The following is a 57,671-nucleotide window of genomic DNA, read 5'->3' on the forward strand; positions in this document are numbered from 1 at the left end:
AGAAAGAACAACAATCTTCTGTTCACCATCGGTAATCAATTTGGCTACTTCCTTCATCCGCTGAGCAGAACCTACGGAAGTTCCTCCAAACTTTAAAACTTTCATTTTCGTTACTGTTTTAATTATCTATATTTAAATCTATTTCTATTGCTCTCTGCCGGGATTTATATTCATCGGTAATATCAGTGATATGATGATCAACACAACGATATACTCTACCGGGATATTCTTTCAGCAATTGAAGGTTGTGTGTGGTCATCACAACTGATGAACCGGACTCACAAATATTGTGCAATAACTCCACAATTGCCTTACCTGTATCCACATCCAAATTTCCGGTCGGTTCGTCTGCCAGGATGATTTCCGGAGAATTAAGTACGGCACGAGCTATCACAATGCGTTGTTGCTCACCACCGGAAAGCTCGTTCGGATACTTATATCCTTTGTTAGACATTCCTACCAATTGGAGTACTTCTTCAATACGTTCTTTCATTTCCTGCTTGTTCTGCCAGCCAGTAGCCCGAAGTACAAATTCCAGATTATTATAAACTGTACGGTCTGTCAGTAGTTGGAAATCCTGAAACACAATTCCCAGTTTACGACGCAATTGTGGTATATGTTTCCGTTTGATGGTTCGCATATTATAACCCAATACTTCCGCTTCGCCATTAATTACGTCCAATTCGCCATATAAGGTTTTGAGCAAACTCGTTTTTCCAGAGCCTACTTTTCCTATCAGGTAGACGAACTCTCCCTTGTGCAGTTCCAGATTAACACCACTCAACACACAGAGTTCCTGCTGATGAATTTCTACATCCTTATATTGAATTAATGTTTCTTCCATGTACTGCTATGTCTTTCCTGCAATTCACGAGCAAGATCTTCGATGCGGTAACCTTTTGATGTTAATAATACAATCAAGTGATAAATCAGGTCGGAACCTTCGTAAATCAAACGATCATCTGTGCCATTTGTTGCTTCAATTACTGTTTCTACGGCTTCTTCACCGACTTTCTGAGCAATCTTATTAATACCGGATTCAAACAGACTGGTAGTGTAAGAGCCTTCCGGCATTTCTTCGTGACGCTTGTCAATAAAATCTTGCAGAAGTTTCAAAAACATAACCGGTTCTTCATTCTTTTCGCCCCAGCAAGTATCTGCACCAGTGTGGCAAACCGGTCCTACGGGATTCACCTGAATCAACAATGTATCATTATCACAATCGGCTTTGATAGAAACGACATTCAGAAAGTTACCACTTTCTTCTCCTTTTGTCCACAAACGATTTTTAGTGCGGCTAAAAAAAGTAACTTTTCCGGTTTCTACTGTTTTATCATACGCTTCTTTATTCATAAAGCCTAACATCAACACTTTACGTGTTTCATTATCTTGTATGATAGCCGGAACAAGTCCGCTCATTTTATCAAAATCCAATTCCATCATTCTATTTTTTTAGTTTACTATTTACAATTTACAAACTAAACAGTCCGCATTGGTATATTCTGTGCACAAAGATACGATTTTAATTCGGGAATTTTAATTTCTCCGAAATGAAAAACACTGGCAGCCAATGCCGCATCTGCTTTTCCGAGTAAGAAAGCATCACGAAAGTGTTCTTTTTGACCTGCACCACCGGAAGCAATCACAGGAATCGAAAGTTGTTCGGCCAAAGCAGCGAGTGCTTCGTTGGCATAACCGGTCTTCACACCGTCATGATTCATGCTTGTAAACAGGATTTCTCCTGCACCACGATCCTGAGCTTCTTTCGTCCATATCATCAATTCCTTATCTGTCTCGATACGTCCACCATTCAAGTAACACTTCCAACCATTTTCAGTCTGTTTGGCATCTACTGCCAATACACAAACCTGCGAACCAAAATGTTTAGCAATCTCGTCAATCAACTGTGGATTACGGATAGCCGAAGAATTAATAGAAATCTTATCCGCTCCGGCATTCAGCAAACGGTCTACATCACTCAATTCATTGATTCCACCGCCTACTGTAAAAGGTATATTAATATTAGCTGCAATTCGTTTTACCAATTCCGCAAAAGTTTTACGTCCTTCGTGACTGGCTGTAATATCCAAAAAAACAAGCTCATCAGCTCCTTGTTCGCTGTAAGCACGTCCCAGTTCTACCGGATCACCAGCCTGACGCAGATTGACAAAATTTGTACCTTTTACGGTTTGCCCGTCTTTTATATCCAGGCAAGGTATAATTCTTTTCGCTAACACAATCCTATTTTATTTACTATTTAACAATTTATTATCGATATTCGGGAAGCTTTTATTCTTCTTATTCCAAAAAAGGACGCAAATCTTTCAAAGTCAGACATCCTTCATAAAGCGCTTTACCAAAAATCACTCCGGGAACTCCGGCCTCATTCAAAGATATAATATCATCGATGTTACTTACTCCTCCACTTGCCATCAAATAAAGATTAGGAAATTTCTTCAACATTTCTTTATATAGATCAATAGAAGGTCCTTTCAGCATTCCGTCACAACTAATATCCGTACAAATCACTTTCTCAATGCCTTTATTTATATAATCTTCCAAGAATGGAAAAAGTTCGCAGGCACTTTCGTCTTTCCAGCCATTAACGGCTATCTTACGATCTTTTACATCTGCTCCTAAGATAATTTTCTCACTTCCATAGATATCTAACCAATGACAGAAAAGCCCAGGATCTTTCACAGCAATGCTGCCTCCTGTCACCATTTGTGCACCACTTTCAAATGCAATCTTCAAATCTTCGTCGCTTTTTACTCCTCCGCCGAAGTCGATCACTAAAGAAGTACGTGTAGCTATCTGTTCCAATACCCGATGATTGACTACATGATGAGAAGCAGCTCCGTCCAGATCGACTACATGCAATCTGCAAACTCCATTCGCTTCAAATTCTTTAGCTACCTCCACAGGACTTTCATTATAGACTTTCTTACTGTCATAGTCTCCCTGGGAAAGGCGAACACACTTTCCGTCAATTATATCAATGGCTGGAATTATCTCTATCATCAGACTATTTAGATTTTTAGTTATTCATTTTTAACAGTCTCTCTTCCTCATTCTACAACCCCTAAAAAGTTTATTATAAACGATGAGAGAGTTTATTATAAACTATAGTGGAGTTTATTATAAACGGCAACATAGTTTATTATAGATCCAAAAAGTTCCGCAGAATCTTCTCTCCGGTCTTTCCACTTTTCTCCGGATGGAATTGAGTTGCATAAAAATTGTCTTTATGCAGAGCAGCACTAAACGGATCAATATAATTTGTTTCAGCAGCAGTAAAGTCACATACCGGAACATAGAAACTATGCACAAAATAGACAAACTCTTCTTCGGTGAATCCTTCAAACAGTTTACTATTTACCTTACCAATCGTATTCCATCCCATGTGCGGAACTTTGTCCTCATGTTTCTTCGGTATAAAACGTTTCACGTCCACATCAAAGATATTCAGACAATCGACTCCTCCCTCTTCGGAATAATGACACATCAACTGCATCCCCAGACAAATGCCGAATACCGGCTGATGAAGATTTCGAATCAATTCATCTAATCCGGTCGCCTTCAAGTGGTTCATAGTAGTCTCCGCCTCTCCTACTCCGGGAAAAATAACTTTATCGGCAGATAGAAGTTCTTCTTTATCGGCCGTAATCACCGCCTCAACGCCCAAACGCTTCAATGCATAATCCACCGAACGAATATTTCCGGCATTGTATTTTACGACTGCTATCTTCATTAGCTAAATATTACTGTTTTATTTTTATAAGCTAAGACTTTTCGTTCAATGTGCTTTTGCACCGCACGTGAAAGAACGATTTTTTCCAAGTCTTTTCCTTTATTTACTAAGTCTTCTACAGAATCTTTGTGAGTGATACGCACTACATCCTGTTCGATGATTGGGCCTGCATCTAATTCTGTTGTTACATAATGACTGGTTGCCCCGATAATCTTCACTCCTCTTTCAAAAGCGGCATGATAGGGTTTAGCTCCAACAAACGCCGGAAGGAAAGAGTGATGGATATTAATAATCTTATTGGGATATGCATTAATCATCTGTTCAGAGATAACCTGCATATATCGTGCCAAAACGATGAAAGTAATATTATGTTTAGCCAAAAGCTCAAGTTCTTTACGCTCCTGTTCTTCCTTTGTCTCTTTTGTGATAGGGAACAAATGGAAAGGAATACCGAAGCGTTCGGCTACATGTTGCAAGTCGGGATGGTTACTTATTATAAGAGGTATTTCCACATTCCATTCTCCTGCCGTATAACGAGCGAGCATATCAAAAAGACAATGAGACATTTTCGAAACGAAAATAGCCATACGTGGTTTCACATCCGAGAAATAAAGACGGAAATCCATTTCGTATTTTTGCGCATAAAGTGTTCTAAAGTAATCTTCAATCTTTTCCTGCGGAACCAGAAAGTCCCTTAATTCCCATTCTATACGCATGAAAAATATGTTTTCTACATGGTCTACGTATTGGTCCAGATAGATAATATTTCCTTTGTTTACCGTAATAAAGTCTGTCACTTCCGCTAGAATTCCCGGTTTATCAGGACAGTGCAATAACAGTTTGGCTGTAGTCATCATTCTTTTTACAAATTTACGATTCCAGGGGGAAATTCTTCCACCTCTCTAATTTTAGAGCGCAAAAATAACGATTTATTGCAAAATTACGAATTATTCAAGCAGAAAGTTTACATAAAAACGATGATTTCTTACAGATAGAAAGATATTGGAAGCGATTTCTTATGTAAGACAGATGAATATTAAAAAGATAACATCGTTCCACGCTGATGATGTAATGCCACTATCAAAATAATGTAATCTTACCGATGGAATAGTGCAATCATAATAACAGACTTATGTAATCCTAATCAGTACGAATAAAAAAACAATATTTTTTTTATTTTGAAAGTACTCAAAATGAGACACTAAGCTTTTTAGCTGCTTTTTATTGAAAAAAAAGTTTCTTCAAACACTTGCAGATTTACAAAAAACAACTACCTTTGCACCCGCAATCGAGAGAGATGCAGATTAACAAAATGAAATTCTGGTGCGTTAGTTCAGTTGGTTAGAATACATGCCTGTCACGCATGGGGTCACGGGTTCGAGTCCCGTACGCACCGCTTCTTTCAATAGAGACGAAAAAAAATAAAAGTTAATTTAAATAAAATTCTGGTGCGTTAGTTCAGTTGGTTAGAATACATGCCTGTCACGCATGGGGTCACGGGTTCGAGTCCCGTACGCACCGCTTCTTTCAATAGAGACGAAAAAAAATAAAAGTTAATTTAAATAAAATTCTGGTGCGTTAGTTCAGTTGGTTAGAATACATGCCTGTCACGCATGGGGTCACGGGTTCGAGTCCCGTACGCACCGCGAAAGCAAATAGCAAATTAAAGCAAAGCTCTGAAATTCAAGGATTTCAGGGCTTTTTCTTTTTCCTGATTCGGCAAAAAATAGCGGTTTAAAGCAGTTCTCACGTGGCTTATTCGTGGGACTTTTTGAAAACTGTTTTTGCTCCCACGAATTGACGCGTTTGTCTTTGATTGTCAGTTTTTTGCGTAGCTGGTTTTTGAGTGTAGTAAACTAATCTTGTACCACTTTAAAATCAAAAAATTATGGGAGCAGTGAAAAGAAACACACTAAGCGTATTGTTCATTATCAAGAAAGCAAAACTTCTGAAAAACGGTGAAGCTCCTATTTGTATGCGCATCACCGTAAACAAACGAATAGCCGAAGTTATGATTAAACGGAGCATTCCCGTTGATTTATGGAATCAGAAAAAGGAATGTTCCAAAGGAAAAGACCGTGTAGCCACCGAACTGAACCACTACATTAATACGGTTCGTGCCAAAATATTGCAGATACACCGTGAACTGGAGATAGACAACAAACCGATTACAGCCGATATAATAAAGGATTGTTTCTACGGACGGGACAAGGTACAGCGCAGCTTGCTAGAAATGTATGCAGAGCATAACGAGAAATGCCGTGCCCTGATTGGCAAAGAATATACGGAAAGCACCATTACCAAGTTTGATACTTCCATAAACCGACTGAAAGAATATATCCGTACTTGTTACCACTGTGATGATATAATGCTGGCAGAACTGGACGGGTAATTTATCCGTGATTTTGATTTTTGGCTGAAAACGGATAAGCATTGCCCAAACAACTCTACATTGAAACATTTGAAGAACTTGAAAAAAGTTGTTCGTATTGCTTTGGCTAACGAGTGGATAAAGAAAAACCCGTTTTACGGCATCCACTTCAAGCAGGAGGAAGTAAATGTAGAGTTCCTTTCACGTGAGGAACTGGATATTCTAATGAACAAGGAATTTGCTATCAAACGGTTGGAACAGGTAAGGGATATTTTTGTCTTTTGCTGTTTTACCGCACTTGCTTTCGTTGATGTGCAGCAATTAAGTCGTGAACACCTAATTAAAGACAACAACGGTGCATTGTGGATACGCAAGGCACGTCAGAAAACCAACCAGATGTGTAACATTCTGGTTTTATCTATTCCCCAAAAGATATTGAGGAAATACGAAGATAATGCAGAGTGTATAAAGAAAGGTGTGCTTTTACCCGTAATCAGTAATCAGCACATGAATGCCTACTTGAAAGAAATCGCTGATTTATGCGGCATTACCAAACGCTTAACTACACATGTAGCACGCCATACGGCGGCTACTGTAGTTTTTCTCGCCAATGATGTATCAATGGAAAATGTATCTAAGATTTTGGGACATTCCAATATAAGAATGACACAGCACTATGCAAAGGTTTTGGATAGCTCTATTATACGTGATATGGCAAATGTAGAGAGAAATTTTCTTATAAAATAGAGAATGAGGGCAATCAATAGCTATATGCCATGCTATTGATTGCCTATTTTTTCTTGAATCATTTTCCTAAATGATATTTGAGAAAATCATAATAGCATATCATTTTGTAAAAAACGCTTTTTAGATTTTCATTATTTCCTTCTAAAACAGAAATATGCTTATTCAAAATTTCAAATAAATCGTCAGAGTTGATTTTGTCTTTTTTTAGATATGGTATATATTTAATATATTCTAAACCAAATTCATCGATAAAATCAATCATTGTTTCCTGATAAGATGCAACATCTTTTTTCTTCCTAATGTCATATTTTCCGGTAGGCTCATAAAATTTATGTTGTATAGCCAATAAGTGATGTTTTATAATTCTTTCATCAACAGTGTCTATAGGTTTCTGCTCTTGATAGTAATTTGAATTGACCAAATATTTAAAGAATGGCAGATATTTTGTGCCCTTTAATAAAGCTGGTAAAGTAACATTTACAATATCATTATTATTCAACGATTTATCTTTTATAAGAATATCTTCAATCAAATCTTTCCGTTCATAACGTCTATATCCAGCCTTTACAACTTTATTAATAGCACCTATCCCCAAAACAACATCTAAATTTTTGATGTCTTCTTTTGAATCAATATTTTGTACATAAACTTTAGATGATGAGTCTGTTGTCATAACAAGTTCATATACATGTTCTTTTAATAAGCGAAGTAAACCTGCTGGAAATTTTCTCTTAATAGATGATAATGCAAGAAATAGTGGTCTAAAATCACTCATTGTAATAGTTTTTACAGGAATACGTATTTCTTCATGTGCTATCGTATGAGTTGCATATTCTATCTCTTGTTGAGATACATTATATTGAATAAAAATAAGTCTATTTTTTAATTTTTGCAGGTTGTCACTTGTTAAACATTGTGCTATTGAGTTTAAAATTTTGAGAATGTTTTCATCGGTTAAAGAATAACCAATAAAAATGATTGGATGCTCTGTAAATATCGTAAGTAATTTAGCTGCTAAATATGGATTTTTCTTTTCAAAAGAAATATAATCTTCATCGGTTAATATTAAGGAGTTAGGTTTGGATTGACAGCCATGTATTTTATATATTTCTCCAACTCCTTGAGGAGATGAAAAGAACAATTCTTCTTGACCAATATATGTTTTAAAATCACTAAATATTTTTTCTAATAAGTTATCGTAGTTTGTTGTTATAATACCGTCTATGACTATTTTTTTGCATAAATCTAATTCTTCTAAAAGTATTTTATCTTGGATTTTGATATCCATTTTCCCTTTCAGATAATGAGATATTTCTATTTTTAATGCAGAATATTTATTTGTATTATATTCTTTATATCTATTTCTACTTTTTTCATATTCAGGCAATTTCCACCATCGTTCATGTAAGTCTTCCGCAATTAAAGATGCTATTCGAGGTAGCTTACCACCAGAAGATGAAAAGTAATATTGATAATCTACATTATTTAATGTAGCAAACCGTTTTAGCAATCCTTCCCAATCTTCTAAGCCTAAATATCTACGTGAAAATCCAGAACCAACAAATAAAAATGGTGCAGTATTATAATGTCCAATAAATTCTAATATTCTATTTTCCATGATTTTAGTATTTAAAAACAAATATACGGAATTTTATTGGGTGCAATGTGATTTTGTTTGATTTCTTTTTAAGAGGAATTTTCCAAATCTGAATAAAACATTAACAAATGTAAGCTCCGTATTCCGTCCGTTCAAGCCCAAGCCCTACGGATTTGAAAGAAAATCTCCACACCTGCGCTGCGCTCCGGGTTGTATTTTCTTCCAAAGGCTTGTACAGACGGACTACTACACTAATAAAGTTAATGTTCTTAGTCAGTTTTGGAAAAAATGTGTTTTTTAAAGGATGGTAGGTTATTCCTGCCGTTCCTTGTTGTAGTAGGTCTGCAAAAGCCGTTCTATATCGCTTTGACGATAGATTATTTGCCTTTTATCTGAATGTAAGGGATAACGCCCGTATCTCTCCATTCTTGCAGGGTACGGATACTTACTTTCAGATAGTTGGATGCTTCCCGGTTGTTTAGAAACTTTTCACCGTTCAAATGCGGTCTGCTTTCCTTTGCCAACCTGCTGATACCGTCTAACATTCTATCCATAGATTGAAAGAACTCTTTTATCATTTCACTGTTGCTGTTTATTAGTTCCATATTGATTTATAGTTAGCTTGAATGATTGGTATATACACATATTCAATTACGCAGGTAATCACCATAATAAGAAATGGAAAGGCTGTCTTTTACCTTGTCATAGCCGATATAAAGCCGTTTAAAGGCTGAAACGAAGAAATAACGGTTATCTTCCTTTTGTATCTCGTAAGTGGCTGGTTGCACCTGTCCATTATCCGATACATGGAGCATCGAAAGGAGATACTTTTTCTTACTTTGGTATATCATTACCGTAGGATGGAGATTTAAACTTTCCCACGTCCCGACAATAGCCGGGAGGGTGAAAGATTGGTTTGCTTCTGAATTGTCATCTTGTTTTCTTGTCATAAGGCGATACTTATTTATTGGTTATATATAGTTGCTTTTCTTTCCTGAAAGATAGTTTGCCGTACATTCGGCAACCAGTCTTTCAATATCGGCAGATTTATAGTACAGCTTATTCCCAATTTGGGAGTAACCCAGTTTACCACTGTCCCGGTAGTTCTGCAAACTTCGGATGCTGATGCCGAGCAGGGCACACACTTCACGACCTGACAGCCATTTATCGGACTGATGGTTGTTCAACCTGCAAATGCGTTCCACCTGATTAGCAAAGTTGGCGAACCGACTGCATACCAGTTTAAAGGTCTGTTCCTCAATAGTTACGATATTCATTCTTTATTCTCTTTTGGCTGGTTGAATATTCCTTTTTGCATTTCTTCCCGGTAGAGAACCGAAAGGACATCATTATGCGTATTAAGATGTTCTTCCAGTACGTTATCAATGAAACTTCCGATGCTTACCTGTTTGTTTGTAATCACGCCTACAATCTGCATGATACGTTTTTGTATCTCTCCACTTATGTACACGCTTTGACGATTGCAAAGTGACCGCTTTTTAAGGAACACCGATTTATAGTTTTCCTGTTCCTTGCTTGCTGTTTTCTGTAATGATTGTTTTACTTCTGCCATACTTTCAGATTTTAATGATTTATAAATAGGTTGATTGATTTTTGATAATGATTGAAAAGTGGTAAGCCTGTTTTATGGCAATGTTGCCAAATCTTTAAACGGCTTTAAAACATGTTTTAAAACTGTATTTAAGCCTTGTTTGACTGTCATATATATTGCCACCATTCAATCAATTTTCAGCAAAGAAAAGGGTAAAAACAAATGCTTTTAAAAATGGGGGTACTTTGTCCGTTTGTGTCACAATTTGGCGTAATAGGGTATATTTCAGGGGCAAACTGCTGTCTGTAATTTTGTAACCGATAAATAGACAGAGGAAAAGCCGAACCGCTTGCTTTTGTAATCTGACTGTAGGGAAGATTTTTGTTATCACATGATAATAGCAAGTTGTGTTTTGAGGCCCGCACTTCGCTTTTTGTGCCTCAAAACCTTGCCACCTGAAAAGGTGGTTAGTTTTACTCCGAAGTCGTAAAACCAGTAAAAAATTATCATTATGGAACAGAAAAAGAAGCCATTTAACAAAGGTGGGCGCAAGCCTAAACTTACCCCACGAACACACCGCTATTCCTTGAATTTGGATGATGTGGAGAACGCCAAGTTCTTAGCCTTTTACAACCAGTCAGGCTATAAGGTAAAAGCACATTTCATTAAGAACTGCATCTTTGGAAAGTCGTTTAAGGTACTTAGGATTGATAAAAGCAAGGTTGATTATTACATCCAACTCTCCCAATTGTTTTCACAATTCAGGAGTATAGGCATACTGTATAACCAAACGGTGAAAGAACTTCATTCCAACTTTACGGAAAAGAAAGCACTTGGCCTGCTTTACAAACTGGAACAATACACTGTTGAACTGGCAAAGACGAACCAACAGATTATTGCGTTTACCAAACAGTTTGAAGCATCTTATAAAGAGGAGGGAATAATATCAGCAGAGAAATAAATACGGACTTGCCAAAAGAAAAACATCCCGGAATTGCCACGTGTATAGCTTCGGGATGAATTTCATACTTATTTATCCGTTCCGTGTTCTTTCTCGAACTTTCGGAGCGTCCCTACATCGAACCGTTCCTTTATGAACTCACGTACATCGGAAGCCCGATAATAGGCTTTTCCGCTAATCATCATAAAGGGTAGTAGTTTCTTGCTTCTCAATCTCTGTAATGTTCGGGTGCTTACTTTAAATAGCAGGCATAAATCCTGATTATCGAGTAGTTTATCATTCGGCATTACTTCGGGATTGGTTTGCAAACTCTTTACGTCTTTGCCTACTTCATCCAGTTTATCAAATAGTTTTTGCATCCAGTCTTTGAACTCGTAATTATCTACATACATAATTTGCTCCATTTTTTAGGTTATACACTAATGATTACCAATCGATTGATGAAACAAATTTCAGAAAAGGGAAGCAAATAAATTACAGGGTAGCATACGCTACCCCGTATAAATTGATGCTAAGTTATTGATTATCTATACCCTTTATTTTCGTGTTCTTTGCGGATAAGGTTTGCCAGTTCATTAAGGAACTCCGTTAGTTTGGCTGGTTTACGCTTGATAACATCCATGTGTTTTTGGTGATAATCACCTAACTTAATATTGAGTAGCCATTCAAAGGCTTTGCCTAAGTCTGTCAGGTGAATAGGTTTTCCATTCTGATATATTACACGTTTTGACAGGAATAAACCACTGACTATTTCCATGATATTGATAAGGCTTGTTTTGTCAGCTAAATGAAGAGGAGAAAGGAATAGCTTATTTGCATGTTGCTGAAATTGTTCGGGGTATTTGATACGCAAATTCACTATGCGTACTTCTGTTTTGATTAGTTCTATTGCTTCATCAATCAAATGCAAATAGGGTATTTTTTTCTTGCTCAAACCGTACACGATACGATTTAAGACGATGCAAGCCAAAAGAAAAATAACGTAATAAAACGCTGTAATCCTGTTCATTGATACTAAAATCGGCTAAATGGATAGCCAGTTCTTCAATAGCTTCTGCAAATTCAGATGCAGAAACTTTACGCTGTGAGTATTCCGATAATAATCGGAAGAATCTCTGTTCCAACAAATTATTCATTATGGGAATTATAGAAAGAAGCCCTACCAACGTGGTAGAACTTCCTTTTTTAATAAGTTATTTATTCACAAACTGAAAATCATATTCATTATATCTGTTACCAATATTAGGATATTTTTTTAAAAGCAGTTGTATATTAGAAACATCTTCCGTTGATAGATTTACATCTACCGCTTTTGCATTTTCTTCTAAATACTTAATATGTTTAGTTCCCGGAATAGGAATTATATTTTCACTTTGTGCCAATATCCAAGCTAAAGCAAGTTGAGCTGGGGTTATTCCTTTGCTTTCTGCTATTTCTGCAATTTCGATAGCCAGTTTTTGATTATTTTCCCAATATTTACCGTTATAACGTGGCAAATGCTTGCGGAAATCATGTTCTTCCAATGTATTTACGTTGATAGTATTTGTTACTAAACCTCTGCCTAACGGTGAAAATGGAACTAAAGTTACACCTAATTCTTTTGTCAATGGCAGAATCTCTTTTTCGACATCATGTGTTAATAAAGAATATTCACTTTCAACCGCAGATATAGGATGAACATTACAAGCTCTTTTCAGTGATTCAGAAGAACATTCGCTTAGTCCCAAATAGCGTACTTTACCCTCTTTTACTAACTCTGCCATAGCTTCAACTGTTTCTTCGATTGGTATTGTGGGGTCAATCCGATGCGCATAATACAAATCTATAGTTTCGATATTTAATCTTTTCAGGCTGTTCTCTACAGCTTGTTTTACATATCTTGGAGAAGCATCCACATAACTTTCACCACCAGCGAACACGCTACCTTGACTATTGCGTAAGCGAAAACCAAATTTTGTTGCAATGAAAATCTGATTTCTTTTTTCTGCTAATACTTTGGATAGCAATTCTTCATTAGCACCATTTCCATACACATCCGCAGTATCCCAGAAATCAATACCAAGTTCTAAAGCACAATGCAATGTCTTAATGCTTTCTTTTTCATCGGCTACTCCATACGCAGCACTCATTCCCATACAACCCAATCCGATAGCGGATAGGTTTACTTCTGTTTTGCCTAATTTTCTGTACTTCATTATTTATATTTTTTAGTCGGTACAAAATTAGGTAATGGAAATATGGCTGATTAACACTATTCAAAGCATCATTTGCACAAATCAAATAATTGTTGTTCTCTAATCTCGCTTGGCGATTTTCCTGTGTGCTTACGATAGAATTTACTGAAATAGGCTATATTTTCAAATCCCAAGCTATAAGCAATTTCTGAAATAGAAAAATTACTATGTAATAAATACTGGGTACATTCTTTGATTATTCTTTCCGCAATCATTGTAGAGGTAGTTTTTCCAGTAGTATCTTTTACCACTTTATTTAAATGATTAACGTGTATAGACAAACGGTTTGCATAATCAGCAGGAGTACGCAAACTTAATACTGAATGTGGATAATCAACAGGAAATTGTCTATCCAATAATTCTGTAAATAATTCGGTAATACGTTGCGAAGCATTCGGATGTGATTCATATTTATTAGACTCCTGCATTTTTAAAGCTGTATGTATCAACAAATGAAGATAACAACGTAAAACATCATGTTTGTTTACATAGTCTGACTGGTTTTCTTCCTGCATTTTGGTATATATATCCAACACTTTGGTAATTTGTGTATTATCCAAGAAGAAAACTTTATCTCCCGTTACTTTGAACAATGGACTATTAGCCAAAGAACTATTTTTTTCTTCTGACTGTACAAATTGCTCATTAAATATACAAAACATTCCTTTCTGTTCTTCACTGATTGATTCCCAAGCATAAGGGACTAAAGGATTAGAAAATAACATAGCAGGACGATTTACTAAAATCCATTTATCTGCATAATATAATTTTCCCACACCAATAATCAATGTGACTTTATAAAAATCTCTGTAACTGAATTGTACTGTCCCAAAATTACATTGTCGGGAAAGAACATTGAAATATGGTTTCTCTTTAGAGTAAGTTGTACCCAGTTGAGGGTCACAACGCTGGATTCTTTTATAGAACTGTGGAATACTTTCGGACATATTTCAAAAAGAAATTCTTAATTGTAACTCCTTGGGTGGATAAAAAGTTCCGATAATAATAAAAGGATTAGTACCTACATTATGGAATTTCTTAGTTGTCCCTAAAAAGAAGTATATATCTTTTTTACACCATTCTGTGAAATATTTCTCTTTTACTTTTTCACATGCAACTTGTTCGTTTCCATTAGCAGCTGCAAGGCAATTCCAATAAAGCATTCCTAATTCCCAGTCTTCAATCATGAGTTTTCGTTCTTTACCATCTTCTGATATAAACTTATATGAGAACTCATAAGGCAATTTTTTAGCTACTTTGAATATTCTTTTAGTTTCTTCTACATCAAATAAACTATGTTGGGCTTGATTGGCATATACAGCATCTAATTTCTGCTTATTCCATTCTCTTGTAGATTCTTCCCAAACAAAATCAATAATTCTTTGAGGTTTAAATACGGCTAATGATGTTCCTATTTGGGGATTTTTAGCTTCTTCAATAAGCTCAGCCATATTATAACGGACATGTTTTAAAACAATAGACTTTCTTTTTGCCCAGCCATTTTTTGTACCAATTTCTCCTACTATTTTTATTTCATTATCTATATTTGCAGGACGAAAACTTTCTTTCCTAAAATCACTTGTGTTTTTAACCAAATCAAGTTCTATCCACTGCCATTTACTATATCTCTTATCATAACTTAATTTACGAAAAGGAATAGGATATATTCTTATCCAAGTGCCATCTTCCAAGAAACCAGCAGTACAAATTAATTCATCGTATTTTTCCGATAGAGTAGGATATGTTTTACAGCAATTAGAACTCGAGTTGTAGGCATGTTTTATAGATGTTTAAGGGTATAAGTTATGTCAGGTAGTTGCATTAAATATTTCGCAACTCTTCCTCTATGGCATTGTTTGTGACTTTCTTCAAAGCAAGTTAAAGCTACACGTTTCTCTGTATCAATCAATTCTCGGACATATAAAAGATAATCCCAATTTTCTTTTAGGGTAGATTTTTCATATGACTCAAAAAGAATTTCATAATCTTTTTGAGATTTTAAATCTTGTCTTTGTTCTGATTCTATTCCTAGTTGCGGTATATGGATATATTTTATACCTACTCCTGTACATGCTTTCTCTAATTGACTTTTTGAAAATCCATATTTTTGACTATAGGCATTTTTGCGGACATCACAGAGAATATGTACATCATTCACGAGAAGAATATTAATGTATTTTTCTAAAGAGCGTCCTTCATATCCTATAGTGAATAATTGAGGCTCTGCAAAGGTTCTTTTTTGCTTATCTATTACTGCTAATTCTTCCTCATTTAGCAAATTAATTGCTATTGTACTTTTTGTTGCGTAATAAGGAAAATTGATATAAGTGTAACGAATTAACTCGTTTTGAGATAGACAACCAAATTTTTCTTTTATTTCTTTTATAGCTTGCTGTTCAAACATATCAAGCATCATCAAATAATTATTGGGTTGACAAATTTGTATTCTACGACCATTCTCGCTTTTTATAATACTTAAGTAGCCCAATTTAGCTAATGTCATTATATCCTGATTTGCTTGGAATGAAAAACAACCATAGTAATAAGGAATAAAATCAAATGCTTTTTCCTCTTGTTTCCTTGTAAAAAGAAACAAATATTTCTGAAGCTGTTTGGCAGTCAAATGACCACCAAATGCTTCAATCAATGCTAATAATATTTTTCTTCTGTAATATAACATATTGCAAAAGTAAGAAAACTCTCTGCATTTTCGTGTTAAATATGGCTCTTTTATTTTATTACTCTATAATAAACGCCTATCTTTGCACCAACTCAAACAACCACCGCAACACCATGCAATCTAAAGAATTGCACATGTGGGGTTATTAGTGGGAGAAAGAATTAAGAGCTTGCTAAGATATTGAGTACGTGAAGAATAGAAGAAAGGTTCATCTTCCGTACGCACCGCAAAACAAAGGAGGAGAAATTTTCTACTAAAAGTAGATTCTTATAGATGGAGACCTCCGGCCACAACGATAGCAGAATATTATACCAAAAGAACATCAAAAGTAGCTATTAATAGTTACGCATTACCTCTCTAAAATACCATTGTATTTTCCCGAAATTCTCTAATGATATATACTCATTTTCATTATGAATAGTACGTTGTTCATACTGATTGAGACAGATCGGTAAGAAACGGTAAATATCATCGCTCACAATCTGGTATTTATAAGAATCCGTACCTCCAATTGTTATATAGGAGGTGACTATTGCAGCAGGATATATTTCGGCTAACTCTTCTTTTATAATTTGGAAACCTCTCACATTTTCGGGAGAGATACCTGAAGGTTCACGCTGAGAGATTACATCTATAGAGACATCATAACCTTCACAGATTTTTTGTACATGCTCCATAACTCCGGCAACCGAGTCACCAGGCAAGATCCGGAAGTTTACTGTAACCTCAGCTTCCGATGCTAGAACATTGGGAGCATCACTTCCTTTAGCCATAGTTACAGCAGTTGTGGTACGGACCAAAGCATTGGATGCAGGAGATTTCTCCATTGTATTCAACAATAATGGTTCAAGCAACCATTGGTTAGCTATCGCCATCCGCGATAAAAATCCCATATATCCTCCGACATTATCAAAAAATTTAGCAATAGGAGAAATGATTTGTGCCGGAAACTGATTACTATTCAATTTTTCAATTATTTCTGCAGCATATATCAAAGAGCTTTTTGCCGGAGGCATCGAAGAATGACCTCCGATTCCTCTTACCGTAAAACGTAACGTAAGGAATCCTTTTTCTCCGACTCCAACTAATGCCAACGGTTCTTGTATTGCCTCCATAGCCGAACCGGGAGCCGCAATAATACCACCTTCATCATAAACTGCATCAAAGTGCAAACCTTTTTCTTTAAAGTAATTCGCTATTTTAAGGGCTCCCTGACGCCCGCTCACCTCTTCGTCATGTCCGAAAGCAAACCAAATATCCCTTTCTGGCTGAAAGCCCTCATTTATCAAGTTGCGTGCACCTTCCATCAGCGAGAACAGCATACACTTCATATCCAATGTTCCACGTCCGTATATTCGTCCGTTTGCAACCGCTCCGGAAAATGGAGGATAATCCCATTTTTCTGCATACGCCTGAATGGATGGTAACGGTTTATCGTTCAATTGAAAAATAGTATCGGAAGGAGTCATTGCAGAAGGATCATAACCTGCCACAGGAACAACATCATAATGAGATAAAAATAAGATAGGATTTAATTTACTTTTTTTCCCTTTCCAGTGGAAGACTAGGCCGTATTTATTAATGGTATCCACATCCATCACCCGATAAACCTCCGGATATGAATCAGCAAGATATTTCATAAATTCATCGAAAGGTTTGAAATTGGTTTCATTATAGAACTCATTACTAATTGTTGGAATACGTATTCCACCCACAAAATGCCGTATAGCCTGTTCAGAAGGAGCCGTATTCACTAATTCTTTGTCACTAACATTCATCTCTACCTTTCCAAACTTGTAGGTAACGGTTCGCACTACCAAAACCAACACTAATACAAACAGTAAAATTAATAATGTAACAAAAATCTTTTTCATTTTCATACTTTCGTTATTTGGAGTTATATACTTTAAAAGCTATTAAATGAGAGAACTCATTTATAATATATTCAGATGAAATATTTGAGATACCCCTGTCACAGAGATCTGAATGCCAATACAAAATGTAAAAAATGCAACGAGTTTATTAATTATTTGATTCCCAACTGGTCCTAATTTCTGAATAATCTTCTGCCCTTGCGACAGAAAGATATAAAGTATTGCAGCCATACACACGATGACAAGTGCAATAACTAAATAATTAACTCCCGTTTGCAACAATTTATCTTCAACACTGGCAGATGCCATTAAAGTAAATATTACGGAGATACTACCCGGACCAATACTTATAGGAAAGGTTATCGGATAAAATATCTTCTGTTCAACATTCTTCCATTTGAAACTATCCACATTCCGTTTAGGTTCTTCAGTATCAGAAGAGCTCGAATCACCAAGTAACTCCATAGCCGTTTTACAGATAAGTATTCCACCACCTAATTGAATTACAGGAATTGCTAAACCGAACATCAATAAAAACAAATGACCTATTACCAAAGTACCTACGCCAATCATTATAAAATTAAAAATCAGTTTTTGAATAGCTGCCTTTCGTTGTGCAGGATCTAATTCGGTAAAAAAACCATTTACGACAAAACCATTCCCCAGAGGATTTATCACCGGGAACAAAGCCATGAAAGAAGATGAAAATATTATCAAAAGATTACTCAAAGACATATTGCTGTTTTTTAATATTTCATTAATAGAACCTTTACGTAAAACACTGATTTAATCTTATTGATGTTTTAATTGGAACAAATATTTTCCATATTGTGATATTTTAACCAAGCCCAAGGGTCCTATAACACTATCACAAGCTTTTTAATAAAGGATAAAACGAATCTGATGAATTCAGAATAACCGGAAAAAGTTTCCTCAAACGAATGTATTACAAGAAGATTTAAGTTATTATTATTTATAGACAGAATTTGATTTTACAGGATTAATAACGCAAATAACAGTTTATATTTTTCGAATAGAAACAGATTTATCCAACAGAAATAGATGTAATCCGGCAAGTCACCTATATGGATAGCCACCTTTCTTTCATCTTTCAATATTTCTGCGTATCTTTGCTAAGGAAACGAAAGAAAATTATTCATTTAATCTTATAATCATATACAAAATGAAAAAGTTCTTATTTCTATTAATACTTTTGAGTATTATGGAATCAGCCCAAGCCATAAAAATCATTTATGGCCCTTATTTACAAATGGTAACGGAAACAGAGGCAACAATTGTATGGGTGACTGACAATAAATCATTGTCATGGGTAGAAATAGCTCCTAATGATAAACTGAATTTCTACGCAGAACAACGCCCACAATACTTTGAGACATATTTAGGCCGTAAAGTGCTTGGTACAGTACATAAAGTAAGAATAAACAAATTAACTAAAGGGACTACTTATCGTTATCGTATTTTCTCGCAAGAAGTACTTGATGAACAAGATTATCAAATAACATACGGTCCGGTAACCGCAAGCAACGTATATTCGAAAGCACCTCTCACTTTCCGTACTTTAGACGGGAATAAAGACAGTGTCAACTTTATGGTAGTCAATGACATACATGGAGACAATGCTCTTTTTAGTAATCTCCTGAAAGACTTTAAGAAAGGGGAAACGGACTTTGTTTTATTTAATGGAGATATGGTCAGCCACATGGATAACGAGCAACAAATGTTTGAAGGTTTCGTCAATCATGCAACCAAACTATTTGCTTCCGAGACTCCATTCTATATGGTTCGTGGCAATCATGAAAGTAGAGGTAAATTCGCCCAACACTATATGTCGTACTTCCCTACTCCTACTAACATGCCCTATTATTCCTTTAAAGAAGGGCCTGTATATTTTATTATCATGGACGGAGGTGAAGATAAACCGGATAATGACATCGAATATCTAGGAACCGCTGCATTCGATAATTATCGTGAAGAACAAGCCGAATGGTTACGTAAGGTTGTGCAAAGCGAAGAATTCAAATCTTCCCCGTTCAAAGTAGTAGTGATTCACGTACCTCCCGTTCAAAGCACATGGCATGGTCCGTTACATACAAAGAAAACATTCTTACCTATTTTGAATGAAGCAGGCATCGACTTAATGCTATGCGCACATTTGCATCAGCATATATACAACCAACCCAATACAGACGGAGTTAATTTTCCCATTCTGATAAACTCCAATACCAACGTAATGAAGATTAATGCAAATGCAAAAATACTAAATATTGTGATTAAAGATGAGACTGGAAAAGAAGTAAAAAGATTATCTTACGACGCTAAATAAAAGAATATTCAATAAATCCTTTCTCGTATGGATATAAAAATCTTTAAGAAAGGATCTATTATTTTTTATTATGAAAAAGCCACAGCCCCACTATACCAAGGCAATACTATTCAATCACAAAAGTCTCAGATTTAAAATTACTATAATATCTTCCGGAGATTGCAATGAATTTCAGAACACAATAGTCAAGGTCCGTAACCCCTTCTTTATAATACATCGTATCTCCTTCTTCCCATATCATTTCTTTACTAGCCTGATCTATCAGGACTTCGATATCACCTTTCAGCATCACTCCTCTAAAAAAGCGGGAATCACAGAAATAAATACAAGAATGGTCGTTCTCCAAAAATTGTGCTACCCGCATAGACGAAGTGTTTGTAGTAAAGTAAAAAGTATGAATTCCTTCCCGTTTTCGAGGTTATAACATTACTTTTATATTTGGGAAACCATCCGAGTCAATTGAACCTATAAAAGCAATTCTTTGTTTGTTGATAATATTACCGACTGTCTTTTCCGCGTCTTTCATCATTACATTATTTATTTGTTATTGAATCATGCAAAGGTAAGGATATTAGGAAATAGTAATGTATTAAGAATAAAGACAGAAATAGCACTTTTTATGGTTTATGCTCTTTACGATAAACAAGAGGTGTACTTCCTGTACATTTTCGGAAAAGACGAACAAAATAAGCTACCATAGAGAAGTTTAACTTAAATGCAATTTCTGCTATTGAAGAATTAGAGTACAATAATAACCTTTTAGCTTCATCCATTATTTTATCCTGTATATATTGTTTAGCATTGGTATTCAGTACCATATTAGTAATCTCATTTAGATAATTAGGAGTAATACAAAGTCTATCCGCATAAAAACTAACAGTATGCTGTTCCTTCAAATGCGTATTGACCAATTCCATAAATTTAGTAATATACATATTCCCATTTCTTTTATTCATATTATCTGTTGATAGCATTTTTTTTAAAGCCTGGTCGAGTAACATCAGGATTTCATAAAGCAATGCCCGAAGTACAGTACGTCATTTTGCAGATATGCATCTATTTCTATCTTGATATTCTTCAATAGTTGAAGTATATGAACATAGAGTTCTTCTGACAAATGCAAATTAGATGATGCCTTGCCTACACTGAAAAAAGAAAGATGTTGCACGAACAAAGGATCTTTGAAAACTGAAGATAAAAAAGAATCCTCAAAAATCAGAGCAAACCCATTGACAATATGAGTAGTATCCCAATGACGCACTTCTCCGGGGCGGGAGAAAAACACATCACCCGGAGTCGCTTCATAACTCTGATTATCTATTGAAAAGCCACCTTCTCCTTCTGTTATAAAAGTAATATCATAGTAAGTCAAGGTGGGAATTGGATTTTCATTCAAGAATCGCTTCACATATTTTAGGTCTATAACATCAATCAGTAATTCATTACCATACTTGGTTTTAAAGAAAGTGTACTGAGGGAGTGGCTTTTTCATGCTATCTGTATTTCCATAAACATATAACAAATCTACATAAATTCCTTTGATTACAACATCTAAACAATAAAAAAGAAACCGAATCTTCTAATTAAAGCTGAAACCAATAAAAATATTAACTGAGAATGTCAAATAAAAAACAGAAATAGATTCCTTCTATAAAACAATTCTTATTGTATAGTAAGGAATCTGTTTACTATCAAATTCTTTTCTGACTAATTAGCCAATCTGACTAATCAACACCCGTTTCAAACGATTCAAACCGTCAATTAACACTTATCGGGGACAAGCTATATTGATACGAATAAAGCCTTTACCATAGAGACTCCCATCATTTACCTGCAACTTTTCTTTATCCAATAAAGTATGAAAAGATTGTTGCAGGACAGAACAATCCACCCATACCAGATAAGTACCTTCAAGCATTGTCACAGGGAATTGCGGGAGATTCTCGCTGAAATAAGCTTTCAGATAGTTATAATTTATCAAAAGATAATACTTCAGTTCTTCCAACCATTCTTCTCCTTCATTATAGGCAGCAATCAATGCTTCTATACCAAATGGATTTATGTCACACACTTCATTTATATTAATAGTTTTATCTATCTTTATACGCAAATCTGCATCGGCACAAACGATGTTTACAATCTGCAGTCCAGCTAGATCAAAAGCCTTACTTGGTGAGATACAAGTAACAGAACGCATCAGAAATTCCGGAGAAATAGATGCAAAAGGAGTATATATATCTGAGATAAACTAGCTCACAATGAATTTCATCCGCTATTACCCATACATCGTTCCGAAGACAGATCTCTCCTATACAATTCAGCTCCCGCTTTGTCCATACCCTACCGACGGGATTGTACGGATTACTCAACAATAGAAGTTTCACCTCCGGATCAGCAGCTTTCTTTTCTAAATCACCAAAATCAATTTAATAAATACCATCCCGATAAATTAACGGATTGGTAATCACTTCACAACTATTGTTACGAATGGATGAAAAGAAGCAATTATATACCGGAGTCCGTACGAAAATCCATATCGGCTACCCACATAGGCAAGACATTCTCCTCTTTTGCTGTATCCCATTTATAAGAAGGTCCCACGTCGAAGAATTATCTCATCAAAATTGCATTTCATTGATTGAAACAGGTTGTATTATCCCACAATCTCAATTCGCAATTTCCCGGAGCTTTGATGTTTTCATCCAAGATGATTTCACCATAACTTTCTGCCATGATACTTCCGCTACGAGAATTCTTCACACTATGTACAAGACTCTTTATAGTAGCATTTATACTACTATATTCAAAGCAGAGGTCAGCATCATCAGCCATTACACAATTTTCCATTACGAAATCATGCGCGTAGCAGAGTGGTTGTGTACTGGAAATCTTACAATTCACCAAACGTAAGTTATGCGAATGCCAACCTAAATACTCACCAATCAATTCGGAATCATACACCGTTACATGCTCGGTATTCCAGAAAGCATCTTTGGAGTTGATTAATAGCATTACGAATCGCCACATTCTCACACTACAGAAATGAATAGTTACCATTTTGACTGTAATTCTCAATGCGGATATTTGCACTGTGAGCGAAGGGGTAATCAGCATTTTTAACCTGCACATTTCTTAATTCCACATTACGGCAATGCGAAAGAGTTTCCTGTACATGGGGAAGCTGCACATTCTCTAATTTTACTCCATCCATTTCACGAAACATCTTTGGGGCTTCTACTATTGTATCCATCATTTGTAAACTCAGAGGTTACTACCAATAATGGCATTCGTTTCATATCTTACCTGTTTTAAATGATTAATATATTGATTATCTAATTTCGACACTGCAAAATTCGAAAGAATAGAGAAAAATCATTATAGACATATTACGGCTATTATTATCCAAATTACAGAATTTGATGTTTTACCCAGTTACTCCAAGCGGGTAAAACCATAGGAAAGGATATATAACAGAAGCGGTTAAATCGCACTGATTTACAGTTTGTTATGATACAAATGCGATATGTGATTGCATTGTTATATTTGCCTAATTTTGGATATAAAAGCACCCGTTTTGTCCCGTTTTTGTCCCGTCTGTAATTATCTTTGTTTTGTACATAAGTGATTGATAAACAATATAGTAACAAATCCAAGAAACGGATAACACAGAAAGAAAATGGGACGAAAAAAGAAGGAAATCAAGATGAAAGAGCCTGTTCGCATTCGTGAAAAGAGGCTCAATGACGGTAATGTAAGCCTCTATCTCGACATGTATTATAGGGGCGAACGAAGAAAAGAGGGGCGGAAACTCTACCTTGTACCGGAAGTGAATGCTGCCGCAAGACAGCAGAACGAGAACACCCGTAAACTGGCGGAGCAAATCAAGGCGCAACGCATCCTTGACATTCAACAGCGAGGGCTTGTGAACTGGGAAGATGTAAAGAAGTCCAAAATGACACCTAGCGCATGGGTAGAGGAATATACCGCCGAGGAATGCGGTCTAAGCCCTGCAAGCATGAGGTCGAAGCGGAACGCACAGGCACGTGTGGAAGAATAGCTATTGTATATAGGTAAGCCGGATTTTGCACTGGCTGATGTGGATAAGGATTTTTGCAAGGGTTTCATCGCTTTTCTGAAAACCTGCACGTTCAATAACGGGAAAAAGACATTGAGCAGCACGACCTGCCGCATATTCATGAACCGTCTTGCCGCAGCTTTGAACAAGGCTATCCGTGAGGGGCTGATTGATCGCAACCCGTTCAAGCTGTTGGAAACAAAAGAGAAGCTGCAAAAACAGAATGCGATACGTGAGTTTCTTACCATTGAGGAACTGCGGACGCTGATTGCCACGCCCTGCCGCTACGAGATAGTGAAAAAGGCGTTTCTGTTCTCTTGTTTCACCGGGCTACGGTACAGCGATATGCTTACTTTGAAATGGAGCGAGATGCACAAGGCGGCTGACGGAAAGACGCTTTACATCGAACATGAACAGGTAAAGACAAAAAACAGGGTGACAATCCCCTTATCGGATGAAGCCCGGAAATGGTTACCCCGCCGGACTAAAGACATTGATACCGTATTTCATCAACTCCGTATCACCTCTACCACTGTGGAAGTGGTGTTGGATGAATGGATGCAGGAAGCCGGAATACAGAAGCATATCACCTATCATTGCAGCCGCCATACCGCAGCCACTCTGTTGCTGACATTGGGGGCAGACCTCTACACGGTGAGCAAGATACTCGGTCACAAGAGTATCAGAATGACGGAAATCTACGCCAAAATAGTGGATAAGAAGAAAATCGAGACAATGAACCTCGTAAACAATCTGTTTGCATAACCAATAAATAAGTAATTCTATGAAAGTGGAAATAAAAGAAAGAAAGCTGACAGCCGGAAACCGCAGCCTGTATCTTGAATATTACGAGAAAGGTTTCCGCAAAAAGGAAAACCTGCACCTGTATCTCATTCCCGATGATGCACCCAATGCAAGAAAAATCAACGGGCAGACCTACAACAAGGCACGTGAGATACAGGCACAGCGCATCCTAAACCCACCGTCTTTTGAAAGCAAAAAGAAGAAGCCGGAAGAAAACGAGAGGGCAAAAACAATTACTTGGCTACAGTGGTGCGATGAATATATACAGAGTGCGATAGACAGCGAGAACTGTAAAAAGATGATACAGCATAAAGGAGTTGTGCGTAAACGCATTGCCGCCTATCTGAAACAGATAAGGAAACCGGACATCCTGCTTAAAGATGTAAACAGGGACACGATAAGCGGACTGTTCAAGTATATGCGTGATGACTACCGTAATCCCGGTCAAATCAAGGCAGACGGCGGCAAACTGGCTGATTTTACCCTTGTACTGTTCGAGGAAACAGTCAAGGCTATTTTCAACAAGGCGGTGCGTGACGGTCTGATACCGTTCAACCCCGTTCAAGACCTTGCCAAAGAGGAACGGTTTCACGTGCCGGACAAACACCGGGAGTATCTGACAACGGACGAACTGAAACGCTTCCTTGCCGTTGAGACGCAGACGGAACAAACGGTTCAAAAGGCTTTCGGTTTTTCCTGCATGACCGGGCTTCGGCTCGGGGATATGCAACGGCTTCGGTGGAGTGACATCAAGACCATAGGCGAGGTGCAGGCGGTTTCCATTATCCAACACAAGACAAAACGGCTTGTGACCGTACCGCTCAATGAGTTGGCTCTTTCATTGTTGCCGCCCCGTCCTGACAATGGAGAGGACGGCATTATCTTCCCGTTGGTGAAGAAGCCCGACAACGTGGCAAAGTATGTACAACGCATCAAGGAAAAGGCAGGGATAGAAAAGGATTTCACCTACCACAGCAGCCGACATTCCGCCGCAACGCTGGCGATTACGGCAGGTGCAGAGTTGTATTCAGTGAGTAAGATATTGGGACATGGGAGCATAGTTTCTACGCAAGTCTATGCCTCGGTGAACATGGAGAAAAAAGCGGAAGCGGTAAATTTGGCTAACGGAATTTTCGGTTAGCCAAATACCGATAATCCGGGGGAAGATTATTTTTTTCTTTCCCTCTTTTTGAGAAGTTTATTTTGCTGTTATTTTAGCATAAAAAAATACCATATTTTATTTATAAGTAAAATATTAATTGTACTTTTGTACAGGAAAGAAATAAAGAATATGAGTGAAGCTGAATTAAGATTGGTAAAGGCAGCCAAGAACTGCACGATATATTCCATTCAATTCTTGTCGGAAGACGAGAGCGAGTTTGAACGTTTCTACGCCAAATTTAGGGATGAATCGGTTTATAACGAAGATTTTGAACGCCTTTTGAATATAATCGGGCGTATAGCGGACTTTGGCGCATTTGAGCGTTTTTTTCGTCCGGAAGGAAAAATGAGCGACAGGGTATGCGCCTTGCCTGTCTTGAAATCACGTTTGCGCCTGTATTGTTTGAGGTTGTCAGATAAGATCCTCATACTTGGCAACGGTGGAGTGAAAGCTACCGGAACCTACAACGAGGATGACACGCTGAAAGGTTACGTTATCACCCTACAGAATTTTGACAAGCTCATAACAGAGGGAGTTAAAAACGGGTCTATATTGGTAACGGAAAATACAATAGAAACCAAAAATACCTTTGATATATGAAAACGATAAAGACTTCTTTTGATGAAATGTTGGCAAGCACCTCTCCGGCTATTCAGCAAGAGGTGTCTTTGGAATTTGCCATTTCCAACCGTATCTATGAACTGATGACGGAGCGAGGCTTATCCAAATTGCAATTTGCACAGGCATTGGGCAAACGCCCAAGCGAAGTGACCAAGTGGCTAAGCGGACAGCATAATTTTACGATTAAGACCATATCGCTGCTTTCTTCATTCTTTGGGGAAACACTGATAAGTATTAGCAAATGAATTACGCATATTCTATTTTTTTATGAGGATATATGATAGAACGCACTAAATCAAAGAAAATGTCAATAAAATAAGTGATTAACGCATTTTTTGCGTATTTTTGCACTCGGATAGAGTGCTACTCTTTCCAAGACATATTAGAAAAGAAAGAAGCGTTATGCTTATCTTGTAAATTGAAAACGTAGGAAATTTTCAGATGTAGTACAAGGAAGGCATAGTGGTTCTCACGCTATAGCGTGGGCTGCTATTACCATATCCGTACTACAGGTTTCCTACGACCTTCAATTTAGACGTGGCATTTGCAGTTCCACGCTTGAACCGAATATTGCAATTTAGTAATTTGAGTATCAAATAATAATGTCGGGAATTAGATTATTATGATACCATATAGTTCCCGACAATTGTAAGTATTAGCCTATTCTTTTTTGTGCGACCTCTATCGCATCGTGTTTTAATTCATCTTCATCCTCTACCGCATCTAATACTTTGTCTGCTAACCACAGAGTGAGAAGTTCATTCTTATCTACCTTGAAATATTCAGCCAATTGTATTACTTGTGTTCGTTTGGCACGTCTGTCACCGCGCTCTATTTTGCTGAACATCGGAGTATCTATTTCAAGCAAGGCTGCTAATTGTCTTTGCAGTACTCCGTGTTGCTCTCTTAACTCTTTTATTCTTTCTCCTAATAACATACTTCTTCAATTTACGAATTTGACATGAGTTAATCGGATTTCATTATCCGCTATAATATGACGAAATCCGTTATAAATTCCGCTATAATTGGGATAAACCGTCATAATCTTCCGTTATGACTATTCTTTTAAGAACCATATCCGCCCTTTTGCATAAATAAGTTTATCGGCACTTAACGCACTAAGTATATCCCCTAATAGTCTCAATTGCTGTTCGTTTGTCTTGACTTGCGGCATTACGTCTTTGACGTACTCATAAATGCTATCACGCTTGGCTCCATCTGTACCAGCATTCTTAAGATACTGCAAAATCATCTGTTTGATTTTTTCCTTATCAAGTCCTTTCTGCTTGGTGTAACCTTGCAGTTGACGAGTAGCTTTAGCAATCCCTAAAGAGATTGTATAATTGGGGGCTTCGCCCTCAATGAGCCCTCTGTTCAATAAATCATGCGCAATGTCCTCATGAATGGTTCTGCCCTTTTGGATGGCATCTAATGATATGCAATCCCACAAGGTCAATGAGTTGTCTGTTTTGAGCAAGTTGGTATATTGTTCATTTATCTCATTGCCATAAATGCGTACCGATACTTTTCTGTTTTTAGCGTCAATTTCATAATCAGGCATTGGAAAATGGCGACGCCATTGTTCATTGAACATCTTCTTTATGCCCCTACTTACTGTATCTATCATGTTGAAATCAACCATTGCCCTGCAAAGACATTCATTGCGAAAATATGCTTGAGGTTCCTCATTCGTTAAAGCATTCTCCAACGTGCCAGGAATAAAACTCCCTGCATTGGAGTAATAGAGGTATGTCGGATTTTCCACGAAATTGATTCGCTGCTGCATCGTGTAGTCTTGATGTGCAATACAATTATGAAGTGCTTCGCGGATGGTATAGTCATCGTATTGCTTCATAGTGTCAGGGAAGAGTGTACCTCCTGGCATTTCACGCATTGTCAGATTTTCAATCTTTGATAAAATCTCATCTACGGTTAATATAAATGGCACGGTGAAGTGTTCGTAATCCACTACATCCTGCTTTTCATCCCGCCTTGTCCAAGTCACTTGTGCAACAGCCGGACGTAACTTGAAAGCAGCTTCATATTTACCAAGAAGGATTATTGCGGCACGAGTAATTCCTCCGTTCTTCATTATGCCACATTTGCTCAAGAATGTTTCCACAGTCCATGCATTTACTTCGGCTTCAGGTATTCGGCTATGTACTTTCTTGAACATCATACGAGCTTTAGCTATGGCAACTTCATCAAGGTCATCAATCGTAGCATTAGGTACGATTTGTGCGGACCAATCCGTTTCGCTGAAAATAGGTTCATCAAGAATTGCACTCATGCGTTCAGTAGTCATTTCTACGAGAAAATCCTCAATTCGCTGCCATGCCTTATTATGCGCAAACACAGGGCGCTTAGGTAGATGTTTAGGAATATGGATAACCCATACTTTACGATTGGTATCATCTGTGATGAACTCATCTATATCCAAGCCTTCTGTTGAAAGATTTACGCATCTTTCTGTCAGTCGCAGTATTGCTTTTTGCTTATCATAATTGTATGTGTCCGTTCCGACAATCTTCAATGTTTTATCGTGTACACCAATCACCAAGTGTCCACCTTCCATATTGGCAATGGCAGACACATACGAAATGACATCATCTTTCTCGTCCCCGCAGAATGAGTTCTTCAAATTCTTAAATTCCTTCCACTCGCAATAAGTATTTTCTTGCGGATATTCACGATGTAGATATTGTTGTAGTTCAAGTTCTAACATTGATCTATTTATGCATTTTGGATTACACTGACACACTTATTCAATAATACTTTCACTTTCATCAGAATGCTTTCTCATATTGTCCATTACCATTTTTTTACTTGTGTTGGCATAACAATATACACAGAAATGACGACAAGTATTATACATTCCAATATCTTTACTCACCATACATCCACAAACCTTGCGTTGTCCGGAATCTTTAACATTTTTCGTATTTTGGGGGATTGGCGGAAGTTCTCCAAACATATCTCTTTCCGGCCATTTCAATGTATGAAGATAATAAACTAATTCTTTATCGTCAGAGAATATGCGTTTCATAAGTTCTCCGTCAATACAACGATTATGTTCTATGCCATAAGACTCTAAATCTATATCTTCTGCACAAGTTGCCATTTCAACATTCCATCCTTGTTCTTTCCAAATGGATCGAATTTTCTGAAGACCTTCAACAATTTCTATTCGCTGAGCATGGTTTGCTTCTGCATTTTCAACATCCTCTTTCGTAAAGAACATTGTTTCTTTTACGAGATTATTTTGAACTTTTCGATATGCTTTTACATCTATAAAGCTGAAAACCAACTTGTCAGTATATCCTTTCAGTTTATTGCCGACATTCCATATTCTTTTAAGCAACTCTCTTGGGCTTATAGATGAAGTGATTATAAGTGGATCAAATCTCCATATCACTCTCTCTTTACCTATCATTTGAGATAATTGCTTAAATGTTTCGATTCTTTCTTCAATAGACGGGACATTTGGCTCAAATCCTTCATTTATATAATCGTTAAGAGTAAATTGAAAATAATAATGAATTCTACGTTCATCAAGTTTGTGCAAATATGGCAATATCGGTTTGGGGTTCTTTGTCCAAAAAACAATAACCTTACAATTCTTAAAAGAAATGTACATTGGCTGTTGATTGAACGGATTGTACCATACACAATAACCTTTTGTCAAACGGTTGAAAAACCATTTGGCATAAAAAGCTGGTATGTCTGTAGAACGACTTGCTGAAATAATAACAGGAGCTGTTGCTTCTACAATCATACCAGAGTCATTCTTTATTGTAATTTTATCTAATATCATAGTATATTAATAATTCTTTTTCAACTTTAGATGCCATTTCCTGTGTAAACACATATGTTAAGGACGTTGGTCCTTTTGCATTTCCTAAAAAGCCTTCTTTCTTGCAAAGATTTATAAAGAAACGAATGTGCTCTTCTTTGTTGCTAGGATATTTTGATGCTGTAAATGACCAATTTTGTTCGAGACGTCTTAATACATTCTTATCTAATCCTACAAAGGACGGAATGTTAGGCAAACGATTTGATATGCTTTGGGTTATAGAAGTTGCTTTATTCATTTCGGGAAATAACAAAGGAGTATCCTGTTTCTTTATTTTGATTTTGCCTTTCTTCTCTTCGTTATGACCAAAATGTCTCAAAATATTTTTTTGTACAGTTTTAGACAAGTTGTTCTTTTCTAATATTGTGCAAAATGCATCATAATTATCTACAGATTGATAGATTTTTAAGGACAACCAAGCTAACTCTTTTTGTTTCTTAGCTCTCTTCGATAGCGTTTCATTAATAGCATCTTCAAAACACTCGTTTATAGGTTTTGATGAAACGGATAAAAACGATTCTAATTTATTTACCAATTGAGTGACTTCCTTGAAGTTTACTGATTTTAGAATAAAAGATAATTCTTCCTTTGAAAACTTACAAGATCGTTTTTCAATTTCTTCTGAGCTGCAATTAATAAAAGATTCTGAATTGGCAATATCATGAGACAAGATTCCCATGTTTTTCCCATATAATTTTTTATATACGAGTGAATATGTTGACATGTTGAGAATATCGGATAATGCCTCCTTATTCATTTCCATATAACCACATAAGCTACCCCACAAGGAAAGAATATAACGATAATTTTCAAATTCTGCCATTTTGCACAAAGCCATACAATCATTGTAACTTTGGCCTTTTAATATAAATGCAGCTATAGATTTGAGTTCAATGTTATCAATTCTATTTATTTCAAAATGGATGGCCGGATCGTTAATAAATGCATGTAAATCATTTATGTATGCTCGTTCTTTAGACTTCTTCCAATTGATTTCACCTATTTGTCCCTTTAATATAGGTACAATGGTCTCCATCACTCCCATATAAAAACCAAGGCGATTAGCATATAACTTTTCTACTGTTTGTTTATTTTTTATTACATAATCGATAACGGCATTAACTAATGGAGCATTAGAAATTGAAATAGTATTTCCATTCATTGAAATATCATTCAAAGTAGATGGGGGTAGACTTTTTTGTAAGACATCAACTGCATATGCTGTTCTCTTTTCTATGTCAGATCGAAGCCTTAAATAATCATCTTTAGTATGTAGCTCCGGAACTTGGGGGAGAAAATAACATCCCCATTTTTTGCATAAAGAGGTGAATATATAATCCCAACAATTTATATTCTTGAGAAATCCTATTAAACATCCTTTAAGGAAATAAAATCTGTTTCCCAATTCATTCTTCAAGTTAACTTCAAATTGTTCTGTACTATTCCTCTCTGTTAAATCAATTTTCTTATATTCATCTAACAAAAAAGATAATTTCTCACCAAAAACAGTTATAGATGAAGGAGTAGAAATAAGACTGGTTAATATGTTGTATATATCTTGAGTAAGCCTTAATTGTACCGCTAAATCATGATTAACAGATTTCTGCTCTCCTAAGAGATATGCATATAATACGCCCTTTTGTTTATCAATAATTCCATCTTCAAATACTCCTACTTCATAATGTGAAATAGACGTAAGTTTCGGAAGTGGTCTTGTTTTAAACTTATTGGCATTTGGGACTATAGAATAATTATTATAGTATTTGATGGATTTATTACTTCGGGTATTTACTAAAGTAATTTTATATGCTTGCTCAGAGAAAAAATAGAAACAGCAATTTGTAGGAGTCAGATTCAGAGTATGAGAACAAATACAAACACCATCTTGTATTTCGTTTTCATAAAAATCTTGAGTTTGTACATCATCTTCAAACTCAATAAGCACTGGATAATTATAGCGTCCAACGTCGTTAATAGTAAATTGAACTGGATATTTAAATAATACGATAGCGTTAAAAGGACGAAGTTCCTCTATTTGTTCATATAATTTATACCCACTTAGCCGTTGAACATAATGTGATATAGGCAAAATACATTCAGACTGAAGTAGATTGTCCATATTTAAACTTGATGTCGGTATATAGAATTTCATAAAGTATATATTTAGAATGGTCCATTGGCATCAGTCTCATTCCCTGCATAGATATGGGAATCAGGTGCTGGCAATCTGGGTGCTAGATTATCAGTATATAAAAGATAAAGATTTTCCAACGGACGTGTTGTTGCTACATATAATGCTGACTCTTTTTCAGTCATTGGTTCTATATTCCAGTAAACATAGTTCCTGAATTCATTAAGCCCACAGCATGGAATAAATACATCATTAAATTGTAATCCCTTAGCACAGTGCCAAGTAATTATTTTAGGACTTGTTGATTTGAAATCTATATCCATATAATCGTGTGTTTTCCATTGAACAGGTATGCCTTTTGACACAAAATAGTCCCGAATCATAGTAACTTGATCGTTATAATACACAAGAATACCCACATCTATTAAACCATTATTAACGTATTCTATAATTTTATTAAGTTGCGATGTGGTTTGTATTAAACGTGGCTTTGGACCATGTTTGATACATGCAAATGACAAACGAGATGCGGGACGTATATGTTCACCAACCTTTGCATTTTCGATTGTGAGACGATGGTTAATACACAAATCTTGTGGATGAATTCCTAATTGTTTAGCTGTTTCCTCTACACTTTGGACTGGATGGTTTGGGAATTCCATTATTGATTGATTAGAATCTCCAAAAAACCAGCAGTATTTTCCATGAGCCTTAAAATCTGCAATTTCATCAGCATTAAAGTCCTGGCACTCATCTATGAACATATATGTGAATTGCGGTTTTGAAGAACGTTTCCATTCTTCAAAATAATATACATGGCCTTCGTTTTGTCCAATTTCAGCTAATTCGTCAACAAAAAATTGTTTTAGTGATTTTGTATAAACTATAATTGCATAGGAACTAGTTAGCGTCGAAACTTGTTTGGCTTTCTTTAGAAGAGTCAACGATTTTCCAGAACCTGCAATTCCCTTAACTATTGCGGTTCGTTCTGCAGACATATTGATAATTATCTGCTGGTCTTTGTCTGGTGTAAGATTATCTAGTGCCATAAATCATAAGGTATATTTTTATCTGCTAACGGATTTATTGCACGACATGTTTTTAGAGTATATCCAGCCATTACTTCCTGAGCAAATGATTTATTACAAATTATTCTGTATGCGATTTTACTTCTATCACTATTTTTTCCCCTGTGGGATACATGAAAAATATCTTGCATATAACAACCGGAACATTGGTTCTCGAGGTGGTAACATGCATTTGGCACGATACTTTTATATTGCTGTGAGTTCTTTAAAAATCTATTTATTCCACTATTCATCATTTGTGGATAATACAAACCATTATCTACTTTTGTTGTTACATCAGAAATGATAAAGACTCCATTGGCTTTAAGCAATGGAGAAAAATACGAAACTATCAATTCATACGGATTACTTTTATTAAAAGTTCCACGTTGTACAAACTCATTTATTGCCTTAAACGACATTATAAAATGATACTGCACATTTGACATATTTATAACATCCTGTATTTCCAGTTCAGATTCAATATAAATACATTGAGGATTAATATGGATTTCAAGTCTGAATTCTGGTGCTTTTTCCATCAACTCCGTAAGATGATATAAAAATAATATTGCATCCGGATTTGCATCGTACGCATTTATATTTACTCGTTTTAAATTGGGAAGATTGTCGCTTAAAGCAACAAGTAAGCCTACAATTTCACCACCTGTTCCGCAGCAAAAATCTAACACGTTTATTTCCTGCAAATTATACAATGATTGTTTATATTTATCATTTGTCATTAGAGAGGATATAATACTATAAGCTTCCGCAAAACTTCTAGGAAAATATGTTCCTAGGTATAATTTTACAAATTCGTATGGTTGATCTGGATTATAAACCACCTCCATAGGGCATGGTTCATAGACAGCCTCAAAATCATCAAAGATAATTTTATCAATCCATTTAGGAAGTATAACAGATTTATTATCCATAAAACTTTTCTCTTATCTATTGTCTTCTTTTTGAATTGTCAATATTTGGACACAAATATATAAAAAGGATTGCAGATTCTCGAGAAAATCTTCGAAAAACTGCAATTCTTTTGTGAGAAAGATTGTTTGCCTACAAAACAACGCTATTTGTTATCGTTTTCGTTTGAATGAAGTCATATTATTATCATGCTTCTTCTCGCTCCACGGCAAATCCGAAGACACCTCTCCACCTCCTGTACCGACATGCACTTGTGCCGGGCCTCCGACTGCAAGGGTGAACGCTGCTCCCAATAGCTCCACTTGTCTTGTGCTTACCTGTTCCTGCGGCTCGAATACTGCATTGACAAACTCCTCGTCCGTGATTTGTCCGTTGAAATGCCTTTGGGCCACATCATAGTCTATTTGGAATTTAGTGTTCTCGAAAAGTTCCTCTCCGACCCGAGTCCAGATGTGGAGTGACGGATTCCGATAGTTTGAGACATTGGTACGTACAAGTTTTGCACCGGATGACAGGCTGTAACGCTGCGGATTGACCTTGCGGTCAAGCAAGCCTATCTGCTTCCGTTGCCTGTCTATGACTGTATCTTTCTCTTTTGACTGTCGCTCGGCGGTTTCCGCCCTGCGGATGGCCGCGTCTATCTCTTTCTGATAGCCGTTCCGTAGTTTCCCGATTTCTGATTTATGTTGTTCCTGCAATCGAACCTTTTCTGCCTGAAGTTCCTTAATCTGTTTATTGAGTTTGGCAATCAGCTCATCCTTGTTCGCAAGTTCCTTTTTTGCCTTAGCAAGGTCTCCCTTGCCGAACCACGATAGTACGGTACTTCTGCCTTCTTTTGCCCGTTCAATGTCTGCCTGTAATCTGGTAATGTCTTCCTCATATTGGATTACCTGCTGCCTGTAATATTCCGAGTTCGTCTGATGCTTGGCGGTAGAGCCGACAATCCCACGCTGCAAACCGAACGGTTTCATGGCCTTGGCATAGCTGTTCTGGTATTCATGTAATTTGGTACGACGCATCACATCGTCCGCCGACAGACGGGGTCCGGACTTCGTTTCATATTTCTTTTCGCCCTCCCGCTTCCTGCGGATACGCTCATCGGTTACAACGGGCACGACTGTGGCGTGCAGGTGCGGGGTCTTTTCGTCCATGTGCAGAACGCAGGACACAAGGTTCTCGTTACCAAAGGTCTCCTTTAGCCATTTGAGATTGGCATCGATCCAATAGTCCAGTTTGCCGTCATTGGCAATTTTCATCATCTGTTCATGTGTTCCGGTCAGCATTACGCGTATTGCCTTTGTCTGGTTCTTGCTGACTTTGCGGCGCAGCCCGACGGTCTCGATGCGGCGCTGTATCGCCTCGGTGCGATTGGACACGCCATCGGAAAATCTGACCAACTCACGGTTGAGATGTGTCCGGTCTGCGTCGGCATTGACCGGCACATAAACCATTCCCTTGGCATCCTTTCTTTCTATATGGCATGACATTCCACTGTCATTACCGCTGCCACGCTGCAGGTGGCAGACAGCGTATTGTGTATTACTCATATCTGTTCGTTATTTTATTGTTATTCTTGTTGTAAAATCCCGTTAGACAGCCGAAGGCATACCCGGAGCCTGAGGAGTGTCCTCGGTTTATGGGCTTTTTGACTGCCGGACGCGAAGCGGAGGTGGTGAAAATGCCCTAATAAGCTACGGGATTTTACAACCCCATTTTCATGGAACAGCGAGCTGTCCGTTGTGCCTCCTTCATTCCATCTTTCCTGCATCTACCAGTTCGAGTTCAAAGGTGTTGATGAAGGTCTGTAACGCGGGATTGAGTTCTATCATCTTCTGTAGAATCATCTGCGGTGTATCTTCCATCAGGAGGAAGTCGGCGATGTCCAGTCCCCGACTACGCTGTTCATCGGTCGCCATCTTCTCCAACAGATCGGAACAGGTGGCAGATTTACAAATGGACTGTAGCATCTTGGCTTTGCACCGCCATTCACCCGTTGCCTTGAGGTCGGGGAAGAGAACCACATCATGCCCTCGTAGTACCTGCATGGCCTCGCTGTTGAAGCTGCCGTGCATCCCTCCGGTGGCGAGCCATACCAAATCAGGGATGAACAATGCTGCAATCAGTGCTGTTTTCTCGCTTTCTACAATGCCAACGGTTCTTGCCAGAGATGAAGTATCAGCCAGCAGATGCTCACCGAACAGGCATTGTCTCATGTGGAACCCCGGTATCTTTCTTACCGAATGTACCCAGCTGACCTGACTGAATGGCTGCTTGATACGATGTCCGGTTGTTGCATCATAGCCCATAATCTTGCCAGCCCGGACATTACCGTTGACATCAATCTGCCAGAACACAGTCGCACCGTGCCACATCTTGGATGTACCGACCTTGTAGAGATTGAACAGCCGTTCCGTTTTCTCTTTACCTGCCACAATGGTCAGGTATCGGTATAAAGGGTTGATGTCAAACCTCTGCATGGACAGCTCCACCCAAGCATAAGGAAGATAAGGAATCTGTGGCTGTGATTTAGGTGATGATTTTACTACTGATTTTATGACTGTTGATGTAACATTGCCATACCCATCTTGTCCGGTCAAAGTATCCTTGACAGCAGGGTTGTCATGAAAATATTCTCTGGGTGTATAGTGGTAGCCGCAACTGTTGATGTGGTCACACTTGCCCACATTGCCGGGAAACGAAACCTGCCCTTCCTCGTCAACGTACCGGGTAAAACAGGCTTTCCTGCCGCATCCGGGACAGACGGTCTTGCTGCCCGGACTGTATTTCTGGAGATGGAATCTGTATTCACTCATAGCTATCTCTTTTTGATTCCTGCAAACCGAAAGGTTATTTGCAGTCTGCAGTCCTTGCAGTTTTGCAGGATTTTTCCGTTTTCAGTAACTCGAAACTGCAAGACTGAAGAAACTGCAAGCTGCAACAGGGGGCATTTCATTGCAGTCTTTGGTTGATTACTCATTTTCATTTATGGAGTATTTGCCGGATCCATACATGACTTTCTCGTAATGTCCGGCTTTCGCTTTCCGCAGAAGACGGCTGTGGCATAGTTCCTTGAGATAGTTCATCACAGTACGCTCGCTGACACCCTGCAATTCTTTGCCTATGGCAATGGCCGTCTTTGTATCAAAAGTATCAGGTAGCAATGACAGCAACACCTTCGGTGGCTCTTCACAGGTGTCGTTCGCCACGAAGGAACGGAGACGGATATATGAATCCTCGAAGTAGTCATTCAGACGTATGGCGGCTTTCACTGATGCCATATCCACAAATTGCAGGTGACTTTCATCGGAAGCATATCGCAAGACCTGAATTATCAGAGCCAACCGTGCTACATGAGTAGGATGTTTCATCTCCCGGCTGTCCACTTCGGCATCATCCTCTATTTGATTGATACGCTCCACTTTCCTGTTCCACCATGAGAAAAAGTATTCCTTGGCATCTCTGGCCATAGACAGCACATGAGGTATCCTTTCTTCCGCTTCGGCTTCATAATCCAAGGCAAGAACCTTGTTCAATATGTTCTCCCACCGTGTTGCAGCCAAGGAAGTCATCTCCCCGTCATCGTCCCGGTTTATCCACTTTGATATTTCTGGGGACTTGGGCATAACGAACAGGATGCGGTCAAGCAGTCCGTTTTCCTCGAATCCCTTTCTGAGAAGTTCATGTACACGCTTGGTCTGTGTACCCCCGATGATGTTGATGCACGGATGTTCTATGTGGACGGGAATGGCGTTGTTTACCCTTGTCACGTCCAAAGCTCCGCCACTCCATGCGGTAAGCAGCTGTTCTATGAGCTGTCCGTTCGTGTAGCGGTTGGCGGAGTTGAACATGCCCATTATCTCGTCCACCAGAATGACCACGCTTCTCGGATTGTTGTTGTGCGTCAGCATTAGCGATTCGGGTGTGAAGTCGGACACGATGGTACGTTTCAGGACAGGCTTCCTCCCGTTTTCTCCTGCCGCCTTCCATGCTTCCATCTCTGCCGCATACGCCTTGAACAGGGCATAGTCATGTTTCCGTATCGGGCGGAATGCCGCCTCCAATGGCGGTGTCTTGCCCAGTCCGGGTCTGCCTACCAGAATGATGTACAACGCACCGTTGCTCTGCCAGTCACCCTTGATACGGATGCGGTATGTGCCGCCCAAGGCAGCGGACACGGCCGACAGCATGGATGTTGCGATGAACTCCGCCTTGTAGTTCTCGTATGTGGCCATATCGAGTATGATTGACTGCACGGTCTGGGGAAACACATCCAAGGGGAAGCCCGTGTCTCCGGTATGCTCCGCCTCCATGCGTATCCGGTTGCACAGTTCAAGCCGGGTATTCTTCATCTCATCCATTTCTCTTCTTGCAATAGGATGTAATACTCTCTGACCTGCCTCCCGTCTGCACACGGCGCACATCGGACTTGGCGTACATGTTCTTGTTGCCGACCTTGACGGGAACGAGGTAGCCCCGCTTCGCCCACAGGTTGAGCGTACCCTCGCACACGTTCAACAGTTCACGGACTTGCTTTGTATTCAGCCAGCCTTCTTCCGCTTCACGTTGCATGGCTGCATTCCGCTCTTCCTGCTGCGCCATGATGGTGCGTTGCACGATGGACTCCGCAAACATTTTAAGGTCTGTGGGAGTGACTTCCAGTTTCACGCTCGCTCCCTGCTCGACCAGACTTTCAATTGTAATCATAAATATCAGCTTTTGAAGTTTTTGACGGCCATCTTCAAAAGTTCCCTGATGCTCCGCTTCCGATGGCTTATAAAAGAGAAGCACCGCCGACCCTCGGGAAAAGGATTGACGGTGCAAAAGTATATATGAATTGAAACAGATTGATATATAGCAGATTGTCTTAAATTGTCATGACAATTCAAGTCTGTATGACCATATAAAACGGCTTTATTTTACCCTATTCTGCCATATCTGTGTCTTTATCCGTGCCGATAATATCTCTGATTGACTCCACTAATGTCTGGAACAGTTCCCGGTTCTCGTCACTTTCGATAAGCAGTGCCGACTGGTCTTTACCGTCCTTGATGACGTGCCTTGCCGTTTTCAGAAACCCGACCGCCTGCCGTATGGCACTCTCGCTTTTCAGTGTCAGCAAATCCGGAAACTGCAAGGTCAGACCAACGCTGTATTCCTTGGCTGTATGCATACCGGCAACCAAGCGCAACTCCTTCAATACATAGAACGGCAGTGCCTGATGGACGGCATTTGTATTGACAGTGACAAAATTGCGGATGCATTGTATTACAGCCTCCTTGTTCTCGCAGTCAAGATATTCTGCAAGTGGCCGCTCCTGTATCTTTTTCTTTCCGGCTGTACGTTGTGCTGTTGTTGTATCAATATTGGTTTCCTCTAAATTTGTTGTACAGGCGTTATTGTCATTGCCAGCCTTCATTTCATCTGTGACGGACTGTAACGCCCATTCACCGATATTGCCTTTCCTAATGGCATCGTTCATGGAAAAATATCTGTCCCAGTCGGCTTTGGTGCGGAAACCGTTTTTAATGGATACATCTATAATCTGTTTGGCAACAAAAGAGCAACTTTGCCTGTCGGCATTATCCACTTTCGGGTGCTTCATCTGCTTGTCTATCATGCTGACCATCGCCTCGAAACTCTTGCCGTAATACAGCCAACTCAGTACAAGCGGTGCCAAAAGGGTAATATGTCGGTACTTGCCGCTAAAAAAGGATTTTACCCTGCCCCATAATGAAACCAGTACCGAATCGTTTGAATTATTGTTTTCCCTTTGCTTCTGAAACGTCTCCACAATCTGTTTTGGCACAGATTCCTCCTTGAACAGCAGGTCTATATCGTTGAAATCATCCTTACTGTCATCGTTCCAGCATAACTCCCATTCCGTTTTGATTTTAGGCAGTTGCTTGAATATGCTCCGGCAGATAGCCAGGTACTGCCTTTCGTCACCGTTTGTCATCAGGCGTGCGAAACGGCAATATTCCTCCCTGTGAGTGTTTTTCCACTGGAGAATATCTGCCTTAAACTGTTCGTATGTCAGTTTATGCTCGTCCATATTCATGCTGCTTTATCGGGTTGAATATAAATAGGGTATAAGAAATGAGGGAAACGGTCAATCCAACAGGTTTACCAGCTCCTTCTTCATCTCGTCATCAATCTTGCGGTATCTGGCGAAAGCCCGGCTTCCTTCCGAATGCCCCGACATGGAGGCAATCAGGTTCGGGTCCTTGACCTGCTTGTAAAGGTTGCCTATAAAGGTTTTCCGTGCCGTGTGGGTTGTTGCCACCTCATATAAAGGCTTTGCCACATCCTCTCGTGTCTTCGGGTCAAGCACCCTGACCATACGGTCGATGCCCACATACTTGAGGATTTCCTTTATCTTCCTGTTGTAGCCGAAGTGCGAGAACCGGGGAAGCAGCGCGTCTTCCAGATCCTTGTACCGTTCCAGTATATCCAGTGCCTTTTGATTCAAAGGAACTCGTACCGTGTTGGCGTGTTCCAGTTTGGTCTTTTGCGGGATATACTCCACACAGCCGTCAACGATGTTCGCCTTGGTCAGCCTGTTCAGGTCGCTGACACGGCAGCCGATAAGGCACTGGAACATGAATATGTCACGGTAGACCGGATAGGTTGCACCCAATCCGCTCAAATCGGCATAGTACACTTTGTCCCGCTCTTCAAGAGTAAGATAGAACGGGTCACCATACATGGGCTGGGTAATCTGGTACTGGTCAAACGGATTGTTTCTTGTCAGTCCGCGCTTGATGCACCACTTGATGACGGTACGGATGCGGTAGAGACTGCCCGACATGCTGTTTTCGGAACGCTTCTGCTCGACATTGCGACGCAGTTCGTTCTGATAGAATGCCGGGTACATATCCACATACCTGTATTCTTCCTGTATCCAGAACTTGAAGTCCCTTATGTCATCTGCCGTGATGGAGTCGATGCAGAGGTGGAATCCGCGCTGGTGCATGACCTCGTGCCGGAAACGCTCGTAGCGCAGCACCTTGTTGAGATTGTCCAGATGGTGCTTCATGCTGTCGTGCGCAAGCGGAGTCTCGTCGATATATTTTTGTATCTGATATGACAGCAGGTATTCTTCTGCCTTGTTTCCGCCCCTTGCGTTGATGTTGGGATGGTGGTATTCCTCTATCAGCCCTTTCAGCCAGTTGCCGTCCACGCCACGGTGGTATTCCTTGGTGATAAGGTGGGTTATCTGCTGGATGTCCCTGTCGAAGTTCATCCGCTTCTCTTCCGATACCAGGGCCACACGGGGCTTGTACCCCTGCTTCTCCGCGCTCCAGTGGTTGGGATTGATGGACAGTTCGCTTGCAGCCTTGATGTCCACTCCGCCAACATCCCGGACACGGAAATAGACACGTGCCAGATCCGTCACGTTGTTCTTGGCCGATGTCTTTCTGATGAATGCCGTCACTTTCATATATGTATCCTTTTTAAGTTTCCTAATTTATCATTTCAACCAGCTTGCGCTTCATGTCGTCGTCAATGGTGCGGTAACGTCTGAACGCCTTGCTTCCCTCCACGTGTCCCGACATGGAGGCTATCAGGTTCGGGTCGGGTACCTGCTTGTACAGGTTGCCTACAAAGGTCTTCCGTGCCGTATGGCTGCTAGCCACCTCGTACAAGGGTCTTTGCACGGTATTGTAGCCGTGCGTGTCAAGGATGGTGACCATACGGTCTATACCGCAATGCTTCAGCAGCTCCCTTATGCCGAGATTATAGGTGTGTATAGGCTTGAATGGAAGTAATTTATCCGCATTTGCATCATAGCGTTCCAGTATCTTCAATGCCTTTTCATGTAATGGTACTCTGACGGTCTTTGCCTGACACTTCTTTGTCTTCTGCGGCATGTATTCTACAAAGCCGTCTCTGATATTCTCCCTTGTCAGCCTGTAAAGGTCACTGACACGGCAGCCGATATAGCAGTGAAACACGAAAATGTCCCGGATGACCGCCAGTTTGGGGTTGTCACCCAGATCCGCATCGTACAGGATATTCCTTTCCTCTGACGTAAGAAAGAACGGATCGCCGTATGTCGGTTCCTTGCAGCCATAGAGGGCATAGACCTCGTTGTCGGAATACTTCATTTTCTTGCACCAGTGCAGGAACGTACAGAAGAGGTTCATGATGTTGATGACGGTCGTGTTGGACAGCGGCTTGGGCTTATGGTTGATGAGCATACGAGTGGCATAAAATTCGGGATGTTCCTGACGCAGCAGGTATTCATCTGCGACATAATCCCGGAAATCGTTCATCTGTTCCAGTGTGACGGTTTCCACAAAGAGGGTGAAATCTGTGTTGCCCAGTATCTCCCGTTGGTAGTCGTGGTAACGTGACATCTTGCGCTCGAAGCGTATGATGTGCTCCTTGGTTCTCTCCGCACCGTCAAACTTCTCCAAATATTCATGAATACGGCAGAGCAGGTTCGGATGGTTGCGCTCGAAGGCGCGGACAGGGTACAGCACGTCCTCTATGGCCTGCTTCAGCCACTTGCTGTTCGCCTTATCCGAAAAGGTCTTTTCTACCCTCTCGATGATGGCGGCTATCTGTTCGGGCAAGCGTTTCTGTTCGGTGGCAGGTACTGCCGTCGTGCGTCTATAACTGAGCGTGTCCGCATCCCAATACTTGTCATATACGGCAAGGGGAGAAACGACCTTTATGTCCACGTTCTTCTCCCTGACCCGGAAGCAGATGTTCGAGGTCTGGGAATCGCTCTTTTTCAGATATACGGAAACTTTCATCGGCAATGCGTTTTTGATTCACGATGCAAAGGTACAATAATTCCCATACATGTTCCCATATATCCCGAAGAAACTTGAAACGGATTAAAACAAATTAAGATGTCTGTCCTGAATCCGATACCACATAAAACACTGTATATTAACGATTATATTTGCAGTTGTTATGCTTTTGTTTTCATTTTCGAGTTTTCAGAATATATATCAAAACATATATTGCAGTTCCACGCTTCGTTGTTTAATAAAATGGCTCTAAGGGCTGCGGAGTTCATAAAAGTAAATGATGAACGGATTTAGACTCCAACAAAGCATTTGTATGCCGGAAAAAATGTCATTGTGTCGCAGCAGTGCCATAACAAAATCAATTTTATTCCTATTCATAAGTTTTTTTCTATGTACGGAAGCCTTTGCTGATTATTACCGTGTGACTGCACCAAACGGGCTTAATGTACGTGCTTCGGCTAATAAAAACAGTGAGGTGTTGGGGCAATTATCCCAAGGCAACGTCGTTGATGTCATATCCATAGAAAACGGATGGGCTAATATCAATTATAACGGTTGGCAAGGTTATGTCAGTACCTCATATCTGACAGCCGTAGCAGACGAAGGGGATGCGAGTACTTCGACAAAAGAGAAATCGTGGAGTTTCTTCTCGTGGCTGTTTAATACAGAAGGTGAATCTGCGTGGTTCACCGGGTTAAAATGGATTTTTTTTATCGGTATCGCTATCTTCCTTGTCAAGATTGCATTGTTGGTAATTGTCAGAATGCTTGGTTTTGGGCTTGTACTTGGAGTAATCGCTTTGCTGATAGGCTTCATAATCAAATGGATTGGTTGGATAGAAGCGGGTACAATGTGGAATATTGCCAAATGGGGCTTTTACATTGGTAATGTTTTGGGCTTGCTTGATTCGTTCATTCATTTTGGGGAGATACTTGATGATGCAGCAACCGACACAGGTGGCAGTTCTTCTTCAAACAGTGATGACGGATTGAAACGCTATTCGGTAATGGTTGATAATCAAGAGTATATACTCACTCAAAATTCCAAGTACAGTGAATGCGATTACACCGACCAATATGGTAATCCGTGGAATTGTGACAGCACAGGTTTTCACCCTTTGTAAAGAATTTGTAGAAGCAATTATCAAATCAGACAGACATCACTAACTTTAAACAACAATAAAGATGAAAAGATTATCCATTTTATTGTGCATGATAACTCTCGGAGTTTTTATAATGGCTCATACTGCCACTGCACAGACAAGTTTCTCTATTCCCCCAAAAAGTTACCCGACAGAAGTACCGTTTAAGTGTGATGCGGGAGTGGATCGTTATTGGCATGTTACAAGTGTCACCTGTACAGGTCGTGCCAACGGTGGTTACAAATTTAGAATAAAGGGAACGGCACAGAAAACGAGCCGCAGTTTGTCGATAGACTTGTTCTATCTCATGCCGGGCAACCGGTTGATGACTGCGGGAGCCTATTACTTCCCGAGTATCGAGGCGGGAAAGCCCTTTAGCTTTGAAATTGTTTCCGCCTTTTCCGGCTATGCCCCGTCCAAGTTCAACGGCTTTTTCATTTCCAGCGAAGTGCTGCAAAAGCTTCTGTTAAAGGAACAGGAAGAGACAGAAGCGACAAGTAATGATACCTCCACAAGGAGATTTGGTATGCCGACAACGAAAAAATCAGAAGCGGAACAAGAACCCGCCAAACCCAAGACAGATCCCAACAAGGTTTATCAATCCACCGATGATGCAATAGAGCAACTGCCGGAATTTACCGGGGGTATGCAAGCATTTATGAGCCACATCTCGAAAAACATACGTTACCCGTGGATATGCAAAGAGCAGAAAATACAGGGGATGTGCTTGTCGGCTTCGTGGTGGAGAAGGACGGTTCTGTGTCGAATGTGACCGCTTTAAAAAAGGTACATGCCAATTTGAACACCGAAGCCATAAGGGTGGTCAAGTCTTCACCTAAATGGAAACCCGGTTTAGTGGAAGGTCAGCCTGCACGCGTTCAAATGGCCGTGTATGTAAATTTTAGATTGTAATTCTCAAAATGATAAATCAGATGAAAACACTAAAAATTTTTACAGGCTATGCTTTTGTATTTTTGTTCATGGCGAGTATAGCAGGTTGCAATGGCGATGACAAGCATAATAATAAGCCATATACCCCGTTGCATGTTTATTTCAACCCGTTGCAGTTGGATATGAGCATGGAAACGTTAATACCCTACTTTGTGAATTATCCCACAGACTGGGCAAAAATGGGATTGAGAAATTATCCTATGCTGATGACTTACGAGTACAACAATGCGGCTTGGGGAGTAACGGCCTCTACAGCCTATGTCTTTCATCCAAATGGCCGTCTGTCTGAACAGCGGCGCACCTCGTTCAATGTTGGTGCTTCCGAGTTTGATGTGGTTTCGTATGCGTATGACGGAAATTCAAACCTCGCTGAAATCAAGACTGAAGAAGACGGACGCTACAAGCGCCGCTATATTGATAACGGCTTCTTTTACGATGCGGCAGGCAGACTGATCCGGCGGGAAAGAGACCGAGGGGGAAACCCGGGTACATGGAACTATCTTTATGAGTATCATGAAAACGGAACCTTAAAATCCATATCACCGGAAAAAGATAATTCCTTGGCTTCTGAAGCCGGAGTGACGCTCTACAAATTTCAGGTAGATTCTCTTGGACGGATAGAGAGGATCGAAAACGTCAAAACCACAAACATCTTTTTGAAAGGCATCAGCGAGTATAAAAGAGGAAAATCGGTGACGGTATTTTCCTACACGGACAATCTGTGTACGCAAGCCGTGGAAAAAATTCCCGTTAAGTTTGACCAAAGTACAGAAACGCTGACCTGCACGAGTACCTTTACCTACAACTCGCATGGTGATTTAGCCACGTGGACTTATTCGGGTGGCGTGTATAAGAATAAAGGCAACAGTTGGCGTGTGGACGATATGACTTTCACCGTCACTTACGACTATGTTTACGATGAGAAAGGTAACTGGACGCAAGCAAAAATCATATTCCCTGCAAATATTGATGAGATACCCGCCTTGCGCACCTATTACAAGGCTACAAAGAACGGCTTTACCTCCAACCAAGACCGCTCTCCGTCAACGAAAAAGGGCGAAACGCCTTTCGTGACCGTCAGCCGTACCATTAATTATTATGACGGAGACGCAATGACAAATGAAACATCGGCGGGCGAAAAGGAAGAAAAACAGCCTGAAAAGGAACTGCTCTATAAAGGTACAGACACGCACGGGCTTTTGGGCAAAGTAAAATCCGTAACGGAAGAACACGAATGCTTGAAATTTGACCAATCCGGTAATCTTGTGTATCATAAGAACAGCTTTGATAAAGAGACTACATACAAATATCTTACTCCTACATCATATAACGTAAGCGGATGGGGAGAGGCTGTAGTCAATATAACAATAAAGGACGGATTACGTTCCGATACGGATTCGGACACCAATATAGAACTCAACCACGAGTACACGTTTGACAGTAGCCAACGACTTATCAAACATGTATTCTGTTCACAAATGGCAATGGTTACGTGTACCTACCAATATAAGGGGAATGACAAATATCCCTCAACCATGATAGAGGAACATCCCGAAGAAGGTGTGACCACTTACCATTACACTTATACGCAGTTCGACAAGAAAAACAACTGGACGGAACGAAAGGTCAGCTATGCCACAGAATACGATGACTATGACGATGATATGAATTATATCGGGAAAAAGCAAACATGGCCGGAAGAATACACCGAGAAAAGAAACATTAAGTATTGGTAAACTGGATTAGAGGGCGGTCAGAGACTTAATTTAGCCCCTCTCTGCTCTCGTTCAATTTTCCAATCATACGCCCCCTCTGCGACATCGCCCACCTCACCAAGTGTGTGGCGATGTTTTATTTCGTCAAAAGGCTTTCTGCTTTCAGCATATTCGCACAGCCATTCTCCAACCGCCTTTTGCTGTTCGGTAGTTTCCCCGTATTCCTGCATTACGCTCTTGATGTCTGCGGCTTCGGAAGGGGCGAAGACAGACTTGTGCTGCTCCGTACCGAAATGGATAATCGCATTGACTGCCCGCTCTTGCAGGTTCGCAATCTTGCGCTCATGCTCAAGGTTCATTTTGGATTGTTTGTTTTATGTCATCATCTTTTATTTTATGGTTTTACTTGTTGATTCGATACGCAAATGTATATCGTTTGATTTGGAAAACTCAAATTTTTATCATTTGTAAATAATTGATTTACAACTATTTAATACATCAAATTGAGGCTTGTTCATGCCTTTTGTACAGAAGAATATCCGGCAAAATGCCAGACATCGCTTTCTGTGCGCTTTATCACTAAAATACTGTCTGTTTGCAGGCGGTGGCTTTGACTTTTGTACAATCATGCGGCAAAACAAACGCAGGGTTGCCACATCTTCACCGGGTATTCTGCCGAAAGGCGTGAAACAAATTTTAACACATAATTTTCCTGTTATCCTGCGCATTTGGCTGAAAATCCCATTTGTGTTATCCGCTTTGATACAAGAAAATAAAAAACGCACTGAACCAGTGATATTTAGGTGTTTCGATTTGTTTTTCATGGGACAAATTTGTACCTTTGTACCTGTACAACAGATATTCAGAGACGGATATTCGGAGCAAAGCGTTCTTGATTTTATTTTCCTGTGTTTTTGTCCCGTTTGGGATTTGTCTCACGGAACAAGATTTTGTAAAACGCTGGCTTAGAGAATGTTGGCAGTAAGGAAAAAGGTGAAAATGCGCTAACCACCATAACCACCAGAAATGAAGAAAGGAAGTTATACCCCAATTACGGATAGCATAACCTTAATTACGTTTTTACCGAACCCCATAAAATAAGAGTGAATATTATTTGTACCTTTACCTTACTCAAATACTTATGTCTATGGATAAAATAATAAAATTAGAAAATGTAGACCAGTACAACAACTTGTACGGACTCGAAACATTGCATCCATTAATAAGCGTCATCGACTTTACGAAAGCCACCAAACGGTCAATCATATCCAAATGATTTATGGGCTTTATTTATGTACTCTTCCTGAAACAGTCCAAAAGTTGCGAAATTAAATATGAACGTAAATTCTATGACTATCAGTAAGAAACGATTGTTAGTTTCTCTCCCAGTCAAACCATTGACATTGAGACAAGTTTTTGAAATAGGTATTAAAAAGATGTTCTAATGGAAGATAAAATATAAATATAGAGACTGTACATCAATGTAACTGTTGTCTGGGACATAAGACGTTACATCCGCTGGTAAGTGTCATCGACTTATCAAATGCCAATATAGAACAGCGTACTATCAAATTTGACTTTTATACCATCCTGCTGATGGAAGGGCAACCTGAAGATTTTCCTTATGGACGTAAATATTATGACTACTCTAATGCCATATTAGTGTTTCTCACTCCAGGAGAGATCATCAAGACAGATAAACATAAGGTACTTCCATCGTATAATTGTTTTCAATATTAGAAAGACACAACTAGATTACGAATCGAACATAGTATATGTTTTCCACTTTGAATCTTCTGTAAAAGTGACTTTGAAGATATCTAATTCAGAATTCAGTCCGTCCTTCCTCACAATAGACTCCAGCATACCATTTCTACTATTATAAAAGAAAAAATACTCTAAAAACACCGTAGCAAAACGAGGTATTTGGATAGTTTTCGTACATACATCCCGACCTTTGGCATCCATTTCGACTTCAAACTGATACTCGCCATAAGAGATAATTACTTTACCATCCTCTTTCTTCAATGACGCTTCTACTTCTTGCAATAAATCCTCTGCTATAGTATGATATAAAATTTTAGCAGCAGTAATAGCCTGTCTCTTTATAAATCAGATTGATTTACTTATAAACATTTTTATAAAATTCATCTTGATATTCTTCACTGCCCAAGGTTTGACAGCAAATGAAGGGATTACTTCATTATCATCATCTTTGCTACACGAGGCAAAGGCAATTGCTATACAAAGCAAAAGTAAAGTATAAAACTTATTCATACTTGTTTATTAAAAGCGTAAAAACATAGCGTTTAATCTTCTACAATAAACGGCTACTATTTGTCGGCAACAAAGATAATTTCAATACCCATTAGTATCAAACATTCAATTAAATATTCACTATAAAAAACAGAAGTAATTCTATTGCATAGAAGACAACAATGCACGAGGATAAAATAAATCGGAGCACATGCCAAAAGATTCAATCAGGAAAGTATCGGTATCTGCTATGAAGGCGGACTCGATTGTCAAGGGTAGCCAAAAACACCCGAACGACATAACAAAACATTCGATGCGTGTATTGATTCTCACATTGCTGAAAAATTATCCGAACTGCCACGTATGTTTTAAGTTCTGACCACAACGGGAATGGCGAAATAGAACCGGAAGAGTAATCAAAGCTTGCCCTTGCTTTGATGTAAAAAACTGGCAATTGCTTTAAATAGGACAGATATAACATAAAATCCCCGGTAATGCCTTAGACACTCGACATTCCAGGGATTTTCCTTACACACAAAAGTTATTATAGAAAATTGAAAACTGTTCTGTTAAAAGTGTAAACCTACGGTGAGGATTACTTTATGATTGTTATTCTTTAATTGTGTTCCTTCCAAAAATTGACTGTAGAAAGCATAGAAATCGTCTTTATAATGACTATATTGATAGGCCATGTCCACATAGAACATCTCTCCACGATATCCACAACCTAAAGTATAATTGTTAGTTCTTCCAGCATTCGAATACTCCGTATCTGTACGGATTGAATTGTCGGGCAAATATTTAAAAGCACTTGATTTCATTGAAGCTGTAACATGATTATATCCTAAACGGAAAGCAAATTCGGGAGCTAACTTGAATTCAACTCCTGCACGAAGCGTATGAACTCCATCCATCATTGTTTTTATGTCATTAGTCTCATATAGCTCCTCGCCATCAGGATCTTTCATTTTAGCGGATGAATAATCCATATATTCATATTCCAATCCTACAGCAGCTACCGAACCAAATGTATATCCTGTACTCAAATTAAACTTCCAAGGGGTTACCAAACGATACTTAAATTCACCATCCATCGGATTATTATTACGATCAACAGGTTCGACACCCCCCGGTGCTACACCTTCTACATTTAAATCATAATCAATAAATGCACGACTACGCTCAGTTATGGAATAGAAAGTTGGAGTATGGATTGCACCTCCGATACGGAAAGAAGAACTTTCAATCGGACGCCAAATAAATCCTAACTTTAAATCAACTCCACTACCATCTGACCAGAAGTCATTACCTAGATCATAACCACCATGTTCATTACCTTGCTTATCAGTAAAGTCCTCTTTATAAAGGCTTGTACGTTTATAGTCTATACTATATGCACCAATAGTTGCACCCAAATAAAAGCGATCATAGAAATTGAAAGAGACATTGAAATCATAAGAATGTAGACCTCCTCTTTCACGAGCTGTATAAGCTTGTCTTACCTTATCACCTTCATGAAAGTATGAAAGATAACCATTAAATTTCTCTCCCTCCTCCGGTTTTTCTGTATTTTCAATATATTCAGGAACAGCTAAATGTGCGTCATATCCTAATAATCCAAGCCAAGGTATATCCGGATTCGTATAGGCATCTTTCCGGTTCAGAATTTCAACAGGGAATGGTGCATACTGACCCGCATCATTATAGTTCAACATTCCTGCCATAGTCTCAGTTTGAGATGCTCCGAAGATTCCGTTCATTACCATATTCTTATCAAACGATTTCGTACGCCGATAATTAAAACCAAAATTCACAAAACGTAAAGAGGAATAATTTCCTATTTTCGTTGAGAGTACAAATCCCGCATTGTCAAAGGAACCGCGAAATTTATCTACGCTCGGTCCACCTCCTGATTGTTTGGAACCTATATTGGTAAAACCAAAAGATAACATCACATCATTACTACGATATATACCGATTCCGGCAGGGTTGGTTCCCATAGTTGAGATATCACCTCCTAATGCTCCCATAGCGCCCCCCATACCAATGAAACGTGCAGTTCCATTCAAGTCACTTCCCATCCAACGGTTGGCGTCATAGATCGTAGGCTGTGCATACACACTACCCATGCAAAAAAGAAGTGCACCGGTTAGGGCTATTTTACCTATATTTTTCATAACTTTATATCTTTAGTCAATCATTTTACCTTCTTACTATTTCTTCTCTACTACTATCTTCTGCTACCACCACCTGATGAACGTGAGGAGCCACCACCTGAACTACGTGAAGAACCACCGCTGGTGCTACCACCGCTGCTACGAGAAGGAGTATAAGATGGACTACTGCTTCTGGAAGGAGTATAGGACGGTGATGAACTGCGACTAGAACCCGGTGAATACGTTGAACTGCTACGTGAAGAAGGTGAACTGCTACGAGTAGAGGACGAGCTACCACGTGAATAGGTTGAACTGCTACGAGAAGATGAAGAAGAATTACCACGAGAGTAAGAAGAACTTCTACGAGTTTCCGTAGATGAACTCCGACGATATGTAGATGGTTCTCTTGTAGTAGTTGACGTATTATCACGTGTACTACTAGGACGCGTATAGGTAGATGAACCACGACGAGAGGATTCACCTCGAGTACCGGATGTTCCCTCGATACGGGAATTTGTAGGAATCCGAGTACCTACGACTCTGCCGTTGGATGATCCACGAACAGAACTTCCCTGGTAGTTGGAGCGGCCTCCCTCACCCCGTCTGGAGTAAGATGATGAACCACTGCTATAACGGGCACGATTATTGGCATTCAGTACACTACGTCCGCCATAATAAGGTCGGCTAACGCCTCCCCAACTCGGACCACCACCCCAATGATGATGATGTCCCCATGAACCGCCACCATACCAGCCCCCCCAGTAACTGCCATAATAAGGATAGTATCCCCAACCACAGTAAGGACGATTCCAGCCCCATCCGTAGTTCCAGCCCCAGCTATAGTTCCAACCCCAACCATAAGAGTTATAGCGCCAATCCCACCAAGCCGGATTACCGAATGTAGGGAATGCATAAGCATAGAATCCATCAGTATAAATGTTCCAGTCCCACGAATTAACTCCATAAACTAAATCCCAATAGAGCGGACTATTGACGCTGATAGCGAAACGCGGATTACGGAAACGAATAATACGTTCTGCATATTCATAATCTTCATCTGTTCCGTTAAATTCACCATTTATCCATTCTCCATCTAAATCTGAAGTCTTTTTTCCTTTAATATATAAAGTGTCATTCTCCATTTCGAACTCGTTGTTGCGAGCATCGTAACGGCGATTATATTCATCCACATCTCGTGTTTTTCCTTTACGGTCTTGAATAACGACCGTAGTACCCGGTGAGGTATAGATGTTGGTCGTAACCTGTTTCTTCGTTTCCTTCTTGACCGGAGTTTCTTTTTTTTCCTTTTTGTCTTTAGAAGGGATGAAGTAAAGGTCATCATCAGCGCTTTGTGCCCTCAGACCTAGCGGGAGGCATAAAGCAATCATCAGGAAATAAACAATCTTTTTCATATCATCGCGGTTTATATAATTACTTATACTTTTTCACTTTACAAAGATAAAGAAGAGATTCTCCTTTAAAGGAAGATTTTCCCCAAACGATTATAGGGATTTCCCTATAATTTTATCACAAATATAAAAAAATGCTGATTAACAGTATACTAACTAACAATAAATTAGCATTAAATGTTGTTATATGTCACTTTTTAGCTTTTTTGAGGGTGAGTGATTCTTCTTACAAAAAAGCACAGTTCTTGATAAAAACAGTAATCATGGTTACATAACCCGTAATTTATATACAATCAGGTTCACGATTCCACTGTACTTTTGCATCGATAATTAAAAGGAAAACTTTAAAACATTATTCAGTATGTACTTAGAAAATATTTATTCCCCGGAAGATGTAAAGAAGTTATCAGTGAAAGAACTGAATGATTTAAGTGGTGAAATTCGTGTGGCACTGTTACAAAAATTAAGTGAACATGGAGGACACTTTGGACCTAATTTCGGAATGGTGGAAACGACTATTGCTTTGCATTATGTGTTCAATTCTCCAAAAGATAAAATAATATTTGACGTGTCACACCAAAGTTATGTGCACAAGATGCTGACCGGACGTAAAGATGCCTTTCTTAATCCGGACAAATATGATGAAGTGTCAGGTTACACCGAACCCAAAGAAAGTAAACATGATTTCTTTATAATAGGCCATACATCGACTTCCGTTAGTTTGGCAAGCGGATTGGCTAAAGGGCGCGATCTGAATGGAGGAAATGAAAATATAATAGCAGTGATAGGAGATGGTTCGTTAAGCGGCGGTGAAGCTTTCGAAGGCTTGAATTATGCTGCGGAGCTAGGTAGTAATATGATTATTATCGTTAATGATAATCAGATGTCCATTGCCGAGAATCATGGAGGCTTATACCAGAATCTAAAAGCTCTGCGTGACAGTAACGGTCAATGTGAATGTAACTACTTTAAAGCTATGGGACTTGATTATATGTATGTAAAGGATGGCAATAATGTGGAAGCTTTGATTGAGGCTTTCTCCAAGGTAAAAGATATCCAACATCCTATTGTAGTACATATTAACACGCTTAAAGGCAAAGGTTACGAACATGCAGAACAGAACAAAGAAACCTATCATTGGCGTACTCCATTCAACATAGAGACGGGAGAAGCGAAGGTAGATTACGGTAAGACGGAAGATTATTCCGAAATGACCGCACAGTATCTACTAAAGAAAATGAAAGAAGATTCACGAATGGTAGCAATCACTTCGGGCACTCCCACTGTTATGGGATTTACTCCGAATCGTCGACAGGAAGCAGGTAAACAATTCGTGGATGTCGGTATTGCCGAAGAACACGCTGTAGCGCTGGCTTCGGGTATCGCAGCCAATGGGGGAAAACCTGTTTATGGGGTATATAGTACATTTATCCAACGTTCTTATGATCAGCTTTCGCAAGATCTTTGTATCAATAATAATCCGGCAGTGCTGTTAGTCTTCTGGGGAACATTATCTAGTATGAATGATGTAACGCATCTTTGTTTCTTCGATATTCCACTCATTAGTAACATCCCTAATATGGTTTATCTGGCTCCGACTTGCAAAGAAGAATATCTGGCTATGCTCGAATGGAGTATCCGTCAAAACGAACATCCGGTAGCGATTCGCGTTCCGGCAACTGAAATCATTAGTTGTGGTGAACCTGTCGATACTGATTATAGCGAGCTCAACCGTTATAAAGTCACTCATCGTGGTTCAAAAGTAGCAATCCTGGCTTTAGGTTCGTTTTTTGGATTGGGACAGTCAGTGATCTCTTTATTGAAAGAGAAAACAGGCATTGATGCTACATTAATCAATCCGCGTTATATCACAGGAGTGGATAGTGAACTCATGAATGAACTGAAAACTGATCATCAACTGGTGATTACTTTGGAAGATGGCGTATTGGACGGAGGATTTGGTGAGAAGATCGCCCGTTACTATGGAGCTTCGAATATGAAGGTTCTCAACTTCGGAGCAAAGAAAGAGTTTGTAGATCGTTTTAATTTACAAGAACTACTTCGTGCCAACCATTTGACTGACAAACAGATTGTGGAAGATATTATGAAACTTATCAGATAAATTATTCACTGTTTCTCTGATTACTCAAACAGAGCGCCTATTTACATCAATTAGACGCTCTGTTTTTTCAATGGAGTCTCTGTTTTCCAACTAGCGAGAAACAGCTCCTTTAATCATCTTTAAATATATAAGAACTATTTTCCTTCGTCCTTTTTCTGACTAAAGATCAAATTACCTCTCTGGCTGATTGTCCACAATCCGTCTATAAGTCTCACATTCTTTGTATCATCGTCTTCTACATTCCAGACAGATCCACCGGATGGCAAACTACGTTTATCCAATATTTCATTAGGCTGATTATTAGAAAAGAAAAGTTCTACCCGCGCAGAATCCGGACTAAAAACGATAAAAGCAGAAGCGCCACTCCCGTCTATAGCTTCCGTACGTATTCCTTTCTCAAAAAGGCGTATGCAATTTTGCTGAACTTCACACCATACATATCCGGCAGAACCGATACATCCATGACCGTCACGATCATCACCCAAGAGCGCCCTTTCACGAGGAGTTACCACTATTTTAGTAGCCGACATTCCTTCAGAATACTTTCCATTGTAATACACTGTAGCAGTGTCTTCCAATAATATCCCATCGGGAGAGTCTCTTTTAGCATTTAGTGTACTAAACTCTAAGGTGTCACCCGATTGAGAAACGATAGTTAAGGTGTTCATTGTAGCGTCAGAGATCACTCCCTTCACACTTACTTGTTGGGGTGTACAAGCTGTCATTGCCAACAAGCACACTCCCGCCATTACATTTAGATTCTTCATAATTACTATAAATTAAAAATGATTTGCAAAGATATGAACTGGGTTCAATAAAACAATTACTTCCGTCGCCACTATTACACAATGAGCATGCAATACAACTTCATAGAGTATAACGAAAAAACATAAAAAAGAGTTTGACAGATAGTCAATAATGATCCATTATTATTCTGCAATCATTCGAGGAATATACAATTTCTCAAAATCCTTTTTATCAATTCCTGTTATTGTCACCGGTAAATATCCAACAGAAATAGTTACTTTCCCGTCCACAACTTTAGACTGTTGCATTTTTCCAAAAATATCTGTGACAATTATCTTTTTAGTATGTTGTAAATGCAAGGTTTCTTCGCGATGTCCCTTTTCTATCCACAAACACATCTGAGTTTTCCCTTTATTATCATACGCAAATCCATACGTCGAACCTGTATATTTGCCAATAGGAGTTGCATATCTATAATTGTGTATCATATTAGAATATGCTACGGCAGACGGTTTCACACTAAGGGATTCATTAAATCTAAGAATACCGAAAAAGGCTTCCGGATTATGAGCTCCGAACGGTTCATCAGCTATTTCATACCAGAACACTTTTTTAGCCCCATAGTATAGATGTGATAAATAAGTTCTAACCAGATAAGCAGCCTGTTCATATTCCGTAACAGGTACATAATGGTTAGGTTTTCCATCACTTGTATAAGTAGTCCAGCCTACTTCCGTAACCCACATTTCTGTCGAAACTTTCAACTCCTTCAGTCTATTCTTATTTTCATTATAAAAACCGGAGGCGAATTTCTCCGTTTCAGGATAGATTTTATCATTTACATAGGGATGAATTGCAACAACATCAATATAAGGAGCCGCCCCTCTTTCATTTACAAAATATTCAATCCATTCCTCTTCTCCCTGCCACATCAATTGAATGGACGGATCTACCGCACGAATTGAATCTCCCATCTGCTTAATAAGATCCGTAAATGGTTTGCCCCAACCTTGAGGTCGCCATTGTTGTCCTTCAGGATGGGGCCAACGTTTCGACCATCCGCCAAAATTATTGGGTTCATTTTGCGACTCGAATACAGAGAAATGTCCTTTAGTCAGTTCTACATATTTTTTCAGAATAGATATATCATTGTCCCAAGTCCAACTGCCTTTCTTATTTTGTACACCATTAAATGAATCTATATATCCAAACAAATTGAGCCAACAGATATGATGGCTATCCAAATAATCCAAGTCAGGATCAGTCTTTAATCCGTCTTCAACAACTTTCTTCCAATTACTTTCATCACGTACCCAGGCTATGCCTAACTTCTGTTGCACTGCTGCAATCTTCCATTTCTTATAATCGTATCTGGTAAAATGCCCGCAAATACCAAAAGGAGAATCCCAATCTTTCTTTGTAAGAGTTACATTCGGTATTACTCCAAATCCCCCTTCGATAGTGTCAGTTCTTACCCCGGATACGGCAATCACCTTTAGAGTATAATATCCCAAATCCTTTTGTTTAAGCGAATAGTAAATAGGAGAATGATCATTCTTCTCTATCGGAAACGATTTCCGGCTCAACACTTTTCCATCTGTATCTAATAATTCTACTATCACTTCCTGATAAGAATCCGGAACTTGTATAAAAGC

The 57,671-nt window shown here is 39.0% G+C and carries 51 protein-coding genes, 3 tRNA genes and 10 pseudogenes (2 of these 64 cut by a window edge); 19 read left to right on the plus strand and 45 right to left on the minus strand.

What is annotated here, in order from left to right; translation table 11 throughout:
* The 7 genes from EJF25_RS16115 to purU form a co-directional block, all read right to left on the minus strand.
* Positions 1-105, minus strand: partial view of an aspartate kinase gene (locus EJF25_RS16115; RefSeq protein ID WP_125041952.1) — the beginning only. 1,215 nt of this gene lie to the left of the window's left edge; the window shows 105 of its 1,320 coding nt (coding positions 1-105); the start codon lies at positions 103-105; its stop codon lies off the left edge, out of view.
* Positions 106-118: 13 nt separating this feature from the next.
* Positions 119-844: a cell division ATP-binding protein FtsE gene (locus tag EJF25_RS16120; RefSeq protein WP_125041953.1), complete on the minus strand. Its 726-nt coding sequence runs from the start codon at positions 842-844 to the stop codon at positions 119-121.
* The gene (gene hisIE, locus EJF25_RS16125; RefSeq protein ID WP_125042018.1) at positions 829-1,440 is read right to left on the minus strand and encodes a bifunctional phosphoribosyl-AMP cyclohydrolase/phosphoribosyl-ATP diphosphatase HisIE; all 612 of its coding nucleotides are present in this window, start codon (positions 1,438-1,440) and stop codon (positions 829-831) included. The genes EJF25_RS16120 and hisIE overlap by 16 nt, the downstream gene beginning before the upstream one ends.
* 38 nt (positions 1,441-1,478) lie before the next feature.
* Positions 1,479-2,237, minus strand: a complete 759-nt coding sequence (gene hisF, locus EJF25_RS16130; RefSeq protein WP_125041954.1) for an imidazole glycerol phosphate synthase subunit HisF — start codon at positions 2,235-2,237, stop codon at positions 1,479-1,481.
* 61 nt (positions 2,238-2,298) lie between these two features.
* Complete coding sequence (hisA, locus tag EJF25_RS16135) at positions 2,299-3,021, minus strand: 1-(5-phosphoribosyl)-5-[(5-phosphoribosylamino)methylideneamino]imidazole-4-carboxamide isomerase (protein ID WP_125041955.1); 723 nt, start codon at positions 3,019-3,021, stop codon at positions 2,299-2,301.
* Between the two features lie 139 nt (positions 3,022-3,160).
* The gene (hisH, locus tag EJF25_RS16140) at positions 3,161-3,751 is read right to left on the minus strand and encodes an imidazole glycerol phosphate synthase subunit HisH (protein WP_125041956.1); all 591 of its coding nucleotides are present in this window, start codon (positions 3,749-3,751) and stop codon (positions 3,161-3,163) included.
* Entirely contained in the window at positions 3,751-4,608 is an 858-nt protein-coding gene (purU, locus tag EJF25_RS16145; protein WP_125041957.1) for a formyltetrahydrofolate deformylase, read from the minus strand. The genes hisH and purU overlap by 1 nt, the downstream gene beginning before the upstream one ends.
* 465 nt (positions 4,609-5,073) lie before the next feature.
* Between purU and EJF25_RS16150 the strand changes: the two genes are divergently transcribed.
* The 4 genes and pseudogenes from EJF25_RS16150 (at position 5,074) to EJF25_RS16165 (ending at position 6,869) form a co-directional block, all read left to right on the plus strand.
* Positions 5,074-5,147: transfer RNA gene (locus EJF25_RS16150), tRNA-Asp, on the plus strand.
* 51 nt (positions 5,148-5,198) lie between these two features.
* Positions 5,199-5,272, plus strand: a tRNA-Asp gene (locus EJF25_RS16155).
* 51 nt (positions 5,273-5,323) lie between these two features.
* Positions 5,324-5,397 (plus strand) — tRNA-Asp (locus tag EJF25_RS16160).
* Between the two features lie 242 nt (positions 5,398-5,639).
* Positions 5,640-6,869, plus strand: a pseudogene (locus EJF25_RS16165) (site-specific integrase).
* Between the two features lie 58 nt (positions 6,870-6,927).
* Here EJF25_RS16165 and EJF25_RS16170 read toward each other — a convergent pair.
* The 5 genes and pseudogenes from EJF25_RS16170 to EJF25_RS16190 form a co-directional block, all read right to left on the minus strand.
* The gene (locus EJF25_RS16170) at positions 6,928-8,487 is read right to left on the minus strand and encodes an SIR2 family protein (RefSeq protein WP_050427482.1); all 1,560 of its coding nucleotides are present in this window, start codon (positions 8,485-8,487) and stop codon (positions 6,928-6,930) included.
* Between the two features lie 291 nt (positions 8,488-8,778).
* Positions 8,779-9,071: pseudogene (locus EJF25_RS16175) on the minus strand (helix-turn-helix domain-containing protein).
* 42 nt (positions 9,072-9,113) lie between these two features.
* A complete protein-coding gene (locus EJF25_RS16180) occupies positions 9,114-9,416 on the minus strand; it encodes a DUF3876 domain-containing protein (RefSeq protein WP_125041958.1) in 303 nt (100 codons plus the stop codon).
* Between the two features lie 21 nt (positions 9,417-9,437).
* Positions 9,438-9,743, minus strand: a complete 306-nt coding sequence (locus EJF25_RS16185; protein ID WP_032558283.1) for a helix-turn-helix domain-containing protein — start codon at positions 9,741-9,743, stop codon at positions 9,438-9,440.
* Positions 9,740-10,066, minus strand: coding sequence for a DUF3408 domain-containing protein (locus EJF25_RS16190; protein ID WP_441381919.1), 327 nt, complete (start codon positions 10,064-10,066; stop codon positions 9,740-9,742). The genes EJF25_RS16185 and EJF25_RS16190 overlap by 4 nt, the downstream gene beginning before the upstream one ends.
* A 463-nt stretch (positions 10,067-10,529) precedes the next feature.
* Here EJF25_RS16190 and mobA point away from each other — a divergent pair, with 463 nt between their 5' ends.
* Positions 10,530-10,979: a conjugal transfer protein MobA gene (gene mobA, locus EJF25_RS16195; RefSeq protein WP_125041960.1), complete on the plus strand. Its 450-nt coding sequence runs from the start codon at positions 10,530-10,532 to the stop codon at positions 10,977-10,979.
* A 68-nt stretch (positions 10,980-11,047) separates the two neighbouring features.
* Here the strand turns inward: mobA and EJF25_RS16200 are convergent, their stop codons facing one another.
* The 9 genes from EJF25_RS16200 to EJF25_RS16240 form a co-directional block, all read right to left on the minus strand.
* Positions 11,048-11,371 carry a helix-turn-helix domain-containing protein gene (locus EJF25_RS16200; RefSeq protein ID WP_032557045.1) on the minus strand — a complete coding sequence of 108 codons (324 nt, stop codon included), beginning with the start codon at positions 11,369-11,371 and terminating at the stop codon, positions 11,048-11,050.
* Positions 11,372-11,502: 131 nt separating this feature from the next.
* Positions 11,503-11,922, minus strand: coding sequence for an RteC domain-containing protein (locus EJF25_RS16205; protein ID WP_200832927.1), 420 nt, complete (start codon positions 11,920-11,922; stop codon positions 11,503-11,505).
* Positions 11,876-12,115 (minus strand): hypothetical protein, encoded by a 240-nt coding sequence (locus EJF25_RS16210; protein WP_032557110.1) that lies wholly within the window; start codon positions 12,113-12,115, stop codon positions 11,876-11,878. The genes EJF25_RS16205 and EJF25_RS16210 overlap by 47 nt, the downstream gene beginning before the upstream one ends.
* Before the next feature lie 57 nt (positions 12,116-12,172).
* Positions 12,173-13,174, minus strand: coding sequence for an aldo/keto reductase (locus EJF25_RS16215; protein WP_007481931.1), 1,002 nt, complete (start codon positions 13,172-13,174; stop codon positions 12,173-12,175).
* Positions 13,175-13,242: 68 nt separating this feature from the next.
* Positions 13,243-14,160 carry a helix-turn-helix domain-containing protein gene (locus tag EJF25_RS16220; protein WP_125041962.1) on the minus strand — a complete coding sequence of 306 codons (918 nt, stop codon included), beginning with the start codon at positions 14,158-14,160 and terminating at the stop codon, positions 13,243-13,245.
* Between the two features lie 3 nt (positions 14,161-14,163).
* Positions 14,164-14,904: a DUF8757 domain-containing protein gene (locus EJF25_RS16225; RefSeq protein ID WP_235016831.1), complete on the minus strand. Its 741-nt coding sequence runs from the start codon at positions 14,902-14,904 to the stop codon at positions 14,164-14,166.
* Positions 14,905-14,993: 89 nt separating this feature from the next.
* Positions 14,994-15,860, minus strand: coding sequence for a DUF488 domain-containing protein (locus EJF25_RS16230; RefSeq protein ID WP_235016832.1), 867 nt, complete (start codon positions 15,858-15,860; stop codon positions 14,994-14,996).
* A 368-nt stretch (positions 15,861-16,228) separates the two neighbouring features.
* Entirely contained in the window at positions 16,229-17,773 is a 1,545-nt protein-coding gene (locus tag EJF25_RS16235; RefSeq protein WP_125041964.1) for a M20/M25/M40 family metallo-hydrolase, read from the minus strand.
* Between the two features lie 54 nt (positions 17,774-17,827).
* The gene (locus EJF25_RS16240; RefSeq protein WP_125041965.1) at positions 17,828-18,502 is read right to left on the minus strand and encodes a MarC family protein; all 675 of its coding nucleotides are present in this window, start codon (positions 18,500-18,502) and stop codon (positions 17,828-17,830) included.
* A gap of 448 nt (positions 18,503-18,950) precedes the next feature.
* On the opposite strand from EJF25_RS16240, the gene EJF25_RS16245 reads away from it, so the two are divergent.
* The gene (locus EJF25_RS16245) at positions 18,951-20,111 is read left to right on the plus strand and encodes a purple acid phosphatase family protein (protein WP_125041966.1); all 1,161 of its coding nucleotides are present in this window, start codon (positions 18,951-18,953) and stop codon (positions 20,109-20,111) included.
* A gap of 106 nt (positions 20,112-20,217) precedes the next feature.
* Here EJF25_RS16245 and EJF25_RS16250 read toward each other — a convergent pair.
* The 4 pseudogenes from EJF25_RS16250 to EJF25_RS16265 all read right to left on the minus strand — a co-directional run.
* Positions 20,218-20,640: pseudogene (locus tag EJF25_RS16250) on the minus strand (pyridoxamine 5'-phosphate oxidase family protein).
* An 88-nt stretch (positions 20,641-20,728) separates the two neighbouring features.
* Positions 20,729-21,603 (minus strand): annotated as a pseudogene (locus EJF25_RS16255) (AraC family transcriptional regulator).
* Positions 21,604-21,879: 276 nt separating this feature from the next.
* A pseudogene (locus tag EJF25_RS16260) lies at positions 21,880-22,746 on the minus strand (MalY/PatB family protein).
* A pseudogene (locus EJF25_RS16265) lies at positions 22,743-23,373 on the minus strand (DUF3737 family protein); the annotation flags it as partial. The pseudogenes EJF25_RS16265 and EJF25_RS16260, both read right to left, overlap by 4 nt.
* Positions 23,374-23,787: 414 nt before the next feature.
* On the opposite strand from EJF25_RS16265, the gene EJF25_RS25790 reads away from it, so the two are divergent.
* The 5 genes from EJF25_RS25790 to EJF25_RS16285 all read left to right on the plus strand — a co-directional run bounded on the left by EJF25_RS25790 (position 23,788) and on the right by EJF25_RS16285 (position 27,018).
* Positions 23,788-24,168 (plus strand): Arm DNA-binding domain-containing protein, encoded by a 381-nt coding sequence (locus EJF25_RS25790; RefSeq protein WP_235016833.1) that lies wholly within the window; start codon positions 23,788-23,790, stop codon positions 24,166-24,168.
* 3 nt (positions 24,169-24,171) lie between these two features.
* The gene (locus EJF25_RS16270) at positions 24,172-24,951 is read left to right on the plus strand and encodes a site-specific integrase (RefSeq protein WP_235016834.1); all 780 of its coding nucleotides are present in this window, start codon (positions 24,172-24,174) and stop codon (positions 24,949-24,951) included.
* A 19-nt stretch (positions 24,952-24,970) separates the two neighbouring features.
* Positions 24,971-26,131, plus strand: a complete 1,161-nt coding sequence (locus EJF25_RS16275) for a site-specific integrase (protein ID WP_125041967.1) — start codon at positions 24,971-24,973, stop codon at positions 26,129-26,131.
* 150 nt (positions 26,132-26,281) lie between these two features.
* The gene (locus EJF25_RS16280; RefSeq protein WP_125041968.1) at positions 26,282-26,752 is read left to right on the plus strand and encodes a hypothetical protein; all 471 of its coding nucleotides are present in this window, start codon (positions 26,282-26,284) and stop codon (positions 26,750-26,752) included.
* Positions 26,749-27,018, plus strand: a complete 270-nt coding sequence (locus EJF25_RS16285) for a helix-turn-helix domain-containing protein (RefSeq protein WP_125041969.1) — start codon at positions 26,749-26,751, stop codon at positions 27,016-27,018. The genes EJF25_RS16280 and EJF25_RS16285 overlap by 4 nt, the downstream gene beginning before the upstream one ends.
* A gap of 410 nt (positions 27,019-27,428) precedes the next feature.
* On the opposite strand, the gene EJF25_RS16290 is transcribed toward EJF25_RS16285, so the two are convergent.
* From EJF25_RS16290 to EJF25_RS16350, 13 genes are all read right to left on the minus strand, one after another.
* On the minus strand, positions 27,429-27,710 hold the full coding sequence (locus EJF25_RS16290) for a helix-turn-helix domain-containing protein (RefSeq protein WP_015532751.1): 282 nt from the start codon (positions 27,708-27,710) through the stop codon (positions 27,429-27,431).
* Positions 27,711-27,830: 120 nt separating this feature from the next.
* Positions 27,831-29,498, minus strand: coding sequence for an RNA/DNA-binding domain-containing protein (locus EJF25_RS16295; protein ID WP_125041970.1), 1,668 nt, complete (start codon positions 29,496-29,498; stop codon positions 27,831-27,833).
* A gap of 36 nt (positions 29,499-29,534) precedes the next feature.
* Positions 29,535-30,587, minus strand: a complete 1,053-nt coding sequence (locus EJF25_RS16300) for a DUF1848 domain-containing protein (protein WP_015532749.1) — start codon at positions 30,585-30,587, stop codon at positions 29,535-29,537.
* A complete protein-coding gene (locus tag EJF25_RS16305) occupies positions 30,574-32,778 on the minus strand; it encodes a hypothetical protein (protein ID WP_200832928.1) in 2,205 nt (734 codons plus the stop codon). The genes EJF25_RS16300 and EJF25_RS16305 overlap by 14 nt, the downstream gene beginning before the upstream one ends.
* Before the next feature lie 11 nt (positions 32,779-32,789).
* A complete protein-coding gene (locus EJF25_RS16310) occupies positions 32,790-33,806 on the minus strand; it encodes a 3'-5' exonuclease (RefSeq protein ID WP_125041971.1) in 1,017 nt (338 codons plus the stop codon).
* Positions 33,797-34,759, minus strand: coding sequence for a hypothetical protein (locus EJF25_RS16315; RefSeq protein ID WP_015532746.1), 963 nt, complete (start codon positions 34,757-34,759; stop codon positions 33,797-33,799). The genes EJF25_RS16310 and EJF25_RS16315 overlap by 10 nt, the downstream gene beginning before the upstream one ends.
* A gap of 150 nt (positions 34,760-34,909) precedes the next feature.
* Positions 34,910-36,304, minus strand: a complete 1,395-nt coding sequence (gene mobV, locus EJF25_RS16320; RefSeq protein WP_125041972.1) for a MobV family relaxase — start codon at positions 36,302-36,304, stop codon at positions 34,910-34,912.
* Between the two features lie 201 nt (positions 36,305-36,505).
* Positions 36,506-37,570 carry a DUF6371 domain-containing protein gene (locus EJF25_RS16325; RefSeq protein WP_125041973.1) on the minus strand — a complete coding sequence of 355 codons (1,065 nt, stop codon included), beginning with the start codon at positions 37,568-37,570 and terminating at the stop codon, positions 36,506-36,508.
* 156 nt (positions 37,571-37,726) lie between these two features.
* Positions 37,727-39,115 (minus strand): DUF3987 domain-containing protein, encoded by a 1,389-nt coding sequence (locus EJF25_RS16330; protein WP_125041974.1) that lies wholly within the window; start codon positions 39,113-39,115, stop codon positions 37,727-37,729.
* The gene (locus EJF25_RS16335) at positions 39,108-39,545 is read right to left on the minus strand and encodes a helix-turn-helix domain-containing protein (protein WP_125042020.1); all 438 of its coding nucleotides are present in this window, start codon (positions 39,543-39,545) and stop codon (positions 39,108-39,110) included. Before EJF25_RS16335 ends, EJF25_RS16330 begins: the two co-directional genes overlap by 8 nt.
* A 133-nt stretch (positions 39,546-39,678) precedes the next feature.
* Entirely contained in the window at positions 39,679-40,815 is a 1,137-nt protein-coding gene (locus tag EJF25_RS16340; RefSeq protein WP_125041975.1) for a DUF6043 family protein, read from the minus strand.
* Positions 40,816-40,866: 51 nt separating this feature from the next.
* Positions 40,867-42,198: a site-specific integrase gene (locus tag EJF25_RS16345; protein ID WP_117682207.1), complete on the minus strand. Its 1,332-nt coding sequence runs from the start codon at positions 42,196-42,198 to the stop codon at positions 40,867-40,869.
* Positions 42,199-42,220: 22 nt separating this feature from the next.
* Positions 42,221-43,519, minus strand: a complete 1,299-nt coding sequence (locus EJF25_RS16350) for a site-specific integrase (RefSeq protein WP_125041976.1) — start codon at positions 43,517-43,519, stop codon at positions 42,221-42,223.
* Between the two features lie 277 nt (positions 43,520-43,796).
* Here EJF25_RS16350 and EJF25_RS16355 point away from each other — a divergent pair, with 277 nt between their 5' ends.
* From EJF25_RS16355 to EJF25_RS16365, 4 genes are all read left to right on the plus strand, one after another.
* A complete protein-coding gene (locus tag EJF25_RS16355; RefSeq protein ID WP_125041977.1) occupies positions 43,797-44,642 on the plus strand; it encodes an SH3 domain-containing protein in 846 nt (281 codons plus the stop codon).
* 61 nt (positions 44,643-44,703) lie between these two features.
* Complete coding sequence (locus EJF25_RS16360; protein ID WP_235016836.1) at positions 44,704-45,432, plus strand: energy transducer TonB; 729 nt, start codon at positions 44,704-44,706, stop codon at positions 45,430-45,432.
* Complete coding sequence (locus EJF25_RS25795; RefSeq protein ID WP_235016842.1) at positions 45,357-45,572, plus strand: energy transducer TonB; 216 nt, start codon at positions 45,357-45,359, stop codon at positions 45,570-45,572. Before EJF25_RS16360 ends, EJF25_RS25795 begins: the two co-directional genes overlap by 76 nt.
* Positions 45,573-45,592: 20 nt before the next feature.
* Positions 45,593-47,347: a hypothetical protein gene (locus EJF25_RS16365; protein WP_235016837.1), complete on the plus strand. Its 1,755-nt coding sequence runs from the start codon at positions 45,593-45,595 to the stop codon at positions 47,345-47,347.
* Positions 47,348-47,364: 17 nt separating this feature from the next.
* Here EJF25_RS16365 and EJF25_RS16370 read toward each other — a convergent pair.
* Positions 47,365-47,643, minus strand: a pseudogene (locus tag EJF25_RS16370) (mobilization protein); the annotation flags it as partial.
* Positions 47,644-47,787: 144 nt separating this feature from the next.
* Positions 47,788-48,150 carry a hypothetical protein gene (locus tag EJF25_RS16375; protein WP_125041979.1) on the minus strand — a complete coding sequence of 121 codons (363 nt, stop codon included), beginning with the start codon at positions 48,148-48,150 and terminating at the stop codon, positions 47,788-47,790.
* Between the two features lie 323 nt (positions 48,151-48,473).
* On the opposite strand from EJF25_RS16375, the pseudogene EJF25_RS26350 reads away from it, so the two are divergent.
* Positions 48,474-48,686 (plus strand): annotated as a pseudogene (locus EJF25_RS26350) (AraC family transcriptional regulator); the annotation flags it as partial.
* 98 nt (positions 48,687-48,784) lie between these two features.
* A pseudogene (locus EJF25_RS25800) lies at positions 48,785-49,045 on the plus strand (AraC family transcriptional regulator); the annotation flags it as partial.
* A gap of 36 nt (positions 49,046-49,081) precedes the next feature.
* Here EJF25_RS25800 and EJF25_RS16390 read toward each other — a convergent pair.
* Entirely contained in the window at positions 49,082-49,375 is a 294-nt protein-coding gene (locus EJF25_RS16390; RefSeq protein WP_125041980.1) for a hypothetical protein, read from the minus strand.
* Between the two features lie 408 nt (positions 49,376-49,783).
* Between EJF25_RS16390 and EJF25_RS25805 the strand changes: the two are divergent.
* Positions 49,784-50,045 (plus strand): annotated as a pseudogene (locus tag EJF25_RS25805) (peptidoglycan recognition protein family protein); the annotation flags it as partial.
* 106 nt (positions 50,046-50,151) lie between these two features.
* Here the strand turns inward: EJF25_RS25805 and EJF25_RS16400 are convergent.
* Both EJF25_RS16400 and EJF25_RS16405 read right to left on the minus strand, forming a co-directional pair.
* The gene (locus EJF25_RS16400) at positions 50,152-51,759 is read right to left on the minus strand and encodes a hypothetical protein (protein WP_235016838.1); all 1,608 of its coding nucleotides are present in this window, start codon (positions 51,757-51,759) and stop codon (positions 50,152-50,154) included.
* A 53-nt stretch (positions 51,760-51,812) separates the two neighbouring features.
* Positions 51,813-53,150: a hypothetical protein gene (locus EJF25_RS16405; RefSeq protein WP_125041981.1), complete on the minus strand. Its 1,338-nt coding sequence runs from the start codon at positions 53,148-53,150 to the stop codon at positions 51,813-51,815.
* Positions 53,151-53,508: 358 nt separating this feature from the next.
* On the opposite strand from EJF25_RS16405, the gene EJF25_RS16410 reads away from it, so the two are divergent.
* Positions 53,509-55,269: a 1-deoxy-D-xylulose-5-phosphate synthase gene (locus EJF25_RS16410; protein WP_125041982.1), complete on the plus strand. Its 1,761-nt coding sequence runs from the start codon at positions 53,509-53,511 to the stop codon at positions 55,267-55,269.
* Positions 55,270-55,403: 134 nt separating this feature from the next.
* Here the strand turns inward: EJF25_RS16410 and EJF25_RS16415 are convergent, their stop codons facing one another.
* Together EJF25_RS16415 and EJF25_RS16420 are read right to left on the minus strand one after the other, a co-directional pair.
* Complete coding sequence (locus EJF25_RS16415; RefSeq protein WP_125041983.1) at positions 55,404-56,036, minus strand: hypothetical protein; 633 nt, start codon at positions 56,034-56,036, stop codon at positions 55,404-55,406.
* 162 nt (positions 56,037-56,198) lie between these two features.
* Positions 56,199-57,671, minus strand: partial view of a glycosyl hydrolase gene (locus EJF25_RS16420; RefSeq protein ID WP_235016839.1) — the 3' portion only. 165 nt of this gene lie beyond the right edge of the window; only the last 1,473 of its 1,638 coding nucleotides appear in the window; its start codon lies beyond the right edge, outside the window; the stop codon is at positions 56,199-56,201.

This window comes from Bacteroides faecalis (assembly GCF_003865075.1).
GTDB lineage: Bacteria > Bacteroidota > Bacteroidia > Bacteroidales > Bacteroidaceae > Bacteroides > Bacteroides faecalis.

Coding starts and splice junctions, on each gene's coding strand:
- hisA (WP_125041955.1), bottom strand. CDS start 3,021: ATGATAGAGATAATTCCAGCCATTGATATAATTGACGGAAAGTGTGTT.
- EJF25_RS16120 (WP_125041953.1), bottom strand. CDS start 844: ATGGAAGAAACATTAATTCAATATAAGGATGTAGAAATTCATCAGCAG.
- EJF25_RS16340 (WP_125041975.1), bottom strand. CDS start 40,815: ATGAATATGGACGAGCATAAACTGACATACGAACAGTTTAAGGCAGAT.
- EJF25_RS16245 (WP_125041966.1), top strand. CDS start 18,951: ATGAAAAAGTTCTTATTTCTATTAATACTTTTGAGTATTATGGAATCA.
- EJF25_RS16290 (WP_015532751.1), bottom strand. CDS start 27,710: ATGTTATTAGGAGAAAGAATAAAAGAGTTAAGAGAGCAACACGGAGTA.
- EJF25_RS16310 (WP_125041971.1), bottom strand. CDS start 33,806: ATGGCACTAGATAATCTTACACCAGACAAAGACCAGCAGATAATTATC.
- EJF25_RS16415 (WP_125041983.1), bottom strand. CDS start 56,036: ATGAAGAATCTAAATGTAATGGCGGGAGTGTGCTTGTTGGCAATGACA.
- purU (WP_125041957.1), bottom strand. CDS start 4,608: ATGATGACTACAGCCAAACTGTTATTGCACTGTCCTGATAAACCGGGA.
- EJF25_RS16285 (WP_125041969.1), top strand. CDS start 26,749: ATGAAAACGATAAAGACTTCTTTTGATGAAATGTTGGCAAGCACCTCT.
- EJF25_RS16360 (WP_235016836.1), top strand. CDS start 44,704: ATGAAAAGATTATCCATTTTATTGTGCATGATAACTCTCGGAGTTTTT.
- EJF25_RS16200 (WP_032557045.1), bottom strand. CDS start 11,371: ATGTATGTAGATAATTACGAGTTCAAAGACTGGATGCAAAAACTATTT.
- mobA (WP_125041960.1), top strand. CDS start 10,530: ATGGAACAGAAAAAGAAGCCATTTAACAAAGGTGGGCGCAAGCCTAAA.
- EJF25_RS16330 (WP_125041974.1), bottom strand. CDS start 39,115: ATGGATGAGATGAAGAATACCCGGCTTGAACTGTGCAACCGGATACGC.
- hisIE (WP_125042018.1), bottom strand. CDS start 1,440: ATGGAATTGGATTTTGATAAAATGAGCGGACTTGTTCCGGCTATCATA.
- EJF25_RS16240 (WP_125041965.1), bottom strand. CDS start 18,502: ATGTCTTTGAGTAATCTTTTGATAATATTTTCATCTTCTTTCATGGCT.
- EJF25_RS16305 (WP_200832928.1), bottom strand. CDS start 32,778: ATGAAATTCTATATACCGACATCAAGTTTAAATATGGACAATCTACTT.
- EJF25_RS16235 (WP_125041964.1), bottom strand. CDS start 17,773: ATGAAAATGAAAAAGATTTTTGTTACATTATTAATTTTACTGTTTGTA.
- EJF25_RS16185 (WP_032558283.1), bottom strand. CDS start 9,743: ATGAATATCGTAACTATTGAGGAACAGACCTTTAAACTGGTATGCAGT.
- EJF25_RS25790 (WP_235016833.1), top strand. CDS start 23,788: ATGGGACGAAAAAAGAAGGAAATCAAGATGAAAGAGCCTGTTCGCATT.
- EJF25_RS25795 (WP_235016842.1), top strand. CDS start 45,357: ATGCAAAGAGCAGAAAATACAGGGGATGTGCTTGTCGGCTTCGTGGTG.
- EJF25_RS16300 (WP_015532749.1), bottom strand. CDS start 30,587: ATGATATTAGATAAAATTACAATAAAGAATGACTCTGGTATGATTGTA.
- EJF25_RS16410 (WP_125041982.1), top strand. CDS start 53,509: ATGTACTTAGAAAATATTTATTCCCCGGAAGATGTAAAGAAGTTATCA.
- EJF25_RS16275 (WP_125041967.1), top strand. CDS start 24,971: ATGAAAGTGGAAATAAAAGAAAGAAAGCTGACAGCCGGAAACCGCAGC.
- EJF25_RS16405 (WP_125041981.1), bottom strand. CDS start 53,150: ATGAAAAAGATTGTTTATTTCCTGATGATTGCTTTATGCCTCCCGCTA.
- EJF25_RS16210 (WP_032557110.1), bottom strand. CDS start 12,115: ATGAATAATTTGTTGGAACAGAGATTCTTCCGATTATTATCGGAATAC.
- EJF25_RS16325 (WP_125041973.1), bottom strand. CDS start 37,570: ATGAGTGAATACAGATTCCATCTCCAGAAATACAGTCCGGGCAGCAAG.
- EJF25_RS16350 (WP_125041976.1), bottom strand. CDS start 43,519: ATGAAAGTTTCCGTATATCTGAAAAAGAGCGATTCCCAGACCTCGAAC.
- EJF25_RS16365 (WP_235016837.1), top strand. CDS start 45,593: ATGAAAACACTAAAAATTTTTACAGGCTATGCTTTTGTATTTTTGTTC.
- EJF25_RS16375 (WP_125041979.1), bottom strand. CDS start 48,150: ATGAAAAACAAATCGAAACACCTAAATATCACTGGTTCAGTGCGTTTT.
- EJF25_RS16315 (WP_015532746.1), bottom strand. CDS start 34,759: ATGGATAATAAATCTGTTATACTTCCTAAATGGATTGATAAAATTATC.
- EJF25_RS16170 (WP_050427482.1), bottom strand. CDS start 8,487: ATGGAAAATAGAATATTAGAATTTATTGGACATTATAATACTGCACCA.
- EJF25_RS16280 (WP_125041968.1), top strand. CDS start 26,282: ATGAGTGAAGCTGAATTAAGATTGGTAAAGGCAGCCAAGAACTGCACG.
- hisH (WP_125041956.1), bottom strand. CDS start 3,751: ATGAAGATAGCAGTCGTAAAATACAATGCCGGAAATATTCGTTCGGTG.
- EJF25_RS16400 (WP_235016838.1), bottom strand. CDS start 51,759: ATGAAAAATATAGGTAAAATAGCCCTAACCGGTGCACTTCTTTTTTGC.
- mobV (WP_125041972.1), bottom strand. CDS start 36,304: ATGAGTAATACACAATACGCTGTCTGCCACCTGCAGCGTGGCAGCGGT.
- EJF25_RS16180 (WP_125041958.1), bottom strand. CDS start 9,416: ATGACAAGAAAACAAGATGACAATTCAGAAGCAAACCAATCTTTCACC.
- EJF25_RS16295 (WP_125041970.1), bottom strand. CDS start 29,498: ATGTTAGAACTTGAACTACAACAATATCTACATCGTGAATATCCGCAA.
- EJF25_RS16355 (WP_125041977.1), top strand. CDS start 43,797: ATGATGAACGGATTTAGACTCCAACAAAGCATTTGTATGCCGGAAAAA.
- EJF25_RS16345 (WP_117682207.1), bottom strand. CDS start 42,198: ATGAAAGTGACGGCATTCATCAGAAAGACATCGGCCAAGAACAACGTG.
- EJF25_RS16215 (WP_007481931.1), bottom strand. CDS start 13,174: ATGAAGTACAGAAAATTAGGCAAAACAGAAGTAAACCTATCCGCTATC.
- EJF25_RS16220 (WP_125041962.1), bottom strand. CDS start 14,160: ATGTCCGAAAGTATTCCACAGTTCTATAAAAGAATCCAGCGTTGTGAC.